The following is a 57,671-nucleotide window of genomic DNA, read 5'->3' as shown; positions in this document are numbered from 1 at the left end:
GGAAGCAGCCAACTTATAATATTCCTGCCCTTTGTTGAGCGGCCATCCCGCCATGCACATATAGACATACGCCATAGTCGCCTTCACGGCTCCCTTGCTTACGGCTATATTAATCCCGTTCCTCGCATAAGGCTCCTTGTCATACATCACAGGACAATCACTCTCGGCAATCTTCAAGTCGGACAGAATCAACTCATAAACCTCCTCTTCCGATTTCAGCGGAGCATTGTAATTGATTTCCTCTTCCAGCATGACAGGTACAGGTCCCCACGTCGTCACCAGATAGAAATAAGAATACGCCCGCCAGTAATGCGCCTGCCCGACGGCAACCTTAATCTCGTCTTCCGAGACATCGGGAGTACGTCCCGCATTGTTGATAATAAAGTTGGCCGCCTTGATAACCTTGAAACGTTGTTCCCACATACTGGACAGCCAGGAATTATTATCTTTTACGTCAAACTGGTCATGTTCCCTGAGCGGCTGCTTGTTACTGGAAGGATGCGTAGAAATATCATCGCCTGCCAGAAAATTCGTACCGCAAAGGTTATTGCTCGCTTGCGAAGTCGCTATTACGGAATATAATGCAGTCAACGAAGCGTCCAAATCTTCTTTATTGCTGAAAAAACCCTCCGACGTCAACTGTCCTTTCGGGTCCTCCTCAAGAAAATCGCTGCAAGAAACCGAACACAAGGCAACACAAAGGAATACCCCAATCTTTATCATATATCTATTATAAATCGTTTTCATAATTAGTCTATATAATCAATGGTTAGAATCTTATTTTAGCTCCGAATGTAATGGTACGCGGTATCGGATAAGCTCCATAATCCAACCCGTCATAACTCGTGTAGACTTCCGGGTCCATTCCCTTATAGCGGGTGATTGTAAAGAGGTCCTGCGCACTCACGGACAACTGTACGCTCGCAAACTTCAATACCCGCCTAGGGATATGATACGAGATACTAACATTCTTCAATTTGACAAAAGAAGCATCCTCCAGCCAGAAATCCGAATTCGCGTAGTTCTTGCTATCCGTATTGGTAAGGCTCGGATAGGCAGCATCCGCCTTATTGCCCACATAATCCCAACCTTTAAAATATGCATCCCTCAAAGTGATAAACCGAGAATTACCTGTCATTGAAGCAGCCATGAAACGGCTTATGTTCAATCGGTTGTATCCGGTGGCAGCGTTGAAGAAAATATTCAGTGTCCAGTTTCGCCAAGTGATGGTATTATTCCATCCCAATGTCCATTTCGGGCTGGCCTGCCCCTTCACTACCAAATCCTCGGAAGTCGGGTCGGTTGTCAGACTGCCGTCTGCCTTCTGATAAAGGTTGGCTCCCTTGTCATCAAAGCCCTTCCACTGATACACATAGAAAGAACCCATCGGATAGCCGGGTTTCATAATCTGCATCGCACCTCCTAAATCACTGTAATTGGCAGTAAGTACAAAATCATTACCGGCAAGATCTGTCACCTCATTCTTCACGTAAGCCGCATTGAAGTTCGTCTCCCAAGTCACCGCCCCTTTCACGGGGAACGTATTGACTGAGAATTCGACTCCCGTATTGCTCAACTCGCCCTGATTGACCCAATAAGTGCCGCCTCCGTTATACTTAGGCACTTGCTTCTGGAAAAGCAAATCCTTAGTCATCTTCTTAAACCAGTCAACGGTGATATTGAACCCTCCCAAGCTCAAATCCATCCCCACGTCATACTGGTAAGTCTTTTCCCAAGTGATGTCGGGCGTAGGAAACTGGTTTCCCCAATATCCGGTATAGGCATTGGAAGTTCCCCAACCATAAGACACGCCCGACAGCATACCTAGCGTACTATAGGAAGAAATATCCTGATTTCCGGTCACACCGAAACTACCTCTGAGTTTTAATTGTTCAAGTACATGTTGATCACTCATAAAACCTTCCTTCGCAATATCCCAAGCCACCGCAGCCGACGGGAAATATCCCCATTTATTGTTTCCCTGGAATTTAGAAGAACCGTCGGCTCTCAATGCTGCCGTGATGAAATAGCGTTTCTTGTAATCATAGTTGGCACGTACGATTCCGGAAGCCAGAGATGCTTCCGTATATGAATTACTGGCGTTCCGTATGGAAGCGTTAGCAATATTCCAATACCCCACGCTCTCATTATTCAAATTGGAGCCGTTTCCCTGCAGGCTCGTATCCCATGAACGGCTTATCTCCCATACCGCCATCGCTGTTACACTATGGTCGCCGAACTGCCTCTGCCATGTCAGATTGTTTGTATTCTGCCAGTAGTTGTGCAAGCTACTGGTATTGCTCATACTGTTGATTGCTCCCGGAGACTCCAACTTCGACTTGAACGAATAAGAAGGACTGTGGTCGTAATCATAACCTCCCTGCACCGAAAGCGTCAGCCCCTTCATGATTTTAAACAGGAACGTCAGATTCGCATTCAAGTTGTAACTGTAACTATCGCTGTAGTTTACCATCAGCTCGCCATAGGGGTTCGAACCATTGGCTATGTTGTACGGGTCTTTGTTGTACACGCCGGTTTCCGGGTCCTTCATCTCCATAGTGGGTGAGAAATTAGTGACATGCAACCAGTTCGCACCGTCATTATGTTTGTGTATGCTGGTAGCGTTCATCTTGGCCGATATAGTCAGCCACGGCTTCACATCTGCATCAATGTTCGTCCTGACTCCATAACGTTTATAGTCCGTCATGATAGTAACCGCTTCTTGGTCCAACACATTTCCCGAAACGAGGTATTTCACCTTGGCGTTTCCTCCCGAAATACTCAACCTGTAATCCTGCGTTACTCCCGTATGGGTGATAAGGTCTGTCCAATTTATCCCTTTTGTCCCGTTTTGATAAGCCGCCAAATCTTCGCTCGATATGGTAGACGAGCCCCGGATGTCGTTCAGTGCCGTCGCATATTCGTATGCGTTCAGCAAGTCATACTGTTTCCTGACAGTAGAAAGGCCGACAGATGCGTCGAACGTGACACTAGCTTTCCCTTCGCTACCACCTTTAGTGGTGATTAAGATAACCCCGTTCGAACCGCGCGAACCGTAAATGGCGGTGGAAGAAGCATCTTTCAAAACTTCCATAGACTGGATATCCGACGGATTGATACCGTCCAGACCGCTGGAAGAGATAATCCCGTCTATCACATATAAAGGATCGCTGCTCTTGTTGATAGAGGTCGTACCGCGCACGCGCACCTTCATGCTGGCTCCGGGCACACCGCTTATCGCAGTGACTTCCACGCCGGGTGTACGGCCTTGAAGGATATTTTCAACCCGCTTCACAGGTTGGTTCTTGAATTGCCGGGTCGATACGCCAGAAACGGAACCCGTCAAATCGCTTTTCTTGACTGTTCCGTATCCCACCACTACTACCTCGTCGAGCAACTGGTTATCTTCCTTCAGCACAATCTGAAGATTGGACCTCCTCCTCACTTTTATCTCCTGCGTATTATAGCCCATGTAGGAAATAACAAGTGTCGCCCCCACACGAGCCTTCAACGTGAATCTTCCGTTTATGTCACTGGTGGTTCCCGTCTCTTCGCCTTTCACTAAAATAGAAGCCCCGATAATGGTTTCTCCCTGTTCGTCATTAATGACTCCCTTTATGGTCTTTTCACCGCCTTCCAACACCTCTTCCGGTTCTGCCGGCCGCTCTTCAGCAGCAGAAGGCATTTGCGCGGATACAACGGACGGCAAAAGCGACATAAAAAGAATGCATAACAACCATTTGCTTTTCTTTATTACTTCCATGACTGATTTAAGTTTTGACTGATTATGAGAGTTCATTACTTTTTTCTTTTAACAATCTTTGTGCCAAAAATCAACAAGATATAATAAAAATTATCATTCAATAATTTGATTATCAACTTATTAATCATCCAATAAATAAAAAAGGAATGCCGGTGCCCTCCAGGAGGGAAAATTGTGGAACTGTGTAAAAATTCCACAGGTCAACAGACGGAATTCCACAATACCAGATGCGAGCACCTATCATCCCTACCGTCGCCTATTAAACTTTTATTAACTATTTTCTTTCTTATCCCCGAAAACAGAGTGACCGGAAAATATCTATCTTTGCTCCGATTTCAAACAAGAAAGCAAAAGTGCTGTTTTGGTATCGAATTTAAAACGTTTAAGAGAAAACAATGGAAGAAATCGTATTTCATCACACATTACCTATCCAATTGCGCTTTAATGATGTAGACAAATTCGGTCACGTCAACAATACCGTATATTTCTCTTTTTACGATTTGGGGAAAACCGAATATTTCGCTTCCGTATGTCCCGGAGTGGACTGGGAAAAGACAGGAATTGTCGTAGTGCATATTGAAGCCGATTTCGTAAAGCAAATCTTCGCATCGGACCATATCGCCGTACAAACTGCCGTTTCTAAAATCGGAACCAAAAGCTTCCATCTGATTCAACGGGTAATCGACACGCAAACGGACGAAATCAAATGTATCTGCAAATCGGTCATGGTAACCTTCGACCTTGAAAAGCACGAATCCATCCCATTGACAAAAGAATGGATAGAAGCAATCTGTAAGTTCGAAGGAAGGAACCTGCAAAAAAAGTAATCGAAAGGAGGATTTACATTTTACCCATCCCTTCTGGCAGATAAAGCCGCTTTTCTCTATCCCGACACGACATCACCCCAAAGAATATGAATGTATTTTCAACCGTACTCCGTTATTTTTCACCCTTCTTCGTTCATACTTTCGTTTTCTACCTATTGGCAATTTCCTTCTGTGTCAGGGAAGTTATCCATGAATAAAAAAATGTTCTACCTGTTCCTTCCCCGTTTTTCTGGGTAAGAAAGAAGTTTCTTCCTTACATCCGCCACAAACAAGCGGAAAGAAAAAGAAAATCAATAATTCCGCGCAGGAGATACTTACCGGGCACAAATTGCCACTGCGTACAGCCGTACCAAATCCATATCTCCTAAATATTTTCGCCATATCTGTCCTCCACTTCCGCTTTTTTTCGTACTTTTACCCCTTGTTGGGAAGAAGTGCCTTTCCAACCTTTGAGAAAAGAAAAAGAAAAAACAATATATAAAATGAATCACAGATGGAATTATCGACCCATTACACCCGAACAGGCAGAGACAAGCCGGACATTGACTCGAGAATTGGGAATTAGCCCAATACTCGGACGACTTCTGGTACAGCGGGGAATCACCGAGGCGGCAGACGCCAAGAAGTTTTTCCGCCCGCAATTGCCCGACCTGCATGATCCGTTCTTGATGAACGACATGGATATTGCAGTGGAACGTCTGAACAAGGCGATGGGAAAGAAAGAACGTATTCTGATTTACGGAGATTATGACGTAGACGGGACTACAGCCGTAGCACTAGTCTACAAGTTTATTCAACAGTTCTATTCGAACCTTGATTACTACATACCCGACCGCTACAACGAAGGGTATGGTATTTCCAGAAAAGGAGTGGACTACGCCGCACAAACAGGCGTGGGATTAATTATCGTACTCGATTGCGGAATCAAAGCCGTAGAAGAGATTACCTATGCCAAAGAAAAGGGTATTGACTTCATCATCTGCGACCACCATGTACCAGATGACATTCTCCCTCCCGCCGTAGCTATCCTGAACGCGAAACGCCTGGACAACACATATCCGTACACGCACCTTTCCGGTTGTGGTGTCGGATTCAAGTTCATGCAGGCATTTGCCATCAACAACGGCATTGAGTTCCACCACCTGATTCCCCTGCTTGATTTGGTAGCGGTCAGCATCGCTTCGGACATTGTTCCCATCATGGGCGAAAACCGTATTCTCGCTTTTCATGGGCTGAAACAACTGAACGGCAACCCCAGCGTCGGAATGAAGGCAATCATCGATGTATGCGGGCTTTCCGAACGAGAAATCACAGTGAGCGACATCGTGTTCAAAATCGGGCCGCGCATCAATGCGTCGGGACGTATCCAGAACGGAAAAGAGGCGGTAGATCTGCTTACAGAAAAGGATTTCTCCGCCGCGTTGGAGAAAGCGGGACAAATCAACCAATACAACGAAACCCGCAAAGACCTTGACAAAAGCATGACCGAAGAGGCGAACCATATCGTCGCCAACCTGGAAGGACTGGCGGAACGGCGTTCCATTGTACTCTACAACGAAGAGTGGCACAAAGGGGTTATCGGCATCGTAGCGTCCCGACTGACAGAAGTCTATTACCGTCCCGCCGTCGTCCTGACGCGGACAGACGACATGGCAACCGGCTCAGCGCGTTCCGTTTCCGGTTTTGACGTGTACAAGGCAATCGAATACTGCCGCGACCTGCTGGAAAACTTCGGCGGGCATACGTATGCCGCCGGCCTGTCCATGAAAGTGGAGAATGTGGAAGCTTTCACCCGCCGGTTCGAAGAATTCGTATCGCAACATATCCTGCCCGAACAGACCAGTGCTGTGATTGACATCGATGCTGAAATCGACTTCAGAGACATTACGTCCAAGTTCTTCAACGACCTGAAAAAGTTCAATCCTTTCGGTCCGGATAACACGAAGCCGGTGTTTTGTACACACCACGTATATGACTACGGTACGAGTAAAGTCGTAGGCCGCGACCAGGAGCATATCAAACTGGAGCTGGTCGATAACAAATCAAACAACGTGATGAACGGCATTGCGTTCGGACAAAGCTCACACGTGCGTTACATCAAGACCAAACGTTCGTTCGACATTTGTTACACCATTGAGGAGAACACGCACAAGCGTGGCGAAGTCCAACTTCAAATAGAGGATATAAAACCGATTGAATAAGTATCGGGAGATATTGAAGCAATACTGGGGATATGACTCCTTCCGCGACTTGCAGGAGGAGATTATCGCCAGCATAGGCGAGGGGAAGGATACATTGGGGCTGATGCCGACCGGCGGAGGCAAATCCATCACATTCCAAGTACCCGCTCTCGCCGGAGAAGGACTTTGTATTGTCATCACCCCCCTTATCGCCTTAATGAAAGACCAGGTGCAGAACTTACGGAAGCACGGCATCAAAGCCATCGCCGTATATTCCGGCATGACACGACAGGAAATCATCACCGCACTGGAGAACTGCATCTTCGGCGACTACAAATTCCTTTATATCTCTCCGGAACGGCTGGACACAGAAATATTCCGTACCAAACTTCGTTCCATGAAGGTCTCCATGATTACGGTAGACGAAAGCCACTGTATCTCACAATGGGGGTATGATTTCCGCCCGGCTTACCTGAAAATAGCAGAAATCAGAAGACTGTTACCCCAAGTCCCTGTGCTAGCACTGACGGCGACAGCAACCCCTGAGGTGGTAAAAGACATCCAAGCGCGACTGAACTTCCGTCAAGAAAATGTTTTCCGCATGAGTTTCGAACGGAAAAACCTTGCATACATCGTCCGGGAAACGGAGAACAAGACGGGGGAACTGCTGCACATCCTACGGAAGATAACGGGAAGCGCCATCATTTATGTCCGTAGCAGGAGGCGTACCAAAGAGATTACAGAACTGCTGACGAATGAGGGCATTACCGCCGATTTTTATCATGCCGGGCTGGATAATGCCGTAAAAGACTTACGGCAGAAACGCTGGCAAAACGGAGAGGTGCGCGTCATGGTGGCCACTAACGCTTTCGGTATGGGAATAGACAAGCCCGATGTACGCGCCGTATTACATTTCGACCTTCCTGACTCTCCCGAAGCTTATTTCCAAGAAGCAGGGCGTGCGGGAAGGGACGGCAAGAAAGCCTATGCCATTATCCTGTATACCAAAATCGACGGGATAGCCCTTCATCGGCGGATTGCGGATACTTTTCCCTCCAAAGAGTATATCCTCAATGTCTACGAACATCTGCAATATTATTACCAGATGGCGATGGGAGACGGCTTCCAATGCATCCGCGAGTTCAATCTGGAGGAATTTTGTAGAAAGTTCAAATACTTTCCTGTCCCGGTGGACAGCGCGTTAAAAATACTCACCCAGGCGGGATATCTAGAATATACGGAAGAGCAGGACAACGCTTCCCGCATTCTTTTCACTATCCGGCGGGACGAGTTGTATAAACTCCGGGAAATGGGGACGGATACGGAAGTGCTGATACAAACTATCCTCCGCTCCTACACTGGGGTATTCACCGACTACGCCTACATCAGCGAAGAAACCCTCTCCGTGCGTAGCGGATTGACACGGCAACAAATCTACAACATACTGGTGACTTTGACTAAGCGTCGCATCGTAGATTATATCCCGCGTAAAAAGACACCTTATATTATATATACACGCGAACGGATGGAACTGCGCTACCTGCATATCCCCGCTTCCGTGTATGAAGAGCGGAAAGCAAGATACGAGGCACGTATCAAGGCGATGGAAGAATACGTCACCACCGAATCGGTTTGCCGCAGCCGGATGCTGCTCCGTTATTTCGGAGAGAAGAATGATCACAACTGCGGACAATGTGATGTCTGCCTCAACCGTCACGGAAACGACGGGTTGTCCGACAGCTCTTTCGACAAGATAAAAGGACAAATCATGGAAGCGCTCTCCGGAAATCCTCTCCCTCCCACTGAGCTGGCCGACAAAATTACTGCCGGAAAGGAGGATGCCGGCCGTGCTGTCCAATATCTGCTAGAAGAAGGCAAACTGAAGATGCAAGACGGAATGCTGCATATTTCAAAATAAGTTATTACATTTGCAAGGTAACTCAAAAACAATATATCATGCCGAACTTTTTTAAATCTTTTTTTTCCGGGAAATCGGAAACGCCGGAAAGTGAAAAACAGAAAAACGACCGGAAAAGATTCGAAATCTTCAAATACGACGGCTTGCGCGCTCAACGCATGGGACGTCCGGACTATGCGGTAAAATGTTTCACGGAAGCTCTTGCCATCGAGGAAGACTTCGAAACTATGGGATACCTTAGCCAACTTTACATCCAGACGGGCGAAACGGAAAAGGCACGTGAACTGCTGAACCAAATGACGGTTATGGAACCCGGCATCACCCAGACTTTCCTGACGCTCGCCAATGTCTGCTTCATACAAGAAGACTACAAGGGAATGGAAAAGGCTGCAAGCGAGGCTATCGCCATTGAAGAAGGGAATGCCGTTGCACATTACCTGTTAGGGAAAGCACGCAAAGGGCAGGAGGACGGCTTGATGGCGATTGCCCATCTGACTAAGGCGATTGCCCTGAAAGATGACTTCACCGAAGCCCGCCTGATGCGTGCCGAAGCATTGCTGAAAATGAGGCAATACAAAGAAACAATGGAGGATATTGACGCCGTGCTCGCCCAGAATCCGGAAGAAGAAACCGCCATCCTCCTGCGCGGAAAGGTGAAAGAGGCCAATGGGCAGGAAGAAGAGGCGGAAAACGATTATAAACTGGTAACCGAGATAAATCCGTTCAATGAACAGGCTTACCTCTATTTGGGGCAGCTCTTCATCAACCGAAAAAAACTGGCGGAAGCCATCAACCTGTTTGACGAGGCTGTCGAGTTGAACCCCAGCTTTGCAGAAGCCTATAAGGAACGCGGCAGGGCCAAACTGCTGAACGGCGACAAGGAGGGTTCCGTAGAAGATATGAAGAAATCCCTGGAACTGAATCCGAAAGAGGAGACCGGACTAAACGGGGAATTCAAGAACTTAGGCCCCAAACCCGAAGCTTTGCCGGGAATCTTTTGAGAGAAGACATCCAACGGCAGGAAAATGCTATCCGGCAAGAAGCATTGTTGTAACGAGGAATAGCTTTTTTATCTATTTCAGGGGAAAAAACAAAAAAAATATCATTTTTTGTTTGCATCTGACAGAAAATTATTACTTTTGCCCCAGAATTAAAAAATCAGAGCAAAAACAGAGATTTGAAATGAAATCGTTTACTTATGCATATTACTTCTTTTTTTACTTTTACTTTAGCAAAAAAGTAGAGCGGGAGTTTGTATGTATCAAGTGACAGTGATGCTTAAGGACTAAATAGAGAAATTAATCATATAAATCCCGCTCCGACATGGACGCGGGATTTTTTTATATAACAACTTAAAAACAATGAAAAAGATAGCAATTCAAGGAACAATCGGCTCATATCACGATATCGCCGCACACAACTACTTCGAAGGAGAAGATATAGAATTAATCTGTTGCGCCAGCTTCGAAGATGTGTTTACTTCGATACGTAAAGACAGTCAGGTTATCGGAATGCTAGCCATCGAGAATACGATTGCGGGAAGCCTGCTGCACAACAACGAGCTGTTGAGGCAAAGCGGGACACAGATCATCGGTGAATACAAGCTACGCATCTCGCATAGTTTCGTCTGCCTGCCCGACGAGAGCTGGGAAGACCTGACCGAAGTCAACTCCCACCCTATCGCCCTGATGCAATGCCGGGAGTTCCTGAACCAGCACCCGCAACTGAAAGTGGTGGAAGGGGAAGACACAGCACGCAGCGCGGAGATTATCAAGAATGAGAACTTGAAAGGACATGCCGCCATCTGCTCCAAGACGGCAGCCGAACGTTACGGGATGAAAGTTCTTCAGGAAGGCATTGAAACAAACAAACACAATTTCACCCGTTTTCTAGTAGTAGCCGATCCCTGGCAGGCGGACGAATTCCGCCAGCACCGTACGAACGGTATCGACAAAGCGAGCGTCGTGTTCACTCTCCCTCACACGGAGGGCAGTTTGTCGCAGGTTTTGTCCATCCTCTCATTCTACAACATCAACCTGACTAAAATACAGTCATTGCCGATTATCGGACGGGAATGGGAATATCAATTTTATGTGGATGTAGCGTTCAATGACTATCTCAGGTATAAACAATCCATCGCGGCAATTACTCCATTAACCAAAGAACTTAAAATATTAGGCGAATATGCAGAAGGAAAGTCAAATGTATAAGATAGCCCCTGCCGACAGACTGGCGGGTGTAAGCGAATATTACTTCTCCAAGAAGCTGAAAGAAGTAGCGCGGATGAATGCGGAAGGAAAGGATGTTATCAGCCTGGGAATCGGCAGCCCCGATATGCCGCCTTCCAAGGAAGCGATAGAAACGTTGTGCAACAGCGCGCACGACCCGAACGTACACGGATACCAGCCGTACATAGGCATTCCCGAACTCCGTAAAGGTTTTGCCGGATGGTATCGGCGTTGGTACGGAGTCAGCCTGGACCCGGACACGGAAATACAACCGTTAATCGGTTCGAAAGAGGGAATCCTTCATGTGACACTGGCTTTCGTCAATCCGGGGGAACAGGTATTGGTTCCTAATCCGGGATACCCGACTTATACTTCTTTGAGTAAAATACTCGGCGCGGAAGTTATCAATTACGATTTGAAAGAAGAAGACGGCTGGATGCCTGACTTTGAAATGTTGGAGAAGGCAGATTTAAGCCGCGTGAAGTTGATGTGGACCAATTATCCGAATATGCCGACGGGAGCCAACGCGACTTTGGATCTGTATGAACGCCTCGTTGATTTCGCACGCCGCAAAAATATCGTGATTGTCAACGATAACCCGTACAGTTTTATCTTAAACAGCCAACCGCTCAGTATTCTCAGTGTGCCGGGAGCCAAGGAGTGTTGCATCGAATTCAACTCGATGAGTAAAAGCCACAACATGCCGGGATGGCGTATCGGCATGCTTACCTCAAACTCAGAATTCATACAATGGATATTGAAAGTAAAAAGCAATATCGACAGCGGCATGTTCCGTGCCATGCAGTTGGCGGCCGCCACTGCCCTGGAAGCAGAGGCTGACTGGTATGAAGGCAACAACCGGAATTACCGCAACCGTCGTCAACTGGCAGGAGAAATAATGGAGGCATTAGGTTGTACGTATGACAAAAACCAGGTCGGCATGTTTCTCTGGGGAAAAATCCCGGCTTCCTGTAAAGATGTAGAAGAATTGACGGAGAAGGTCTTACACGAGGCGAGGGTGTTTATCACGCCGGGATTTATTTTCGGCAGCAACGGGGCAAGGTATATCCGCATTTCCCTCTGCTGTAAGGATGCCAAACTAGCGGAAGCGTTGGAAAGGATAAAGAAGATACAGTACTGAACCTCTCTTGAGAAAAGGAAAGAAAAAGGGTATGCAAAAAAACACACCTTGGAGCTCTTTCAGGAGGCGGATGATTAATCAGAAACAAATAATTAACAAGAACATAAAAAACAGATAAGAATATGGAACTTGAATCTATTTTATTACCGGGTGTCGAGACAAAAAGACCGATTGTGATAGCCGGCCCATGCAGTGCAGAAACAGAAGAACAAGTAATGGATACTGCCAAGCAATTGGCTTCTAAAGGATTGAAAATATTCCGTGCCGGCATCTGGAAGCCGCGCACCAAACCGGGAGGTTTCGAAGGAGTCGGTGTAGACGGACTTGCCTGGTTGAAGGAAGTGAAACAGGAAACGGGAATGTATGTTTCTACCGAAGTGGCTACAGCCAAACATGTCTACGAATGTCTGAAAGCCGGGATTGATATTCTTTGGGTAGGCGCGCGCACCACAGCCAATCCGTTTGCCGTGCAGGAAATTGCCGATGCTTTGAAAGGGGTAGATATCCCTGTCCTTGTAAAGAATCCCGTCAACCCGGACCTTGAATTGTGGATTGGGGCTCTGGAACGTATCAACAACGCGGGACTGAAACGCCTAGCTGCCATCCACCGCGGTTTCAGCAGTTATGAAAAGAAAATATACCGGAATCTTCCCCAATGGCACATTCCTATCGAACTGCGCCGCCGCATTCCTGACTTGCCTATCTTCTGTGATCCAAGCCATATCGGTGGAAAACGGGAGTTAGTGGCACCACTTTGCCAACAGGCTATGGACTTGAATTTCGACGGACTGATTATAGAAAGCCACTGTAACCCGGATTGTGCATGGAGCGATGCCTCCCAACAGGTAACTCCAGACGTGCTGGATTATATTCTCAACCTGCTTGTCATCCGTACGGAAACCCAGTCTACCGAGAATCTGACGCAACTCCGCAAGCAAATCGACGAATGTGATGACAACATTATCCAGGAATTAGCGAAAAGAATGCGCGTAGCCCGTGAAATCGGTACTTACAAGAAGGAGCACGGAATCACTGTCTTGCAGACCGGACGTTACAATGAAATCCTTGAAAAACGCGGTGCGCAAGGAGAACAATGCGGCATGGACTCTGAATTTATGAAGAAAATTTTCGAAGCGATTCATGAAGAGTCAGTAAGGCAACAAATGGAGATAATCAACAAATAACAGAGAGATAACCGGTAAATGATGAGGACAATTGGTATTCATCACTAATTTTGAATCTACCCATCATCGACCATTAAACAGATAATAAACGTGAGAATTTTAATACTCGGAGCTGGGAAAATGGGCTCCTTCTTTACCGATATCCTTAGCTTCCAACATGAAACGGCAGTGTTTGACGTCAATCCGCACCAGTTGCGTTTCGTCTACAACACATACCGGTTTACGACATTGGAGGAGATAAAGGATTTTGAACCGGAACTGGTTATCAACGCCGCAACAGTGAAATACACGTTGGACGCTTTCCGTAAAGTATTGCCCGTATTGCCCAAAGACTGTATCATCAGCGACATCGCTTCCGTAAAAACCGGGTTGAAGAAATTTTATGAAGAAAGCGGTTTCCGGTATGTCTCCACTCACCCGATGTTCGGTCCCACTTTCGCCAGCCTCAGCAACCTGAGTAGCGAAAACGCCATTATCATCAGCGAGGGAGACCATCTGGGAAAAATTTTCTTCAAAGACCTTTACCAGACGCTACGGCTGAATATTTTTGAATATACTTTTGACGAGCATGACGAAACCGTAGCTTATTCGCTTTCTATCCCGTTCGTATCGACTTTCGTTTTCACAGCCGTTATGAAACACCAAGAAGCTCCGGGAACTACGTTCAAAAAACACATGGCTATCGCCAAAGGGTTGCTAAGCGAGGACGATTACCTGCTCCAGGAAATCCTATTCAATCCGCGTACTCCGGGACAAGTAGCCAATATCCGGACGGAGTTGAAGAACCTGCTTGAGATTATCGAAAACAAAGATGCCGAAGGCATGAAAAAGTATCTGACAAAAATTCGGGAGAAAATTAAATAAATCCAGTCTTCAGCATTGATAAAACGAATTCCCTGCAAAGTTACCTCCCTGTTCCCAAAGAAAAAAGGAAGCCTTGCAGGGAATCCGCTTGAAAAACTGAAATGCCGTTTGCTTCATTGCCACGGTATTTTTTATTATCACTATCTTAGAAAGTACAACATCTTTTTATAGGCCAGCTTAAATTTCCAGAAAACCGTTGCACCCAATTTTTCCTTTATACTTAAAGAAGAATGGAATTTTCCGGTGAAGCTTCCTTGCGTGGCAATAGTCGGTTGACACCAATAGTATGGAAAGCCTTCTTGCTTAATCAATAACGAATGCAACAAATCTATCGGACGGTCACACTTGTATTCCGACACATAATCCATAATTCGCCGGGCTGCCCCGTTGCTGATATAATAAGCACCGGCCATACGGTCCTTACTCCCTTTATACAGGTATTTTCCTTTCACTCTCTGACTTCTCGGCACAAATCGCAGCCTACTGTCTTCAAAAGAGATAAAGATATCGGAAACAGACATCGTTTCGTATTCATGCATACAGTTATTAAAAACCGTTGTGAAATCTTTTCTCAGAATAATATCGTCTTCCAAAATGAGGGCTCCCTTCCAGTTATTCTCCAGAATACGTTCATATCCCAGAAAATGCTTGTATGCACACGACACTTGCGGAAGGAAGTTGTACATCTTCACCATATCGTTGATTCTGAAATATTTATCCAGGATGACTGCCGTAAAGTCACTGACATCCCCATCCAGGATGTATTCGAAAGGGATGTGCAATTCAGCCATCATCTTCTCAATGTGTTCAGCCCTGTCTTCATATCCCTGCTTTACATGCAAGACTAGCACTTTTTCCTTAAAAACCGATTCTTCCATTATCCAGTGTGTATTTTCGTCTTACAGCTCCCATAAGACAAGTCAACAGAAAAGCGTGGAACTGCGTGCTATCCATTGTTTCTGAAGGTCCTAGGAAAACCCGAAAGTACAAATGTATAGACAGCAGACCCACGCCTATGTGACGTGAGAATCATCTATGCCATTCTTGTACTTTCTCGAAAATTTCCTAGGTTTTCAGAAACAAGAATGAAGCACAACGCTTCTTATTTATTTTCCACTAAAATGTGAAAGCGCATCGCTATGCCCCTTTCAATTGCAAAACTAAATAAATTCCACTAATTACGAAAACGATAAAACATTATCTTTATAAAAACAGAAAGAAGCTCTCACAAAATACTGTTTTTATATGTACCTTTGTACCCGTTTTATATATACCTTTATATCCGGAAAAACGGATTCACAGGAGAAAAAAGAATGATAGACCAAGCTACCATAGACCGGATACTGGATGCGGCACAAATCATGGATGTCGTTTCCGACTTTGTCACCTTGCGCAAACGAGGTGTCAACTATGTCGGTTTATGTCCGTTCCACAGTGACAAGACTCCCTCCTTTTACGTATCTCCCGCCAAGGGATTATGCAAGTGTTTCGCCTGCGGGAAAGGAGGAAATGCAGTACATTTCATTATGGAACACGAACAGATGTCTTATCCGGAGGCTCTGAAATATCTTGCGAAGAAATACAATATTGAAGTCAAGGAACGGGAACTTAGTGACGAAGAGAAGTTTGCACAAAGCGAACGCGAAAGTTTGTTCATCGTCAATAACTTTGCACGCGACTATTTCCGGAATATTCTAAGGAACCACGCGGACGGCCGCAGCATCGGTATGGCTTATTTCCGTAACCGCGGTTTCCGGGATGACATTATCGAGAAGTTCCAGTTGGGGTATTGTACCGAAAGCCATGACGCATTCGCAAAAGAGGCACTGCAAAAAGGATACAAGAAAGAATATCTGATTAAAACCGGGCTCTGTTACGAAACGGACGATCATCGCCTGCGAGACCGTTTTTGGGGAAGGGTTATCTTTCCGGTACATACTCTTTCGGGGAAGGTGGTCGCTTTCGGGGGCCGTGTACTTGCCAGTGCAACAAAGGGTGTCAAAGTGAAATATGTCAACTCTCCCGAATCGGAAATCTATCACAAAAGCAATGAACTATACGGTATTTATTTCGCCAAACAGGCCATCGTAAAGCAGGACCGATGTTTTTTGGTAGAAGGCTACACGGACGTCATTTCCATGCACCAATCAGGCATAGAAAATGTTGTGGCTTCTTCGGGAACAGCTTTAACTCCCGGACAAATCCGCATGATTCACCGTTTCACCAATAATATGACCGTGCTCTACGACGGTGATGCAGCGGGAATCAAAGCCTCCATCCGGGGAATCGACATGTTACTCGAAGAAGGCATGAACATCAAGGTATGCCTTCTTCCCGACGGGGACGACCCGGATTCTTTCGCCCGCAAACACAACTCAACCGAATTCCAAGCATTCATATCGGAACACGAGACAGACTTTATCCGTTTCAAGACAAATCTGTTACTGGAAGATGCCGGAAAAGACCCTATCAAACGGGCAGAACTCATCGGCAATCTGGTGCAAAGCATCTCTGTCATACCGGAAGCGATTGTGCGGGATGTCTATATCAAAGAATGTGCCCAATTGCTACATGTCGAAGACAAGCTCCTGGTATCGGAAGTTGCCAAAAGAAGAGAAAAACAGGCGGAAAAAAGGGCTGAACAAACCGAACGCGAACGTCGGTCTGCCGAAAGGACTGTTTCCACATCGTCCGGTACATCTTCTGAAAATACTTCCCCGTCGTCCGAAACTGTGATACCAGTTCCCGAAGCAGGGGCGGAAAGTTACATAGATACACCCGTGCCTTCGCAAGAAGACAATTATACTTCTTATATTCCTCAAGAGGGTAAGGAGGGACAAGAATTCTACAAATTCGAACGTCAGATTCTGCAAGCGGTAGTCCGTTACGGCGAAAAGGTAATGTGTAACCTGACTGATGAGGAAGGAAACGAGATTCCGGTCACCGTGATAGAATATGTCGTCAATGATTTGAAAGAGGACGACTTAGCTTTCCACAATCCTCTGCATCGACAAATCCTGACGGAAGCCGCCGAACACATACATACCCCCGGGTTTACAGCCGAACGTTATTTCCTGGCACACCCCGATCCTGTTATCAGCAAATTGTGTGTCGATTTAATCAACGTCCGTTACCAACTCAGCAAATACCATTCTAAATCACAGAAAATCGTAACGGATGAGGAACGCCTTTACGAACTGGTCCCGTCACTGATGATTAATTTCAAGTATGCCATCGTAACAGAAGAACTGAAACACATGCTTTATACCCTACAGGACCCTGCATTAGCACATGACGAGGAGAAATGCAACGTACTGATGCAACGTTACAATGAGTTGAGAAGTGTACAAAGTATCATGGCAAAGCGTTTAGGCGACCGCGTTGTCCTGCGGTAAAGACAGTATAATTTTTTTTGCGTAAATATGCAATACGGGCTTCATAATGAGCTCCGTATTTTAGTTTTATACAACAGAATACAAATATAAGAGGACTTAAAACGAAATCATGTTTCCATTTATACAAAATTGCGAACAGTACCGCATGAGACATTCTACAGATTCCCGTGCTGAATCAGGTTCATGAACTCTTCACGGGTCTTTGCCTGGTTAAAAGCTCCCGTAAAATCCGAAGTGGTAGTAATGGAATTCTGCTTTTCTACACCGCGCATCTGCATACACATGTGTTTTGCTTCTACTACAACCATTACCCCCAGCGGATTCAGGGTTTCCTGAATACATTCCTTGATTTGCAGCGTCATGCGCTCCTGCACTTGCAAACGATGAGAAAAAATATCGACCACACGGGCTATCTTACTTAACCCTGTAATATACCCGTTGGGAATATAAGCAACATGCGCTTTCCCGTAAAACGGCAACATGTGATGCTCACAGAGAGAGAAGAAATCAATGTCTTTGACAATCACCATCTGGCTATATTCTTCCTTAAACTTAGCAGAACGAAGTACTTCATGAGGGTCCATATGATACCCTTTCGTCAGACTCAGCATCGCTTTGGCTACCCGCTCCGGGGTCTTTAACAGGCCTTCCCGTCCGGCATCCTCACCCAACAAAGTAATAATACTGTGATAATGGCTTTTCAGCTCTTCCAGATTCGGAGAGATAATTTCTTCTTTTTCCAACATGGCAGATTTATAAAGGGATATTGATTTGGTCTTTTACAATGGAAACCTCTTTAAACACACCGGTAGCCTTCATCTTACGCATTGTCGCGTCAGCTTCCTCTATGCTCCGGAAATCACCCACACGGCAGAGCCAGCGAGGAGGATTGAATGAAGTATATACCGTTAATTCGGGAAAATACTCTTTTATCTGCGATGCCACATGATAAGCATCGTTTTTCGCCTGACGGGTATTATTGCCGGCATACGCCTGGATCCTGAACCCGAAAGTCTTTATTACTTTCTGCTCGCCCGTTACAGGACGTTCCATACCGATTAAGGCTTCGATACGCGGGTCTTGGTGGATAGTCACCTTTCCTTGCCCCGGTACTGTACGCTCCAGGCTTTTCACAATATTCTGCGCCTGTACCGAAGTACCTGCCCAAACAAACAACAGGATAAGTAAAACTTTCATTATAATTGATAATTGATAGATGACAAATGATAGTTAACAATGAAATGACAGTTGATAGCTATGCTGGAAGCAACCTATCAACTATCATTCACCGGCTATCAATTATTTAAAAGCGTCGATAATTCCCTTGAAATCGGCAACTTTCAAAGCAGCGCCGCCAATCAGACCGCCGTCAACATCCGGGTTGGCAAACAACTCCTTCGCATTGGAAGGCTTGCAACTGCCGCCATAAAGAATGGAAGTGTTGTCAGCAATTTCCTTGCCGTATTTGCCGGCTACGATTGAACGGATGAAAGCATGGATTTCCTGTGCCTGCTCCGGAGTAGCGGTCTTACCTGTACCAATTGCCCAAACCGGCTCGTAAGCAAGGATTATCTTGGAGAAATCTTCGGCAGACAGAGAGAAAACAGACTCCATTTGGGCTGCTACCACTTCGTTCTGCTTGTTAGCTTCACGTTCTTCCAGAACTTCACCGATACAGAAAATCGGAGTCAGTCCGTTAGCCAGAGCCAGTTTTACCTTTTCTTCCAGAATAGCCACTGTCTCACCGTAATAAGCACGACGTTCGGAATGCCCCAGAATCACGTATTTAGCACCAGTAGAAGCTACCATAGCGGCAGAAACTTCACCGGTATAAGCACCTGATTCCTTATCTGCACAGTTTTCAGCACCTACCCCGATTTTAGCAGCGTCTACCAAAGGAGTCACGGAAGCTAAATGGATGAACGGAGTACAGATGATTACATCACAGTTGGGCTTTTCACCAGCTAATGCTTCATTCAGTTCTTTTGCCAAAGCGATACCCTCTTGAAGGGTTTTGTTCATTTTCCAGTTTCCTGCAACAATGTTCTTTCTCATTTTGTTTTTTATTTTAAAGGGTTAATAAATTTCATATTTTACTCATTTTACCGATATCGGTCCGAACGCTTCATCCGTTTCCGCCTGACTGTTGTCCGTCTTCTCCGGTATCCGACACGGCATTTTGCATTTCAGCTCTTCTTTTCCGGGCTTCCGCAACTTTCCGGGCATACTTGCGCTCTCTGCGACGAATCACCAACACATCTATCCCCAGCACCAGCAGCAATGGGACTACGAACCACAAAACCACATATCCGACCGTATGGGTATCACTCTCCACCTTTTGCCCTCCCAACGGCAAATTCTCCAATTTATCAGTCAGCACATATTCGTCCGGAATATCTTCATCACTCCACTTATTCAAGATAGTCCCGTCCTTAATCAGCATCAAGCCCGGATTGGAACGAATCATCGTCTTGAGTGTAATGTCATCCATCTGGCAGAACGGATATTCCGCTCCCGTCTTATCTTTCCACTGCTCGATTTGGTCTTCCGGCGAGGAGGTGAGGCAATAGAACTTATAGCCGTGCTCTACCGAATAATCATATATCTCGTTAATCAAGTCGATATTGCTGTCGTCCGCCTCTTCAATCCGGTGTGCGACCAACAAGAAGGTGTACCCCTTATCCGTCAACACGGTTTCCGTAATGTCGTCCCCCGTATTTAAATCCACCATGGAAAAATCATGGATAGGCGGTTCATATCCTTTCTCTTTAAGGACAATGCGGGTGTCTACGAATGTCCATGTACTGTCCGGATAATTCTCCAGCGTAAATTCTTTCTTTTCTCCGTTTTTCTCTAAAACAAAAATGCTTTCATAAACGCTCGGCTTCGCTCCTTCGGGTATCGTCATTCCTTCCAGGATATTCTTTCCTATCTTATAGGGCCGAAAATCCAAAACCGGCAAACGGTCCAAACAGTAAAAAGACAACGTAAAGACAAAAAGCAGCGTATAGAGCGAAACCAGCCATTGCATTTTCAAGCTGACGAAACGAATTAACATCTTCCTGCCCCTGAACGCTCCGATTGCGGCAATGAACAAAAAGACGTTCTTTACGAATGTCTCCCAGTTTGTCAGCACCCATGCGTCACCGAAACACCCGCAATCGGAAACCGGATTGAAAATTGCCAGATACAACGTCAGCGGCGTCATAAAAGTCATCAGCATCAACGCCAACGTAGAAGCCAACGTCCTCCTGATACCGAAGAATAGAAAAATACCGACTGAAAATTCCATCGCGGACAAAGCGATGCCTCCCAATAAGGGGAAAAACGAGGGAAACCAAGCAGCTATCCCGAATGCGGTCAGATAGTCCTGTATCTTATACTGGAATCCCAACGGGTCTACTGCCTTTACAAATCCGGAAAAGATAAATGCCGCCGCTAAAAGGAAACGACAGGTATTAGCGATTATCTCCTGAATGATATGTAAGTTCTTATCCTTCAAATTCTATTTTAATCAATCCGAAAACAGAGTAATTAATCATGTCCATATAATTGGCGTCTATTCCCTCAGACACCAGCGTATTGCCGGAAAGAGTCTCGATCTGCTTGGTACGATATATTTTCATCAGTATCAAATCAGTATAGGAACTGACGCGCATGCTGCGCCAGGCTTCGTCATAATCGTGATTCTTGGCAAGCATCAGTTTCAAAGCCTCTTTCGCATGCTTATCATACAATGCCAGAGCTTCTTCATTGCTTATGTCGGCAGATTCGCCATATCCCAGTTCCAATTGTATAAGTCCTATAATGCCGTAATTGACAATCGCGATAAACTCGGAACGGATACCTTCGTCTATCAGAGTCACCCCCTTTGTCTCGATGCTACGAATCCGGTTGGCTTTGATAAAGATTTGGTCGGTTACCGAAGCCGGACGCATAATACGCCATGCAGGCCCGTAATCATGCAGCTTCTTGGAAAATAAGTCACGGCACAAAGCGATGACATGTTCAAATTGTTGCTTGGTATCTTTCATTTTCTTCCAAATAGTGTGCAAAGGTAACAATAATTAAGTAAAAACGGAAAGAGGGCACTCTAAATTATATTAAAGTGCCCTCTTACAAAGATATTGTTGTATTACTGTTTCTTACTTACGAACAACGCAAGACTTGTCCGATACGCAAAATCGTAGTCGGTTTGATACGGTTCAGCTTGCAAAGCGTACTGACTGATACCCCGCGCAATTTGGCAATGCGGGACAGAGTATCCCCGCTCTTTACTTTATGGTAGCGAATGGTACCGTCGGCCACCTGGCTGTCATGGGAACCCGCACGTCTCGCTCCTTTGGTCTTCCGGAAAGTATAGGTATCGGCTACGATATCCTGTTTCGGGAAGTCGAACATATAGACCGGATTGATTGCGATTCCGAGGAAACGGGTTTCAAAATGAAGATGCGAACCGGTAGAACGTCCGGTATTACCACCCAATCCGATTACTTCACCGGCTTTCACCAACTGGTTTTCCTCAACCAGTTGCTTGGACAAGTGACCGTACACTGTTTCCAATCCGTTGTCATGGCGAATCACAACGTATTTACCGTATCCTCTGCGCTCATATTTCACGATACGTACCTTACCGTCAAAGGCTGCTACAATGGTATCTCCGATATTTACTTTCAAATCCAACCCGTTATGCATCCTTCTCCAGCGGGGACCGAAAGGCGACGTAATTTTCGTACTCGGAGTAGGCATGTGGAAACCTCTCAAATCAATAGTATATGTCTCCGGCACAATCGCGTTCCCATAAGCATGCACATATTGGTTGTTCCAGTTCGGATAAAGGTCTAAAGCGGGATATTCCGACTGTTCGGCACGGATTTGCCTCTGCAACGCCAAAGAGTCTACTGTCTTTAATTTCTTGTCTATCGGAGCCTGGCGGGCAATCAGGTCTTGTGAAAAAGAGCTCAAACTAACCATAGCCGCCATAGCTGCCAACCCTGTCTTAATAATGCAATTGAAATTCATTCCTTATTTCGTCAATTCAATTAATATTCGTCATTTGCATACAGGTAATCAAATGTCGCCTGCTTGTAATCGAATATTTCTTCCGGTTTAAAAAATCTTGTTAACTCGGCAACTGCGGTCTCAGGGGAATCGGAAGCATGGACTATATTTTCCTGAAAGCTCATGCTGTAATCTCCCCGAATAGTTCCCGGAGCAGCCAGACGCCCGTTAGTCGGACCCGCCAACGTACGGACTGTTTGAATAGCATCCACCCCTTCGAAACAACACACAATGACAGGAGATGTCATCATGGAATCCTTCACTCTTTGGAAAAAAGGCTTACCGCTCAGGTGGGCATAATGTTCGCTTAACAATTCGTCAGTAAGTTGCATCATCTTCATGCCTGCCAACCGCAATCCTTTACGCTCAAAGCGATGAGTAATCTCACCTACCAATCCCCGTTGAAGGGTACACGGCTTCAAAATAACCAATGTTTTTTCAAGCATGATATATATACACTTTTTATGGTTAAACGATACATTTACTAAAAAATTCCTCCAAAGGTAGTATTTTCCAATGAAATTACAAGGAAGTTATTAACTATTTTTCAGACGGTTAGCTAAAAGAACAACAAAAGAGCAAACACTAAAGTCCTATAAATAGGGGCAATAGAGGCAAAACATGTTTTGCAACACATTTCTGCAAAATTACTGTATGTTTAACCGTTTTTCAACTAATGGCAGCCCAGTTAACATTCGTTTTCCGCAACGATTTCAATTGCCGCCACAATATTTCATTCTCCGGTTTCCGGGCGGCCGGGTCGTTTTCTACAATGTCTTCGGCAATAGAGCGGACATACTGCAACAATTGACCGTCACGGGCGATATCTGCAATTTTCAGGTCAAAAGCAATGCCGCTCTGCTGGGTTCCTTCCAAGTCGCCGGGCCCTCTCAACTTCAAGTCGGCTTCCGCTATTTCGAAACCGTCATTCGTACGTACCATTATCTCAAGGCGTTTACGGGTGTCTTCGGTCAGTTTATAGTTTGTTACCAGAATGCAGTAAGACTGTTCAGCACCGCGTCCCACCCTACCGCGCAACTGATGTAACTGCGAAAGTCCGAAACGTTCGGCGTTCTCTATAATCATTACGGAAGCATTCGGTACATTTACCCCGACTTCAATCACCGTGGTAGCCACCATTATCTGTGCTTTCCCCGAAACAAAAAGTTGCATTTGCTCTTCTTTCTCGGCAGGCTTCATCTTGCCATGTACCTTACAGACCGTACATTCGGGAAATGCCTCAAGTATGTGCTGATATCCTTCTTCGAGATTTTTCAAATCAATCTTTTCACTTTCTTTAATCAAAGGATAGACGATATAAACCTGGCGCCCTTCTTCTATTTGCCTGCGCACGGAAAGATACATGCTCTCACGTCGATTATCGAACCGGTGGACAGTAGTAACGGGTTTTCTGCCCGGAGGCAACTCATCAATGACGGAAACATCCAAATCGCCATACAAGGTCATCGCCAATGTTCTGGGAATAGGGGTGGCAGTCATCACAAGCACATGCGGAGGTTGGGCATTCTTACTCCAAAGGCGGGCGCGCTGAGCTACGCCAAAACGGTGTTGTTCGTCAATAACGACAAATCCCAAGGATGAAAAATGAACCGTGTCTTCGATAATGGCGTGCGTGCCTATCAGAAGCTTCACGTCTCCCGTCAATAACCCGGAAAGAATAGCTTCCCGTTTCTTGCCTTTAACTGAACCTGTAAGCAATTCCACCCGGATATCCATGCCGGACAATAATTCTTTAATTGTCTCATAATGCTGGTTAGCCAATATCTCGGTAGGAGCCATCAGGCAAGCCTGATAACCGTTATCCAACGCCAGCAGCATACTCATCAGGGCGACCAAGGTCTTCCCGCTACCGACATCTCCCTGCAAAAGGCGGTTCATCTGCCGGCCGCTGCCAACATCATTCCGTATTTCCTTTAAGACCCGTTTCTGAGCACCTGTCAATTGAAAAGGCAGTTTTTTCGTATAAAATGTATTGAATATGTCACCGACTTTCTCAAAAACATATCCGCGGTATTTCCGTTGCCGGTCTTTCGCATACCGGAGAATGTTCAACTGCACATAAAACAGCTCTTCAAATTTCAGACGATATTGGGCCCTCCGCAACAAATCCGGATTAGCGGGAAAATGAATGTTTTGCAATGCCTCCGTCAAAGGCATCAGATGATGCTCCGCCAGCAACCGGGGGGAAAGAGTTTCGGGCAAGGGCTCCTGTATCTGCTGAATCACCGTTGCCATCATCTTTTCAATCGCATGGGAATTGAGGAAGCTACGCTTCATTTTTTCCGTCGTATTATAATAAGGTTGCAAACCTACGGAAGACAATTTCAGTTCATCCGCTTTGTCGATATCCGGATGTGCGACATTAATCCGCCCGTTAAATACAGTCGGCTTGCCGAAAATCACATATTCTTCGTGAAGTTTATATTTGCCCAGAATGTATTTGATACCCTGGAACCACACTAAATCCACCACCCCCGTACCATCTGAGAAATGGGCAATCAGACGCCGCTGACGCCCTTCACCGATAGCTTCGAAACCAAGAATCTCTCCTTTCAACTGAATATAGGGCATATTGCCATCTATTTCATGAATAAAATAGATACGGCTCCGGTCAACATATTTATAAGGGAAATAATAAATTAAATCATGCAAAGAGTAGATTTCCAACTCTTTGTTCAATACAGCCGCCTTTTGAGGCCCTACACCGGAAATGAATTTTATGTCGCGCGTAGCTAAATCAAACATTTACAAAAGAGCATTCCCTATTTTCAAATCAAAAGGAGTCGTTATTTTGATATTCTCACGATTACCCACAACCAAGAATACAGGTATGCCCATCGCCTCCACTACCGAAGCATCATCTGTAAAAGTGGGGATAAACTCCTGTTTATAAGCCTGTTTTAACAAATCCACATCAAAAACCTGCGGTGTCTGCACTAATTTATAGTCATTACGGCTGACCGTTTCACTTCCGGCGTTTGTCAGGTGACGCAGCGTTTCTACAACGTCAACCACCGGAATTACGGCTTTCCGTATTTCAGCCTGTTCATAGCAGCGGCGAATCACTTCTACCGAGACAAACGGGCGGACACCGTCATGCACTCCCACCAGACCGGATTCCCGGACTAATGCCAACCCGTTCTTTACCGAATGAAAACGGGTTTCTCCCCCGTCTGCAAGCAGATGTTCTACGGTAAAGCCGTGTTTCTTGCAGAGTTGTCTCCAAAAGTCCTGTTGCCCGCGTGGAAGCACTAAAATAATCCGTATTCCTGCATCGTATTTCCGAAAGACTTCCAACGTATGCATCAACACCGGTTTATCGCCGACGGGAAGAAATTGCTTCGGAAGTTCGCTCCCCATACGCAATCCTTTCCCGCCGGCAACAATAATTACATATTTCTTCATGGACAGCTTAGCGTTTAACACACATGGCTTCTGCCAGTTCATCCGCTTTTTCCTTACCTGCCATCAACTCTACGACAGCCAAAGCAAACTCCAAAGCAGCCCCCGGTCCCATACCGGTTATGATATTCCCGTCACGGACCGCCGGCGCATCAACGCATTCGGCACCTTCCAGATATTGTTCAAAACCCGGATAACAAGTTGCTTTCTTACCTTTCAACAATCCCAGTTTTCCCAATACCATCGGGGCGGCACAAATAGCGGCAACCGGCTTGCCTTTAGCCACAAAATCAAGAATCAGCCTGCGCAACCCTTCATGCTTGTCAAGCGTAGCCGCTCCGGGCATACCGCCGGGCAACAACAAAAGGCCGGCATCAAAAAAGTCGCAGTTATTGAAATTCACATCACAAAGAACAGATACATCATGTGCGCCTACAACAATTTCGTCCGGTGTGACGGATACGATTTTTACATTTAATCCGGCACGTCTCAATGTGTCGACAGCAGTCAGTGCTTCTATCTCTTCAAAACCATCTGCAAAAAAAGCGTACACAGTTCCCATAATCCTACTATTTTTAGTTAATGATACTATCTCAAATTAAAATAATAAGTGATTGTCCCCGTTTGGTTAGTCACTCCTTCCACTGTATTAAAACGTGCCTTCCTGGCAGCATCCTCGGCGGCTTTCCGTAAAACGGAATTCACCGTATTCGTCTGAGGATTAATACTTGTCGCAACTACCTGCCCTGCCGGATTTACAGTGATATTCACTACTACACGCCCTTCCTCCTGCACGTTATAGGCAGGTTTCGGCAAGCTGCCCGTACCTAGCGAACGCCCGCCGAGCTCGAATGTACCGTAACCGCCAGTTCCTTTTTTAATCCCGGAAGAGGAATTGCCCTCTTTACTGCCTTCCGTACCTGTACCGCCGGCAGACGTTCCTTTACTGCCGCTCATCTGCGCTCCTTTCCCAAAAGCACCGGCGACTTTCTTCCTCGCGGCTTCTTCGGCAGCCTTACGCTCTCGTTCCGCCTTTTCTTCTGCCAGGCGTTTCGCTTCAGCCGCTTTTTCCGCGGCTGTCTTTTCCGGTTTCTTTTCCGTTTTTTCAGGCTTCACCGTCTCTTTCTTATGCTCTTCCGTTTCCGGCTTTAAAGCAACAGTTTCTTCTTCTGTCTGTGTCAACAGGTCTTGTTCCGAAGGCAGTTCCGGCACAGGCTCGGCAGAAGAGGAAATTTCTTCATCCAACACATCCACATCCACCAATGAAGAAGTGTCAAAGCCGTGCGCCATATCCGTATTTCCAAGCATTACAGGCACTCCGCCGGCATCTTCGTCCGGCTGCGGGACAGTGAAACTCACCAGAATCAAAAGAGCAATCACCGCCACATGTACCAGCAATGCACCGAGCGCTCCTATGTATTCACCCTTTTTCCTCCTGTCCATGCTGTTACTTATTTTCAGGCGGACGGGTAGCCAGCACCATCTTAAAATGGTTCTCGTTCGCGATATTCAATACTCGTACGATTTCCCGATAGGGCACGGACTCGTCCGCATATAACGCCACATACATTTCAGGTTCCTTTTCCGCGCAGCGTTGCAGGAAAGGCGTCAGCTCACCCAACGTCACCGGCTGTTCCTTCTCATTGCCGAAAGCGGCGTAGAAGTTCAGGTCTTTATCTATGATCACTCTTGTCAACGGTTTAGCCGAGGTCTGTTGTTTGCCTTGCGGCAATAATACTTTAATGGCATTGGGCGACACCACCGTAGAGGTTATCATAAAGAATATCAGCAACAGGAAAATGACATCTGTCATGGAAGCCATGCTGAAATTGGGTGATACTTTATTTCTTCTTTTTAATCCCATAATTAATGATATGTCTATTTGTCAATCCGTTCGTGCGCCAACCGGCAGCAGGCTATCTCCAAAATAATCCGGCACATGACCCGCCATCCTCACCGCTATCCCGGCATACCGGCGCATCCGGCAGATTTTCAGGTGGGTTCGTTCAGCAGATCCATGAATTCCATCGTACGGGATTCCATTTTATTTACCACACGGTCTACCAGCATCACCAGATAGTTGTAGGCAAACATGGCGATGATTCCCACAATCAAACCTCCTACCGTAGTAATCATGGCTTCATAAATACCGCCGGAAAGCAAAGTTATGTCAATATTTCCACTGCCTGCATTCGCCATTTCGTAAAAAGCGCGCACCATACCGGTCACTGTTCCCAAAAATCCCAACATCGGAGCACCACCGGAAATGGTCGCCATGACGGTCAATCCTTTCTCCAGTTTTGCAACTTCAATATTACCCACATTCTCAATGGCCGCCTGCACATCATTAATCGGACGTCCCAAACGGCTGATTCCCTTTTCTATCATACGCGCCGAAGGAGTATTCATCGTCCGGCAATAATTAATAGCCGCCTTGATTTCACCGCTATGGATATAGTCCTTGATGCGTTCCATAAACATCGGGTCTTCTTTTCCGGCCTTACGAATCATATAATTACGCTCGAACAGGATATAAAAACAAATGACGGACAATACGCCCAGCACAATCATAATCCAACCACCCTTGACAGCCATATCAAGCATATTCATTTCAGGAGCATTCACTTCCGTCAGTACCGGATTGGCGGTAGCCAGCGAATCGGCCATACTCACAGCCCCTTGGGCCAACAAGCTCATTGCATTCATCAGCGTAAACAGTTTTTATATTCCTGAATGGTCCGTTCCAATCCCAGGTATAATGCGTCGCTAATCAACGCATGCCCGATAGAAACTTCGTCCAGCCACGGAATGTTTTTATAGAAATAATTTAAATTCACGAGACTCAGGTCATGCCCGGCATTTAATCCGATTCCCAGTTTACGTGCCGCCTTGGCCGCTTCTATAAAAGGAGCGATTGCAGCTTCGGGATTCTTCGGATATTCCGTCGCATAAGGTTCCGTATAAAGTTCAACCCGGTCAGCTCCAGCCTTGGCCGCATATTCCACCATTTCGGCAACAGCGGCCACAAAAACAGAAGTCCGGATACCCGCACTGTTGAACTGGTCAAGTACTTCCGTCAGGAATTTCTGATTGACTTTCGTATCCCAACCGGAATTGGAAGTAATCTGTGAGGGAGAGTCAGGAACCAAAGTTACCTGATGGGGTTTCACTTTCAACACCAGGTCTATAAATTCCGCAGACGGATAGCCTTCGATATTGAATTCCGTCCGCAGCAAAGGGCGCAAATCATATACATCCGAACGGCGAATGTGACGTTCGTCAGGACGAGGATGAACGGTTATTCCGTCCGCACCAAAAGATTCGCAATCAAGAGCTACCTTCACTACATCGGGAACATTTCCCCCGCGTGCATTCCTCAGAGTAGCAATCTTGTTTATGTTTACACTCAATTTAGTCATAGTTCTACGTATATATCCGCCGCAAAAATACAAATATTATTATTAGTTGCCTAATAATACGAAACGCATTCTAGGTTCTTTTTTGGTTATTTAAAGTAGAAATCCAAGAAAAAATGCCAAATTTGCAACCTCAATCAATGCTATCATTTATGAAATTCGCCATTTTTGGAAATACTTACCAGGCTAAAAAGTCCTTTCATGCCGTCACTTTGTTCCGATTGTTAAAAAAACAGGGGGCGGAAATTTACATGTGCAGAGAGTTTTACAAATTCCTGACAGCGAATCCGAATATGGAAATTCAAGCCGATTATCTGTTTGACGGTGACGATTTCACCGCCGATATGGTAATCAGCATCGGAGGTGACGGAACATTCCTGAAAGCAGCGCGCCGCGTAGGTAGAAAAGGAATCCCTATTTTAGGAATCAATACCGGACGCCTGGGGTTTCTGGCCGATATTTCTCCGGAAGAAATGGAAAATACATTCAATGAGATTCAATCCGGAAGATATAGCGTGGAAGAACGGAGCGTGCTTCAACTCGTATGTGACGACAAACATCTTCAGGATGCTCCTTATGCTCTTAACGAAATTGCGGTACTTAAACGGGACAGTTCTTCCATGATTAGCATCCGGACGGCAATCAACGGCGCTTATCTGAATACTTACCAGGCCGACGGGCTGGTTATCGCCACTCCTACCGGTTCTACGGCATATTCCCTAAGTGTGGGCGGACCTATCATCGTCCCTCATTCCAATACGATTGCCATTACTCCCGTAGCTCCGCATAGCCTCAACGTACGCCCCATCGTTATTCGTGACGATTGGGAAATAACCCTGGATGTGGAAAGCCGGAGCCACAACTTCCTGGTTGCCATCGACGGCCGGAGCGAAACCTGCAAAGAAACGACCCAACTGACTATCCGCCGGGCAGACTACAGCGTAAAAGTGGTAAAACGGTTCAATCACCTTTTTTTCGAAACGCTCCGCAGCAAAATGATGTGGGGGGCGGACGGCAGAAGCCAATAATCTCCTATGGCCTACCGGAAGAATTCGAAAACACCGGAATCTGCAAAGAGCCGCTAGTTTACAAACTTCAATCCAATGTAAATGCTTGCGAACCTATCAGATTGCCGCCTTCAAAGATATCCACACGGTAATTTCCCGCATACAGGAACTCTTCGACATCCCAGAACACGTTCACATTCTGTTCCTCCCCGTTGTATTCGATATACTTTTTAATGGAATAACCCAAAGTACGGTTCTCGTAAGGGAAAGTATTGGACGCACTCTTAGTCAGCACATCATTATCCGGTTTAGTGATACGTATATAGATGGTACGCTCCCCGTTTTCAGCCGTAATATTCTTCACAATAGTAAAGCTGACAGCCAGTTTCACTATATCTTTCACTCTCCTCGCTTTTTTACCGCGTTTGTTACGGGGTTCCACACGAATATTAGTGGCGTCGAGCTGGGCAGCCAACGTCACTTTCTTATCCAAATTCTTTTTTTCTTCGGACAGATTGCTGATTTGCAAAGAAGCCTGATTATATTTCTTCGTCACATCGGCAATAACCTGCTTCTGCTGTGCGGTCAGCTTATTCAAGGAATCAATCTGATTGATATATCCTACCATAACTTTACGCAACGTAGCCAGTTCTTTTTTCAGACGACGGATTTCAGTGGCATTCGAACTTTTGACAGTACGGAGTTCTTCCAACAAACGCTGGGTCTTAAGCTGTTCCTGTTCCAGCAACTGGGCCAAAGAGTCATTAGAAACAGTCATTTTTAACTCGTCATATTGTTGTGCGAAACGTGTATATTCGTTTTCCAGATCTTCCTTATCCAACTGGAATTCCTGCACCAATTCCCGATTGGCCTGTTTTTCTGTAAACAATAAATAGGTGATACCAATAATAGCTATCACTAAAATAGCTACGGCCGCAATAAGTAGGCTTTTTTTATTCATAGTTTCAGTTGTGAATTGATAACATGCGCAAAAGTAATCATTTCGTAACAGACTAACACAGAACCGGCTATTTTCTTTAACTAAAATTATTACGGAAAAATTTCCTTAATCAGGATTATCGTTGTAATTTTGCCGCGTAAAAAGACGAAACTAATTATCAACTTTTTAAATATAAATAGTATTATGTCAAAAGTAACCGTAGTAGGCGCAGGTAACGTAGGAGCTACATGTGCAAATGTACTTGCTTTTAATGAAGTAGCAGACGAAGTAGTAATGCTGGATGTAAAAGAAGGCGTATCGGAAGGTAAAGCGATGGATATGATGCAGACAGCTCAATTGCTGGGCTTCGACACAACTGTGGTAGGCTGCACGAACGACTATGCCAAGACTGCTGATTCTGACGTTGTTGTAATTACTTCAGGTATTCCACGCAAACCGGGTATGACTCGTGAAGAACTAATCGGTGTTAATGCCGGTATCGTTAAATCGGTAGCACAAAACATCTTGAAATATTCTCCCAACGCTATACTTATTGTCATTTCCAACCCGATGGACACAATGACTTACCTGTCATTGAAATCCCTGGGGTTACCGAAAAACCGCATTATCGGCATGGGTGGCGCATTGGACAGCTCCCGTTTCAAATATTTCCTGTCTCAAGCTTTAGGCTGCAATGCCAACGAAGTGGAAGGTATGGTTATCGGCGGCCACGGCGATACTACAATGATTCCGTTGACCCGTTTCGCCACTTACAAAGGCATGCCTGTGACAAACTTCCTTTCAGAAGAAAAGCTGAATGAAGTTGCTGCCGCTACAATGGTGGGTGGAGCTACATTAACCAAGTTGCTGGGTACTTCCGCATGGTATGCACCGGGTGCGGCAGGGGCATTTGTCGTTGAATCCATCATCCGTAACCAAAAGAAGATGGTTCCCTGTTCCGTATATTTGGAAGGAGAATACGGCGAATCGGATATCTGTATCGGTGTTCCTGTTATCCTAGGTAAAAACGGTATCGAGAAGATTGTCGAATTGGAACTGAACGAAGACGAAAAGGCTAAGTTCGCTGCAAGTGCTGCTGCCGTTCATAAGACAAACGCCGCTTTAAAAGAAGTAGGCGCTCTATAATTATCCATAATAAATAGAATCCCCTTACATTTATATATCAAAAGGCTGCCCCTCCGATTCGAGGGACAGCCTTTTTCTTTCCCTCCCCCATTTCATTTTTCTATATTTCTAAAAAAAGCTAATTCTTTTTGTGTTCTCATAGAAAGCATATACTTTTGCATCGTTGTTTATGCAATTATTGTTTAGGCTAGTAAATATAAAAAACAGACAGCCCCAATAAACAAATTACATAAGAACCGGGTTATTTAAAATAGAAGTATCACCTTATTAATATGCAAGATGTGATGAAAAAACTATTTCTTCTGACAATTCTGTTAAGCACGACTTTTATAGCCAAAGCGCAAACTTTATTAAGTCTGGATAGTTGCCGTGCATTAGCCCTTGCCAACAACAAAGACTTATTGATAAGTAATGAAAAAATAAATGCAGCCCATTATCAAAGAAAAGCCGCATTTACCAATTACTTACCCAATTTCTCGGCAACCGGAGCTTATATGAGAAACCAAAAAGAGTTCTCTTTATTAAACAATGAGCAGAAAGCCGCACTTTCAGGTCTGGGAACAGGACTATCCGGCCCGTTGGAACAGGCAGCCGGAATAATTGCCCAGTTACATCCTGAAATCGCTTCCAAAATCCCCGAATTAAGCGCAAGTCTAACTTCCGCACTTAACAATGCCGGAAGTTCATTGGCAGACGCCCTGCGTACAGATACAAGAAATGTTTATGCAGGCGCCATCACGTTAACCCAGCCTCTTTATATGGGCGGGAAAATCCGCGCTTACAACAAAATAACAAAATACGCCGAAGAACTGGCCCAACAGCAACACCAGGGAGGCATGCAGGAAGTTATCATGAGTACCGACCAAGCATACTGGCAGGTTATTTCACTAGTCAACAAGAAAAAACTGGCGGAAAGTTATTTGAAACTATTACGGCAGTTGGACAGCGATGTGGAGAAAATGATTGCCGAAGGAGTGGCAACCAAAGCAGACGGCCTGTCTGTACGGGTAAAAGTAAACGAAGCGGAAATGACACTGACAAAAGTAGAAGACGGACTAAGCCTTGCCCGAATGTTGTTATGTCAACTATGCGGCATAGATTTAAGTTCTCCCATCACATTGGCAGACGAAGATATGGAAGACATTCCGCTACTCACGCCGGATACTCATTTCGACCTGTCTACCGCTTACGCCAATCGCCCGGAAATACGCAGCCTGGAGCTAGCGACGCAAATTTATAAGCAGAAAGTGAACGTAACCCGCTCCGAACACCTGCCTTCTATCGCATTAATGGGAAACTACATGGTTACCAATCCTTCCGTCTTCAATAGTTTTGAAAACAAATTCAAAGGAATGTGGAACATCGGAATTATGGTACAGATACCGATATGGCATTGGGGAGAAGGCATTTATAAGACCAAAGCCGCTAAAGCAGAAGCACGCATCGCACAATACCGGCTTCAAGACGCCAGGGAAAAAATAGAACTGCAAGTCAACCAGGCCGCTTTCAAAGTCAATGAAGCCGGTAAAAAACTGATAATGTCTACCAAAAACATGGAAAAGGCAGAAGAGAACCTCCGCTATGCCACGCTCGGGTTCAAAGAAGGAGTAATAGCCACCAGTAATGTGCTTGAAGCACAAACAGCCTGGTTATCCGCCCAGTCAGAGAAAATTGACGCCCAGATAGACGTAAAACTGACGGAAATTTATCTGAAGAAGTCTTTGGGAACCCTTAAATAGTAAAAGTCGATAACTGATAATTAAACAGACAATCCATAAATTTAAATTTATAATTCATTATTATATGACACCTATAAAATCACAAAACAGCAATATGCTGCTTGCATTCCTTACTTTACTGGGAGTAATTGCCATTGTTGCAGTCGTTGGTTTTTTCATGCTTCGCAAAGGACCTGAAATTATTCAAGGACAGGCTGAAGTTACCGAATACCGTGTTTCAAGCAAGGTCCCTGGACGAATATTGGAGTTTCGCGTCAAAGAGGGGCAACAGGTCAATGCCGGTGATACGCTTGCCATCCTTGAGGCTCCGGACATCTTAGCTAAAATGGAGCAGGCGCGCGCTGCGGAAGCCGCCGCACAGGCACAGAATGAAAAAGCGATTAAGGGGGCACGAGAAGAGCAGATACAGGCAGCCTACGAAATGTGGCAAAAATCACTGGCAGGAGTTACCATTGCCGAAAAGTCATACAAAAGAGTGAAAAATTTATATGAACAGGGAGTGATGCCTGCACAGAAACTCGATGAAGTGACCGCCCAACGAGATGCCGCCATCGCCACGGAAAAGGCTGCAAAATCCCAATACATGATGGCGAAGAATGGAGCTGAACGAGAAGACAAGATGGCTGCAGAAGCAATGGTAAACAAGGCGAAAGGAGCTGTTGCCGAGGTCGAATCATATATCAAAGAAACTTACCTTATCGCTTCGGCAGCCGGAGAAGTTTCGGAAATATTTCCCAAAGTAGGCGAACTCGTAGGCACGGGAGCACCCATTATGAACATTGCAAAATTGGACGATATATGGGTTACATTCAATGTACGGGAAGATTTGCTCAAAAATCTGACAATGGGTTCCGAATTTGAGGCTATCATCCCTGCACTTGACAATAAAACAATCAAGCTGAAAGTATATTACCTAAAAGATTTAGGCACTTACGCCGCATGGAAAGCCACTAAAACAACCGGCCAGTTCGATTTGAAAACGTTCGAAGTGAAAGCTTCTCCAATGGAAAAAGTGGAGAATCTCCGTCCGGGCATGTCTGTCATCATCGATAAGTAAAGCCATGAAAGAGAGAGAAAAGAAATATATAGCATTATGGCAAGTCATGCGAAGAGAATGCAGGCGGTTGGTATCCCGCCCGCTTTACCTCTTCTGCATGGTTATATCCCCTCTTTTCTGCTATATTTTCTTCACTACCCTGATGGATTCGGGACTTCCGACAAATCTTCCGGCAGGTGTCGTAGATATGGACAATTCATCTACATCCCGTAACATCGTACGCAATCTGGACGCTTTCTCACAAACCGGTGTGATTGCCCGTTACAGCAATGTAACAGATGCGCGTATCGCCGTACAGGAAGGAAAAATATACGGATTCTTCTATATTCCGAAAGGACTATCCGCCGAAGCACAAAGCCAGCGCCAGCCTAAAATTTCTTTTTATACCAATTATTCTTACCTGATTGCAGGTTCCCTGCTTTTCAGGGACATGAAAATGATGGGAGAACTTACGGCCGGTTCTGCCACACGGACAACCTTGTATGCGAAAGGCGCGAGTGAAGACCAGGCGATGGGCTTTCTACAACCAATCGTAATTGATACGCATCCGCTAAATAACCCGTGGCTAAATTATTCCGTGTACCTATGTAACACATTAATACCCGGTGTCCTCATGCTATTGATATTTATGGTAACCGTTTATTCAATCGGCGTAGAAATCAAAGACCGCACAGCCCGCGAATGGTTACGCATGAGCAACAACTCGATTTATATCGCGCTAGCCGGAAAATTACTTCCCCACACGGCCGTATTTTTCATCATGGGCATATTTTATAATGTATACCTATACGGGTTCCTGCATTTCCCATGCAATAGCGGCATCTTCCCGATGATATTAGCCACACTTTGTCTCGTATTGGCATCACAGTGTTGCGGCATCGTAATGATAGGCACATTACCTACTCTTCGGCTCGGATTGAGTTTTGCCTCTCTGTGGGGAGTCATTTCTTTCTCTATTTCCGGTTTCTCATTTCCGGTGATGGCTATGCATCCCGTACTCCAAGCTTTGAGCAATCTGTTCCCATTGCGTCATTACTTCCTGATTTATGTCGACCAGGCGCTTAACGGTTACAGCATGGCTTATTCATGGAGTAATTATACGGCACTATTAATTTTTATGATGCTCCCTTTCTTTGTGGTTCACCGCCTGAAAGAAGCATTAATTTATTATAAATACATACCCTAATGAAAGATATAAAATTAAAAGATAAGATAGTCCAGGGTATCAATGACCTGTTTTATATCTGGAAGCGGGAGTTTCAAACGACCTTTCGCGACCAGGGGGTATTGATATTCTTTATACTTGTCCCGTTGGGCTATCCTTTGTTGTACAGTTTCATTTATGACAATGAGGTGGTACGGGAAGTGCCGGCTGTTGTTGTCGATGATTCACATTCCTCCCTGAGTCGTGAATATCTCAGAAAAGTAGACGCAACACCGGATGTCCGGATTGTTTCTTATTGCGCCGACATGGAGGAAGCCAAACAAATGTTGAAGAACCGGCATGCTTACGGCATCATTTATATTCCTTCCGATTTCAGCGATAACATTGCTCAAGGAAAGCAGACACAAGTCAGTATCTACTGTGACATGAGCGGATTGCTATATTACAAATCCATACTGTTAGCCAATACTGCCGTTTCATTGGATATGAACAAGGATATCAAGATTGCCCGCAGCGGTAACACCACCGAACGGCAGGATGAAATTACAGCCTACCCCATAGAATATGAAGAAATCTCCATATTCAACCCTACTGCCGGTTTTGCCGCTTTCCTCATTCCTGCCGTATTAGTGCTGATTATCCAACAGACGTTGTTGCTTGGAGTGGGTCTGGCAGTCGGAACAGCCCGTGAAAATAATCGTTTTAAAGACCTTGTCCCTATCAATAAACATTATAACGGGACATTACGAATCGTACTTGGTAAAGGGCTCAGTTATTTCTTAGTCTATATATTAGTTAGTTTTTACGTATTATACATTGTCCCCAGATTATTCAGTCTTAATCAGATAGGGCAACCCAGTTCTTTAATCTTATTCGTGCTCCCCTATCTGGCCGCCTGCATTTTCTTCGCCATGACTGCTTCCATCGCCATCCGTAACCGCGAAACATGCATGTTAATCTTTGTCTTCACGTCTGTACCTTTATTGTTTATTTCCGGTATCTCCTGGCCTGGAGCCGCAATTCCGGCATTTTGGAAATATGTATCTTATATTTTTCCATCCACTTTCGGAATCAACGGTTTCGTAAAGATAAACAATATGGGAGCTACGCTTAATGAAGTATCCTTTGAATACAAAGCCTTATGGATACAAACCGGCATCTATTTCCTTACGACTTGCTGGGTGTACCGCTGGCAAATACTTATGAGCCGCAAACATGCAATAGAAAGGTATAAAGAATTAAAAGAGAAAGAAAAAAATTACAGTAAAATACTTTCATAATCCGCATTGAATAATCATAAGCAGAATTAGCTGTCATTTATTTAAAATACATTCTACCAAAACAAAAAAACTCCCCCGTTCCAAGAGAGAGAATGCGGAACGAGGGAGTTTTAGAGATATTATAAAGAGAGTATAATTTTTCTATTAGAATTTGTAACCTACGCCGATAGAGAAGTTCATATTTTTCGGAGCACTGCCTTCTTCCACGTCATACAACTTAGTCAATCCGAATTCACCTGTCAAATCAACAAAGAACTTATTAATTTCATAAGCAACACCTACACCAAGACCACAATCAAATCTTTTTGCACCAAATTGGTCATCACCGTCACCAAAGAAATCACCCTTCTCTGTTTCACCATCAAATTCATATTTAGCTTTACCAGCAATTCCAACTGCAAAATAAGGACCAGCTTTCACTACAATATTCTGATTATCAGCAACAGCAAATCTTGCAGCAGCCAATACTGGAATTTCGAGATACATAGGATTGTACTTTACTGATTCTCCATCTTTATCATATTTACCACCCTTCTGAGAAAGCATTAAAGAAGGTTGGATAGACCACATATCAGAGAACTGATATTCCATACCAACACCTACATTAAATCCAATTCTCATGTCAGTATCCATATCCCCAGTAAAGTTACTCATGTTCATACCTACCTTGGCATTCCATGAAATTTGAGAATAAGAAACAATTGAAACAAGTGCGAATAGCACAAAAATCAAACCTTTTTTCATATCATTTATTTTTTTATTTTGCTTCCCTCTTCCCTTCGGGCAGCGTTATTAATAATAGTTTCGTTACTAAGTGTGGGGAATCCTTCGTGCTTTATTATCCGCATCGAAACACACTACCATCTCTACATGTCAGTTTTGTACCCGCAAATATATTTCATTTATTTTATATAAAAAACGGCTTATAAGCCGCTTTTTACCTAAAAGTCATTAAACATAGATTATTCAGACAAAAATAATGCTTAAACATCCGTTTTTCATGCCTAAGTAAAATCCATATTGCCCCGTCATTCAAATTCTATTTACAAAATCAGACATTTACAATAATTAACTGGCTATCTATTGACTATTTACGAAATATTCGTAGATTTGCGAAGTAATCGTAATTAAACAATATATCCATGGAAAAGTTAACTATACAAGAAGAAGAAGCAATGCTCTATATATGGGAGTTGCAAAACTGCTTCGTCAAAGACATTGTCGCAAAGTACCCACAACCGGCTCCTCCATACACAACGGTAGCATCCATCGTAAAGAACCTCGAACGAAAAGGATATGTCATATCGAAACGTATGGGGAATACTTATCAATATACCCCCGCTATCCGGGAAAATGAATACAAACGCCATTTTATGAGCAGCGTCGTCCGTAACTATTTCGAGAACTCTTACAAAGAAATGGTTTCTTTCTTCGCCAAAGACCAAAAATTGTCTGCTGACGACCTCAAAGAAATTATTGAACTTATAGAAAAAGGAAAAGAAAAATAACAGAAAAACATATATGCCATGACTCCGGAACTTGCCTACTTTCTAAAGATAAATGTAGCAATCGCCATATTCTATGTCTTCTACCGATTGTTCTTCCATAAAGACACCTTCTTCCATTGGCGTCGGACAGCCTTGCTATGTTTTTTTGCAGTTTCCTTACTTTATCCCCTGCTGAACATTCAAGGATGGATAAAAGCCCATGAACCCATGGTGGCAATGGCAGATTTTTATGCGACAATCATACTTCCGGAACAAACCGTCACCCCGCTGCAAGAATCGACAACGGAATGGCAAGAACGAATCATGCTCTTCATGAAAATCACCTATTGGAGCGGCGTATTATTCCTAGTTACACGTTTTTTCATACAATTAGGCAGTATCATACACCTGCATATCCGGTGCTCAAAAAGTAGCATACAAGGAGTACACATACATCTTTTAGAGAAAGAAAACGGTCCGTTTTCCTTTTTCCATTGGATATTCATCTATCCGCAATCACACACAGAGTCCGAAATCAGTGAAATCATTACCCATGAAGAAACACACGCCCGCCAGTACCACTCGGTAGACGTATTAATCAGCGAACTAATGTGTATATTCTGCTGGTTCAATCCATTCATCTGGCTGATGAAACGGGAAGTCAGAGGAAACCTCGAATACATGGCAGACCGCCGGGTACTGGAAACGGGACATGACAGTAAATCATACCAGTACCATTTGTTAGGACTGGCACATCATAAGGCTGCAGCAAATTTATCAAATAGTTTCAATGTTTTACCACTCAAAAAACGTATTAAAATGATGAACAAACGAAGAACAAAAGAAATAGGGAGAACAAAGTATCTCATGTTTCTCCCCTTGGCCGCCTTACTGATGATTGTCAGCAACATCGAAATGGTAGCACGTACCACAGAAAAATTCGCCAAAGAAATGATGGGACAGGCAACAGCGCAAGTTACGCCGGAACCTGAAACAACGCCCCTTCCCGAACTTCCTGCAGAAGAAATTCAAAAGACAACTCTCCCGCAGGATAAAAAGATAAAAGAGACATTTGAAACCCACGGCAACAACATGCCGGACTCTGTCGTATTCGAAGTTGTGGAAGAAATGCCGGAATTCCCCGGAGGAATGAAAGCACTTACGGAGTACATTCACAAAAACGTCAAATATCCGGCTGAAGCCCATGCCAAAGGTGTACAAGGACGTGTGATTGTATGTTTCGTCGTTAAAAAAGACGGAAGCATAGCAGATATAAAAACAGTCCGTAGCGTAGACCCGTATCTTGACAAAGAAGCCATACGAATAATTGCCGCCATGCCCAAATGGAAACCGGGAAAACAAAGAGGAAAAGCGGTAAATGTCAGATTTACAGTTCCCGTTATGTTCAGGCTAGCCAATCCCGAACCTCCGAAAGCAGAAGAAATAAAACAATCCGATTTGGAAGAAGTTGTCGTAGTGGGTTATGGTCCTAAAGGAGATTCAACTCCTGACGCAGTAGGTATAAAAACAGACAATGCAGAAACAACTTTCAAAGTAGTGGAAACAATGCCCAAATTCCCCGGTGGAACAAAAGGCCTGATGCAATATCTTGCCAGAAGCATCAAGTATCCTGTCACTGCACAAGAAAAAAAACAGCAAGGCAGAGTCATCATTCAAATGGTTATCGGAAAAGACGGCAGCATCTCTAATGTAAAAGTATTACGCAGCGTATCCCCGGCACTCGATACGGAAGCCATGCGCGTAGTAAGCAATATGCCGAAATGGGAACCGGGACTACAACGCGGACAAGCTGTCGCTGTAGAATATACCCTTCCTATCGTATTCCGACTGCAATAAATCATATCCACCGATGAACCTCCACTCTCCCTACCGGGGAGAGACAGGACGCTCATCGGTGGAAAAACCTGTTTCATCGGCGGATGAGCACCAACCTCATTAATATTCAAAAAATTTCTTTTTCTATTTCAATAAGGTCAGTTACAAAAATATTCCTATATTTGTTAGAAATAAAATACTATTCTTATGAAAATATTCACATGGATTGTCGGTTTGATACTCTGCACAGTCTGCACCGTACAAGCCAAAGACAGAGTTATCGAGCGTCCTCCTTTTCTAGCCTGGAGTTCCAACAGTATCGAAATAGATAAAATTGTCATGAGCGACACAGCCACTACTCTATACGTGAAAGCCTTCTACCGGCCCAAATACTGGATAAAAATAGCAACCGGAAGCTTCCTGAAAGACAATAACGGAACACTCTATCCCATTCGAAAAGGAATAGGCATAACACTGGAGAAAGAATTCTGGATGCCGGAATCCGGAGAAGCAGAGTTTCAGTTACTCTTTCCCCCTATACCGAAAGATGCTACCAGCCTGGATTTCTCCGAAGGAGACTTTGACGGAGCATATAAGATATGGGGAATACAGCTCAACGAAAAAGGTTTCCGTAAATCCCCGCTACCTGAAGATGCGATAAACAACAAGATTAACAAGAAAGCCCAGTTACCTGCGCCGGAGCTCATCTATGGCAAAACCATACTGACAGGAAAAGTATTGGACTTCAAAAAAGACATGCCGGCGTCGGGCAGACTCCAACTGAACGACCCGGTCAGATGGCTGGATTTCAGCGAAGAAGTAACTATAAATGAAGACGGAACCTTTCAAGTTCAAACAGACGTCATTACGGTAACACCGGCGATACTCGTCTTCCCGTTTGCCCAGATACCTTGCTTATTAGCTCCGGGTAAAGAAAGCTCGGTCATTATTAATACTGCCGAATGTACGCGGCAACAATCACATTTACGAAAAGACGATAAGCCTTATGGTAAAAAGGCTTATTACAGCGGTTATCTGGCGGAGCTACAACAAGAACTGGCGGATAATGCCATCCCAACCAATCTGGTTAACAGCCCGAAAAAAATTGTAGACGAAGTCATCGGAAAAGACTTGAATGGAATAAAAGGTTACTTCATGGAAAAACGGAACGACATCCGCAAACAAATAGAAAAAACGTCTCTCAGCCCTGCTGCAAAAGAAATTCTGAAAGCCAATACGGACATAACTACAGCTATCGGACTTCTTATGGGCAAAGACATTTTAAAGCGTGCGCATGTCGTTGAACAGAAAATGAACCAGGAACAAGCAAAGGAATATTACATGAATACCCGAATTGAGTTTCCCGACAATTATTTCAATGTACTCAAGGAATTGGCCCTCAACACACCGGCAGACTTATATGCACCGGAATATGCATACGGGACAGGAATATTCAGTTCTCAGAAAGAACTTATGGAACAATATCTGGGAACAAATCAGGGAATCCTGTTCCAAATGATGGAAGCACACAGATGTTACCGTTCCATTGAAGGTTTCACTCCGCTGACCGCCCAAGAAATAGCAAAGCTCGAATCACTACCTTCACCAGCCTACAAAGACATGCTGACAGAACTCAACAAGAAACTGCTCAAGAAAATAGAACTGAACAAACAAAAAACCGGATACAAAATCAACGAGATAGGCGAAGCCGGAAACGAAGAACTCTTCTCCGCCATCATTTCCAGATTTAAAGGTCATGTACTGTTAGTAGACTTCTGGGCAACCTGGTGCGGCCCTTGCAGGACGGCTAACAAAGCCATGATTCCGTTGAAGGAAGAATTAAAAGATAAAGATATCCTCTACCTATACGTTGCAGGAGAAAATTCTCCTAAAGACACCTGGAAAAACATGATACCTGATATCCACGGAGAACATTTCCGCCTGACTAGCCACCAATGGAAATACCTGACGGATAAATTCAATATTCAGGGAGTACCTACTTATTTTATAATCGACCGCAAAGGCAATACAGTTTATCAGCAGACCGGTTTCCCCGGAGCCGATACCATAAAAAAGAAACTGACAGAAGCATTGGATAAATAATACGGCTATAATAAAAGAAAAGGTCGTCCCCATATAAAAATTGAAAGTTGAAAGTCCTGCGTATTGAAACTTCAAAAGGAAAAATCCCCCTATTCTTGCCCTGTATGGAATGAATAAAGGCAAAAATAAGGGGAGATTTTTATGTCATAGCCTACAAATTATAAATAAAGAGTCAAAACTCAAATTCGAAAAAGGTTGGGCTTTTAATCTGAAGAAACTCAATGCCTCGTCAACCCTAAAAAGAGCCGTATCATTACTCAAAAAAATGAAGTTTGATACAGCCCTTCTATGTTTACCTATCACAAATCCGCCACTTTCGAGTGTTCAGTTTTGACCTCCTCCCTGTTTGGTATCTTAAAAAACACTCAAAATAACAGCCGTCTTGTCCGGATTCCTCTTATTTATGCGTTTCCACAATCTGCGTCGGAGCCAATTCGACATTCCTTCGGTCCACCTGACGGACAACGCTTGCAGCCAATGACAAGAAAGCACGTCCGGTCACGGTATTTTCATCCAATGCGACAGGAGTGCCATTATCCCCACCCTCGCAAATACTCTGCACGATAGGAATCTGTCCCAATAAAGGAACATTCATTTCTTCCGCCAACTTCTTAGCGCCTTCCTTGCCGAAAAGATAATACTTATTTTCCGGAAGTTCGGCAGGAGTAAACCAGGCCATATTCTCAACCAAACCGAGAATAGGAACATTCACCTTATCATTGGTAAACATATTAATCCCTTTACGGGCATCTGCCAACGCCACAGCCTGAGGAGTGCTGACAACAATCGCCCCCGTCATAGCCAATGTCTGCACAACAGTCAGATGAATATCACTTGTCCCCGGAGGAAGGTCAATCAGAAAATAATCGAGCTCTCCCCAAGAAGCGTCACCTATCAATTGTTTCAAAGCATTGCTCGCCATCCCCCCACGCCATAATGTAGCCTGAGCCGGATCAACGAAAAAACCGATAGACAATAATTTCACCCCATATTTCTCCACAGGAATTATCAAATCGCGGCCGTCGATACGCTCCGCATAAGGACGTGCATCTTCCACCTGAAACATTTTCGGCATGGAAGGGCCGAAAATATCGGCATCAAGCAACCCCACCTTATACCCCAGCTTAGCCAAAGCAACCGCCAGATTAGCGGCAACAGTAGATTTGCCGACTCCCCCCTTTCCAGAAGATATACCTACGATATTCTTTACCTGCGGAAGCAATTTCCCCACTTCAGGACGGGCAGCCTGTTTGCTCTCCGTTGTAATCGTAACCTGCACATCAGGAGATACATAAGTATGAATAGCAGTTTCGGCAGCCCTCAACATCGACTTCATAAAAGGATCGGTCGGCTTCTCAAATATCAATGAAAAACTAACTGCCATACCGTCAATACGGAGATTGTCAGCCACCATCTCCGCCTCTACCAAATTCTTTCCCGTACCGGGATAACGCACCGTAGCCAGTGCATCCAATATTAATTTAGGATAAAGCGTCATAATTAATTATACTTGAAGTGAAGGTCAAAAACTCCACGTTGTTATTATCATCATTTACCAGTCTGCAACCCGCTTCGTTTACTGCGGTTATAGCTGCGATACGAATCAAGCTCTATTTCCACATCCGGCTCCCTCAACTCCCCTTCCTGCGGAAGACGAAATTTCATATACTTGATATTTAAACCACGGTCGAGCCATTGTTGCTCATAATAAGTCTTGATTCCGAGAATGTCGTCCACCAATCCCGAATGATACAAATCTTCCGTCATAAATTCAACCGGAAGCCGGTTTACCTCCACCATGCATTTCGTGTAAGTAAACATAAAATTACTGTCTGTTTTCAAATGAATGAGCCCGTCCGGTTGCAAAAATTTACGATACCGTTCCATAAAATAAGTCGAAGTCAACCGTTTAGTCACCTTCTTCATTTGCGGGTCAGAAAAAGTCAGCCAGATTTCACTCACCTCACCTTCGGAAAAAAAGCGGTCGATGATTTCTATATTCGTACGCAAAAACGCCACATTTTTCATTCCCGCCCGTAATGATTCCGTCGCTCCCGTCCACATACGGGCTCCTTTGATATCAACCGCAATGAAATTCTTTTCGGGAAACATCCTGCCCAGGCCGACGGTATATTCACCGCGCCCGCAACCCAATTCAAGCACAATCGGGTGATTATTCTTAAAAAACTCCTCATGCCATTTCCCTTTCATCTCAAAAGGCACGTTGTCCACCGCCGAGTAAGGATATTCGAAAACATGCGGGTAACCCGCCATATCGGCAAACTTTTCCAATTTATTTTTTCCCATTCAATCTCTATAAATTCGTATCTGAAAAGAGGAATAACTCCCCGTAATACATTCCGGACGCGGATGATACGGACAACACGGACTTTCATTCCCATCCTTGCCACCCGCGTCATCCGCGTCCGAAAAACACCTTTATTATTCAACAATCGTCACCCAACCATATACATCCGGCTCGTCACCATACTGAATACCGCGTAACTTATTATACAACTTCGTACAAACCGGTCCCGGTTTGCCGTCCTTAGAGATAACGTACGACTTCCCGTTTTCCAAATCGTCAATACGCTCAATCGGACTGATAACGGCAGCAGTACCGCAAGCGCCCGCTTCCTCAAAAGTAGACAGTTCTTCTTCCGGTATCGGACGGCGTTCCACCTTGAGCCCCATGTCTTCCGCCAACTGCATCAAACTCTTATTGGTAATAGAAGGCAGAATAGAAGTCGATTTGGGAGTAATATACGTATTATCCTTGATTCCGAAGAAATTGGCGGCGCCGCATTCATCTATATACTTCTTCTCTTTTGCATCCAGATAGAATTCACAGGAATATCCCAAGTCATGCGCTTTCTTATTGGCACGCAAACTGGCTGCATAATTGCCGCCGACTTTATAAATACCCGTCCCATGAGGAGCGGCACGGTCAAACTCGCGGATAATCACGTACGGATTGGTAGAAAAACCACCTTTGAAATACGGGCCTACCGGAGTCACAAATACCACAAACATATATTCCTCAGCCGGGTGTACGCCGACCTGGGCGCTTGTTCCTATCAATAGCGGACGGATATAAAGAGACGCCCCGGTCTCATAAGGAGGAATAAAACGTTCATTCAACTTCACAACTTTCAGAATAGCCTCCCTGAAACGTTCAGTCGGAAGTTCAGCCATCAAGATTCCCTGACAGGTAGATTGCAGGCGCGCCGCATTCTCTTCCAAACGGAAAATACGGACCTTGCCGTCTTTCCCGCGAAACGCCTTCAGACCTTCAAACGCCTCCTGTCCATAGTGCAGACATGTAGCCGCCATGTGAATGTTAAGATATTCTTCACTGCTCACTTCCAGTTCTCCCCACTTGCCATCGCGGAAATTGATTCTCACATTGTAATCTGTCCTCATATATCCAAACGACAGATTCGCCCAGTCTATTTCTTTCATATCGTTATGTATTAGTTTATTTCCTCATGCATTGAATTGCAAAAATAACTTTTATTCTTCAGACTGTAGCTTTTCTTGCAATAATTTTTCAACCTCCTGCTCCGCTTTTGTCAGTTCATCCTCGCAAAAAGCGATAATTTCATTCGCTTCTTTTATTTTCTCTCTCAAAATGTCGATATCCAATTCATTATTGTCTATCTGGCGGACAATCTTTTCAAGACGTTCCATCGCCTGAGAATACGTAATCTTTTTCGCTGCCACAATAATATATGTTTAATAGTTAATAATCCATATTCCTCGTTCAATCCGACCCATGCCGCTTATCCTGCACGACAGACAGCACCTCTCCTTTCAACAACCGGGTAGTCAGCAACTCTCCCGGCCGCAAGGCAGCAGCATCGGTCACCACCTTCCCGTCTCTTAAAGTGATACTATATCCACGGCTAAGCAATTTTTCAGGAGAAGCATCGGTAATGCGCTGTCGCAATAACTCCAGCCGATGCCTATGGCGGGACAGCAGAACCAACGTCACTTGCGACAAGTCCTTCCGTGCTGTTAACAAAGCAAGGTTGGCATCTGACAACTTCCGGTGGACGAGCGCCGGAATCCGGGCCTGCGTTGCAAGCAACCTCTTCCGTTCCCGTTCAAGCAACATATAGACTCCCTGGCGGAAACGGCCGGACAATTCTTCCAAATGCTCCGCTGCCGCCTCCATCCGATGAATCAACAATTCGGCGGCAGCCGTAGGAGTCTTGACGCGCGTATGAGCCACGGAATCAAGTACGGTATCATCCCGCTCATGACCGATACCGGTGATGACAGGCAACGGAAACTGTGCGCAGACGGCAGCCAACAAATAAGTGTCGAAACCGGATAAATCGGAAGTCGCCCCTCCCCCCCGGATAATAACGACCACATCGAATTCATCGGCCCGGACATTAATCCGGTCCAAAGCGGCCAGTACGGATTCCTCCACCTGGCTACCCTGCATTAATGCCGGAAAAAGCTCCGTATAGAAAAAGAAACCTCCGGAATTATGCTGCAACTGATGGCAAAAATCACCGTATCCCGCTGCCGTGGCAGAAGAAATGACCGCTATGCGCTGAGGAAGCAGAGGCATCTCCAGTTCCTTATTAAGAGTCAGAACCCCCTCCTCCTCCAACTGCAAAAGTATCTCACGACGGCGACGCGCCATATCCCCCAAAGTGTATGTAGGGTCAATATCAAGCACCGTCAGGCTATATCCGTAAAGTTCGTGAAACTGCACCGTCACTTTTACCAGCACCTTTATTCCGGCGGCAAACAACTGTCCGGTCGTTTCCTCAAAGTAAGACTTCAGCAAACGGTAAATATGGCTCCAAATCATTCCGCGCGCTTTAGCGACAAGATGATTGCTGCGCGAATCCTTCTGCACAAATTCCAGATAACAATGTCCGGTCGAGTTGGAACGAACATCGCTCAACTCCGCCTGTATCCAATACTCATCAGGCAAACACTGTTCCAGACTGCGGCGCACAAGCGCATTCAACTCCAAAAGAGAAAGAGAGTCCATTATCGGCAATGAATAATTAAACGGTAAATAACAAACACCAAACGTCAAACGTCAACGGGTAGTAGTATAAGCTTTCCATAAATCCGGAATCCCATACCCGTATATATTATCGGGAAAATCAGCCCTATCCCCCGACCGGCGCACCAATTCGATAATCTCTTTAGCCGTCAGTTCCGGACAAGCCTGCCATAAGCAAGCTACCATGCCACACATGACAGGAGAAGAAAAAGACGTCCCGTTAGCCCGGCGGAGATTACCGTCCGTCCCCATGACATCCGCTTCCAAGCCTACCGCGACAACATCCGGCTTAACACGTCCGTCAGCAGTATTCCCGACAGAAGAGAATGGAGCAAGAATACCGGTTTTATCCACAGCGCCTACCGTAATCACATGCTCCGCATCAGCCGGAGGAGTAATCTTTTTCCACGAACCGTTTCCGGAGTTTCCGGCACTGCAAACGACTACCATCCCTTTATCCGCCGCTTTTGACGCCTCGCGTGACATCAAGGCATAATGCCCGTCCAAATCGCGATACCTATAATTCTTCGACGAATCGTCAAAAGAATAATACCCCAAAGACGTGTTCACCAAATCAACGCCCACGCTATCGGCAAACTCGATAGCCGCCGCCCAATAATCCTGTTCCACCAAACTCTCCGAATATTCATCTTCACTACGCAACAACCAATAAGAAGCCTCAGGAGCCGTACCCACCATCACATTCGGCTGGTTCATCGCCATACAAGAAAGAACAGACATGCCATGACTGCTTTCCGCATAAATATCCGCCTCAGGATTTACAAAGTCACGTGTTCCCAGGATTTTGATATTTTTCATAGCCTCAATCCTGTCCGCATTATGAAAACCGGCGTCAATGACTGCAATCGTCATCCCCTGCCCCTTAAACCCCGCATCGTGGAGAAGATTTGCCCGGCTCATCTCTATCTGGGCAATTGCAGGCCCATAAAGGCTATCCGTACGCAACGGCTTATTAACCAACGAATCTCTCCTGGCAGACTTTTCCACTATCCCTTTCCAGACTCTCTCCGTCGAACGTACAAAAGGCAAACGTGCTATTTCATCTATGATGGTGCTGTCATTACAAGAAACCGTAACAAAATTATCCCACTTCCCGGTAACCAGCACATGAGCCCCCTTCTTCCTTATCGCATCCACATACTTTCTACACACCGGCAAGTCAGTCGAATCTATCGCCAACCCCTGCTTCTTTCTCCTTTCAATAGATTTTCTCGATAAAAACTTTTCCGGCTTACGTAAGGAATATTCCGTAGCAGCCTTATCTTTCAGGCTGATACGATACTTCAACGTATCCGTTGAAGTGAACTGCGCCATCACCCCCAACGAAACATTCAATGCAAACGCCAGTAATACAAATTTCTTCATAAACTATCTTTACTTTAATCCATTAAAATCCCTCATTTTCCAATACCACCAGCCCGATACCTCTTTGAGAAGCGATAAAAGCTCCTCCCAACACACGTTTTCCATCATAAAACACAGCCGACTGCCCAGGTGCGACAGCAGCGGCCGTTTCGAGAAAACGTACAAACAGACGACCGTCCACCAGCCTTTTTACCCGACAAGGCAAAGGCCGGCTGCGATAACGTATTCTTACCGTCAGATTCTCACATCCGAGCAATTCCCGTTCATCGACAATCTGTTCCTGCTCCACCAGCATATAATCAGTCTTCAACTGTTCGGCATCACCGAGCATCACCGTATTTTTCTGCGGATTGATTTTCAGCACATAAGCAGGTTTCCCCAACGCAATTTCCAATCCCTTCCGCTGCCCGATAGTGTAATAAGGAGCACCCTTATGCTGTCCCAGCTTCACTCCGTCAGAACTGACAAACCAGCCCGGTCCTATTTCCTTGTCCAATCCGGGACATTGCTCACGGAGAAAATCACGGTAATCCCCTTTAATGAAACAAACTTCCATACTTTCCCCGTCCTTTGACTTGGCCTCATACCCCACCTTTGCAAGATAGTCCCGGACCTCCGTTTTCGTGTAATTCCCCAACGGGAAAATACACCGTTCCAACACATCCTGCCCCAGTCTCCAAAGGAAATAAGACTGGTCTTTTTTATCATCATTCCCGGCAACGATATAAATGCGCCCGTCTTTCTTTTCCAAACGCGAATAATGCCCGGTAGCTATCCAAGCACAATCCAGCTTATCCGCCCATTCCGCCAGCACCCGGAATTTGAACAACGGATTACACATCACGCACGGGTTCGGCGTACGTCCCTGCTTATATTCGTCTATGAAGTTTTTTACAATGGTCTCTTTAAAAGGAATACGTTCATCTGCCACATAATGTTCAATCCCCATCCGTGCAGCCAACTCTCTGGCATCCTGCGGTTCATCTCCCCACACACGCATAGTAACTCCCACGATCTCGTATCCTTGTTCTTGCAGCATCAAGCAAGTAGCGGTGCTGTCTATGCCACCACTCATACCTACCAATACTCTCTTATTTCGTTCTTCCATCTGAGTTCTGAAAAGTTATATGGTTACAAATGTACGAGATTTCAAGCAGATGACATAGAGAGAAGATGAAAAAACTAGTTGTCCAATAATATATCCATTAGTTCGCAATGATTGATGAAATCATATAGCGTGATTTTACGCAACATAAAAAACTGGTTCTATACAGTCTGCATAGAAGAATAATACTTCTTTAATGCTTCATACAGTTCTTTTTGGACAGATGTGATTTCATATATTGAAACCTTTCCATGACGAAACTTTGCAGATAAAATTTCATATTGCTCTTGTGCCAATTGATAGGAACGTTTAGATAGAAAATACAATTTTACTCCATGATTATAAGAACTTACGTTATTAAATAAATCATTAACATAGCTAGTTTCTGCTTCTTCCAACTCCAGCATTGTATTACGATAGCTATTCTTAGCCATCTGCAATTTATTTCGGTTTATTCCCCATTGAAAAACCGGGATTTGAAAACTAATCATAACACCCTGGCTATAATCCGACTTTCGATAAGCATCCGAAAAATGTTCCGCATATTGATTCAATCCATAACTTACATTGATATTCGCATTGAAACGGTTACTCAGCTTCACACTGAACAATGTCTGTTCCGCTTCCAAACGTTTAGCTTCCTGCGACAAAGCAAACGGATTGTTTTTTCGGGCATATCCTATCACAACTTCAGAATCAATGGTCAAGGGTAACGAAAAATCCGGTATAACTACCTCTACACTATCAACAATTTCTTTTTTCCCCAGCAAAGTCCAAAGCTGTCGAAGCAACTGTTGATAATCTTTCTGTGCAGTTTCGTACACATACAGATTATTATTAGCCTGCAGTTCAACCTGTTTATATTCATATTCCGTAAAATGTCCATTCTCCAACAAAGCTTTGCCCGCTATTAATAAGGTGTCACTGATAACTATATTTCTCAAAGCCAACTTCCTTGTTATATCAGCTAAAAAGAGATTTAAAAAAGCATCCAAACCTTTTATTTGTATATCGGCCATATCTGAACAATACTGCCTGGCAGCATTAAGAGCTTTTGCATGTTCGATTTTTTTTAGTTTCTTATAGGTATAATATCCTCCTAGAAGTTGCTGTGAGTAGTTGAGAGCCAAAGGAGTAGTATTGAAATTATTTCGATGAGTCGAAAATTCAGTCAATACATTTAAGTTGGAGCTAACAGAAAACACACCACCGGTGACACCTATTTTTTGCTGAATAGTAAGTCCCACATTACTTGTATTCGAATAATCGTTCACATAAGAATAACTACCATCAGTCGTATTTTGCATCAAACGAAGAGAATGATTGAAAGAAACCGGATTCATATTGAAAGCTATCGAAGGTAGAAATTCTTTCAAATAATTATTATAAGACAATATTATATTCTCATAAGTCAGTTTTATTTTTTCTGCTGAAGGCGAATAAAAACTCCACTCATTCACAACTTTCTCCAGAGTAATCTGCGTTTGCGCCTGTAATCCTGTCATCTCCCCAAACAACATAAATATGAGACACATTCTTGTTATAATAACTTTTTTCATACTATTCTTGAGACGACACTAGTGAATAATAATACCCTTTCTTCTCCATTAAATCATCATGCATTCCTATTTCTACAATATATCCCTGACTCATTACTACTATCTGATCCGCATTCCGCACTGTACTAAGCCTATGTGCTATAACTACCACCGTCCGGTTATGAAACGCTCCGTTCAATGCCTCCACAATCTTTCGTTCATTGATTACATCCAAAGAATTCGTTGCCTCATCCAAGAAGAGAAAATCCGGATTCCGGTACAAAGCTCTTGCTATCAGCAAGCGTTGCTTCTGTCCCCCACTCAATCCACGTCCTGTTTCGCCAATCATCGTTTCGTATCCTTTGGACATAGAATTGATTTCATCCTCAATCTGTGCAATACGACAAACTTCATGCAAACGTTCATAATTAATATGTTCATCATCAAGTACTATATTATTGACAATCGTATCGCTGAACAACTTTCCATCCTGCATCACTACACCGCACATTTCCCGCCAATATCTCAAATTAATGGTCGATACACTCATCCCTCCCATTTTTATCTCACCAAAACTGGGTTTATATAGCCTTACCAGCAGCTTTAGCAAAGTGGATTTACCACTTCCACTTCCTCCAACGATAGCAGTAATCTTATTTTGAGGTATTCGCAGATAGATATTTTTAAGCACCATAGGCGCATTCGCCGAATACTGAAAATGCACATTCTCCAATGTCATATCCCGACATTCAGGCACAATCGAAGTACTGCCAATAGACAACAACTCTTCTTCGTCTTCCAACTGGCGAATCTCATTCATTCGGAGAAAGCTAATCTTGGCATATTGTGCCGATATAACGAAATTAATAAATTGAATCAATGGTCCGTTCAACATACCGATAATAAATTGTGTTGAAATCATAATACCAAACGTTATATCTCCTGTTATCACGGCACTGGCACAGTAGAACACAATGCCCATATTCTTTATATTTTCAATGAACTGTGCGCCTAAGTTTTGAGAATTTGTCACATTTAATACCCGCTTATTTACTTTATAGAGCCGTGCCTGAATCTCTTCCCACTTCCATCTCCGATGCTTCTCGTAATTATAAATTTTAATATCCTGAATAGCTGATACTGTTTCCACCCAATAACTTTGATCCTTCGACACCAACTCGAAGTATTCCCAGTCCAGCTTTTTACGAATACTTAAAAATAACAATACCCACAATACATATAATATGGAACCTGCCAGAAAAATATAAAAGATAATCGCATTATATACCAGTAATATGATGCCGAATACAACGAATGTAAACATGGAAAATATCAATGAAAGCGAATTATTCATGATAAAGCTGCGTATGCGTTCATGGTCACGGGCTCTCTGGAGTATATCTCCCAATAGTTTATTCTCAAAAAAAGTGACCGGAAGCCTCATCAATTTAATCAAATAATCGGATATAAGAGCAATATTTACACGAGAAGTAATATGAAGAAGAATCCAGTCTCGCACTACATTAAATATCGTTATACTTAATAAAATACTAATATTCCCAACCAAAACCATATTTATAAAGTTGAGATCAGAAGTTTTAATACCAACATCAATCACCGCTTTTGAAATAAAAGGAAGTACTCCTTGAAGCAGGGTGACAAGTAGCATTATAGCAAATATTGTTACAAAACTCTTTTTATAGGGGACAAAGTAACGAAGAATGCTGATGAAACTATTCTTCTCCATCTCTTTTTGCTCTCTACTTCTTTGAAAGTCTATTGTCGGCTCTACTGCCAACAATACTCCTTTATTCTCTCCTTTCGGATACCATCCACGACGAAATTCTGCATGTGTGTATTTTATACGCCCCTTTGCAGGGTCAGATACCCACACATGTTTCTTATCTGCATGATAAATCACTATAAAATGATTCTCATTCCAAAAAAGAACAGCAGGGAAAGGAACACTGGTAACCACTTCTTCTATTGTACATTTAATGGCTAGTGTACGCAAACCTATACTTTCTGCACCGGTACTCAAATCAAGTAAAGAAATACCTTGATTGGTTATGCCGCATCGATCGCGCAAATATTGTAAAGAATAGTAGCGGCCAAAGTATTTGGCAATTATTTTCAAACTAGCAGGTCCACAGTCTTGTGAATCCATTTGGTATTCGACAGGAAAACGTTTTAATATCATCAGAAATAAAAGGTTTTATTTTTCTGTTTTTGCCTTTAGATTGTCAAACAACCGTTCTATCAATCTTTTAGGTTTTGTTATAATCTCCACATTACCGATACTCTCAAAATCAAGCATCAGATTCTTTCCAAAATTCGTATATGAACCATTAGGGAATGATATCACCACTCTGTAAGCATTCGCATTCTTCCCATCCGCCGTTTGCATTTTGTGTGATAAGCGTGAAATTGACTGCACCTCTCCCTTTATCAATCCATACTCATCATAAGGGTAATTCTCAATCTTCACATTTGCAGTTTGCCCGATTTTAATTTTGCCTGCTCCATATGAAGGTATCAAGACTTCCCCCATCATTTGGTTCTTCGAAGGAATTATAGAAAATAGCTCCTGCCCATTTTGTACAAATCCATTCTCCCGCCAAAACCCCAGGAACTCTAACTCTCCACTAACAGGAGCATACTGTACGTATTTCTCTTTCCAAACCCGAATCACATTCACCAGTTCATTCTTACGTGCCAATAGTTCAGCATATAACTTATCTTTATTTTCTTGTTCTTCAATATGTAGTTGCTGCAATTCCTGTTTATTTTTGCCAATTTGGGCTTGCCGGGAAAGTAATTCGTTTTGAAACGCCTCATAATTATCCCTCTGTGAAAGGTACTCTGAAGTTTGCCGCAAATATTCTTCCTCACTAATTGCTTTCCTTACAGCCAAGATGCTATCCTTCTTCGTTCTTACCTGCCCTATATGTAACATCTTCTTTTTCAAGACATCTTCTTTCTCCATATTTTGGATGATTCTTCCATCAATCTCTATCTGCCGTTGCAAACCTGAACTACGGATCTTATAAATATCCGATTCCAAGAAACGACGATATTGCAAATGGGCAATCATAAATGCACTAAAAGATGAAGCTATCTCACCTAAAGTCAATGAATGAGGGATCGATAACAAGCGAAGAGAATGTAAATCATATGTAGACAACAGTGAATCTATTCTTAATATGTCTTCGTAATTCACACCACTTTCAATATATCCAATTACATCTCCTTCTATCACGTGACTTTTATCCGTTATCAAAAGATGTACCTTCCCAGTACTATTGGCAACCAAACGTACCGGAGCGTAACGGGCAGTTATGGAAATCTGCCCGTCCACCGTATCGGGATACTTGATGATAAATCCCAGCAAAAAAACTACTCCTATCAATATACTGGTTATGACAGCTATCCACGTAGCTCCATTCGTAGGCATACGGTCAATAATAGCTTGAACTTCTTCACTCCTTTCTATTGACGAAGCCATTTTCTGTTCTTCAGGAATATCATCTTTCACCATTTTTCTTCATAGATAATTAGTTGTCAGAATGTTTGAGGAAGCAATTCCGGTTGCTTCAAGTCGGGCTGGATAATGCGAACCCAAACTTCCGTACTACGCATCGGACGCCCCGGCATTTGATAGCTAACCTGTAACAGATTCTCTGAAATAAATCCAAATTCAAGTTCATTATATATCCCTGTAAGCTCAGGATCTGTTACTGATTTAAAGATTTTTTCAACATAAGTATCTGTCGATGTTTGAGTATAGGTTCCCAATGCCGTTATGACAGACCTTCCATTCATTATTGATAAATGCATATTAAAAAAGTTCTTATCTGATGATAATATCTTTAAGTAAGGTCCGGTTTGTATATCAAACTTCCCATAACCTAAAGATTTTACACGCGTACAAATTTGCCATATTCCCTCTAGGGAAGCCTTTATATTTCTATTTACTTTCAGTCCATCATATATAGATGAAGAGTTCGTTTTTCCAGTCAATCGAAAATTAACAGGAATAGTGAATGATACCGGTACTTTCTTTCCTTTCTCTCTGCCTGGTATCCATTTACCGGGAATTCCTTTCACCACCCGAAGTGCTTCTGCATCCAGTGACGGCTCAATTCCCCGCACAATCTTACACTGCGAGGTTTTGCCATTTTTCTTTATCACAAATTGTACAAGCACAACTCCTGATATTCCTTTTGCCTTAGCATAAGCCGGATATTTCACAGCTTCTGATAAATAATTCATTAAACCTTCCTGACCCGTTGAATATACAGGCATTTGGTCAACATATGTATAAACTCCATCTTCACGAACTTGAGGCATTTTCTCTTGTCCTACAATTTGGATATTAGTACATATCCAAATCAATACTAAAAAACTGAATGTAAACTTTTTCATAATACTTAATTTTATATTAAATCAAATCACTATTTTTATTATTTCACCATAAAAGCTACTCTATCACAATTGTTGGCAAGAAATCCAGTGGACCGACTAAAGGTTTTCCATCGGCAACTCCTTCTCTTATCACAGTGTCTATTTCCGCAGGATGAAAACCTACTTGGTTAGATAAATGAATATTATATGAAATATCCAGAAAATGTATATTTCCATGTTTGAACTGAATATCAGTTAAATCATTATATGAAGCAATAATCCGAAATAAAGATTCCAGTATATCTAAAGATTCTAGTTCATTATAAGATACATTCAGTTCTTTCAAGTTTGGTATTGTATTTTCACCTATTTTTAAATCTCCATGAATCTGATTATGAGACAAATTAAGCTTTTCCATTTTTTGAGGTAAAAAACCTATAATGACAGTATCTAAAAAATTGCAGGATAAATCAAGTGACTTTATTTTATAGTTTGATAAATCTGAAAAAAAAGCGATACTATCATTGGACAAATCATACATGTTTATGACCGAATCAATTGGCAATAAGTAAAGCCGTTCAAATTTAGTCAACACCTTTGCTTTTATGCATTCTTGAGTTTCTCTTATAGTTCTTGACTGACAAGATGATAAGAAAAAGAAAGACAACAATATATAATTTATATTTTGCATTTTAGTTTCAAATAAAATCAACTTATACTTTATATTACTCTATTGGGTTATAATATCGTACACTTATAGGACCTAACAAACGCTCTCCCTCAACAACTCCATCACGTATTACGGTATCAATTTCGGTAGGTTCAAAGCAAACTTCAGATGGCATATTACAATTATATGAAACATCCAAATAACACAGATTCTTATGATTAAAGCAAGCTACAATTAAATCATTATAGGATAAAAGAATTCTGTATAATGGTTCAGATATATAAATCTCTTTCAAATCATTGTGAGACATATCTATCTCTTTTAAATAAGGAATTGTCTTTTCCTCTATTTGCAAATCTCCTTTATATTGATTATA

49 protein-coding genes and 1 pseudogene (1 of these 50 running past the window's edge) are annotated in these 57,671 nt (G+C 43.9%); 18 read left to right on the top strand and 32 right to left on the bottom strand.

What is annotated here, in order from left to right:
• Both Q5076_RS07570 and Q5076_RS07565 read right to left on the bottom strand, forming a co-directional pair.
• Positions 1–747 carry the start of a RagB/SusD family nutrient uptake outer membrane protein gene (locus Q5076_RS07570; protein WP_303012151.1) on the bottom strand. 870 nt of this gene lie to the left of the window's left edge, so the window shows 747 of its 1,617 coding nt (coding positions 1–747); its start codon is at positions 745–747; its stop codon lies off the left edge, out of view.
• 22 nt (positions 748–769) lie between these two features.
• Complete coding sequence (locus Q5076_RS07565; protein ID WP_303012150.1) at positions 770–3,763, bottom strand: TonB-dependent receptor; 2,994 nt, start codon at positions 3,761–3,763, stop codon at positions 770–772.
• A gap of 395 nt (positions 3,764–4,158) precedes the next feature.
• Here Q5076_RS07565 and Q5076_RS07560 point away from each other — a divergent pair, with 395 nt between their 5' ends.
• From Q5076_RS07560 to Q5076_RS07525, 8 genes are all read left to right on the top strand, one after another.
• Positions 4,159–4,590 (top strand): thioesterase family protein, encoded by a 432-nt coding sequence (locus Q5076_RS07560; RefSeq protein WP_303012149.1) that lies wholly within the window; start codon positions 4,159–4,161, stop codon positions 4,588–4,590.
• 482 nt (positions 4,591–5,072) lie between these two features.
• Positions 5,073–6,791 carry a single-stranded-DNA-specific exonuclease RecJ gene (recJ, locus tag Q5076_RS07555; protein WP_303012148.1) on the top strand — a complete coding sequence of 573 codons (1,719 nt, stop codon included), beginning with the start codon at positions 5,073–5,075 and terminating at the stop codon, positions 6,789–6,791.
• Positions 6,784–8,688 carry an ATP-dependent DNA helicase RecQ gene (locus Q5076_RS07550; protein WP_303012145.1) on the top strand — a complete coding sequence of 635 codons (1,905 nt, stop codon included), beginning with the start codon at positions 6,784–6,786 and terminating at the stop codon, positions 8,686–8,688. Before recJ ends, Q5076_RS07550 begins: the two co-directional genes overlap by 8 nt.
• Before the next feature lie 38 nt (positions 8,689–8,726).
• Positions 8,727–9,689, top strand: coding sequence for a lipopolysaccharide assembly protein LapB (locus Q5076_RS07545; protein WP_303012144.1), 963 nt, complete (start codon positions 8,727–8,729; stop codon positions 9,687–9,689).
• 360 nt (positions 9,690–10,049) lie between these two features.
• Positions 10,050–10,898, top strand: coding sequence for a prephenate dehydratase (locus tag Q5076_RS07540; RefSeq protein WP_303012143.1), 849 nt, complete (start codon positions 10,050–10,052; stop codon positions 10,896–10,898).
• Entirely contained in the window at positions 10,873–12,057 is a 1,185-nt protein-coding gene (locus Q5076_RS07535) for a pyridoxal phosphate-dependent aminotransferase (RefSeq protein WP_303012142.1), read from the top strand. The genes Q5076_RS07540 and Q5076_RS07535 overlap by 26 nt, the downstream gene beginning before the upstream one ends.
• A gap of 122 nt (positions 12,058–12,179) precedes the next feature.
• Positions 12,180–13,241, top strand: coding sequence for a bifunctional 3-deoxy-7-phosphoheptulonate synthase/chorismate mutase type II (locus Q5076_RS07530; RefSeq protein ID WP_303012141.1), 1,062 nt, complete (start codon positions 12,180–12,182; stop codon positions 13,239–13,241).
• A 90-nt stretch (positions 13,242–13,331) separates the two neighbouring features.
• A complete protein-coding gene (locus Q5076_RS07525) occupies positions 13,332–14,105 on the top strand; it encodes a prephenate dehydrogenase/arogenate dehydrogenase family protein (RefSeq protein ID WP_303012140.1) in 774 nt (257 codons plus the stop codon).
• A 140-nt stretch (positions 14,106–14,245) separates the two neighbouring features.
• Here the strand turns inward: Q5076_RS07525 and Q5076_RS07520 are convergent, their stop codons facing one another.
• Positions 14,246–14,983 (bottom strand): glycosyltransferase family 25 protein, encoded by a 738-nt coding sequence (locus Q5076_RS07520; protein WP_303012138.1) that lies wholly within the window; start codon positions 14,981–14,983, stop codon positions 14,246–14,248.
• A gap of 435 nt (positions 14,984–15,418) precedes the next feature.
• On the opposite strand from Q5076_RS07520, the gene dnaG reads away from it, so the two are divergent.
• A complete protein-coding gene (gene dnaG, locus Q5076_RS07515) occupies positions 15,419–17,500 on the top strand; it encodes a DNA primase (RefSeq protein WP_303012136.1) in 2,082 nt (693 codons plus the stop codon).
• A 155-nt stretch (positions 17,501–17,655) separates the two neighbouring features.
• Here dnaG and folE read toward each other — a convergent pair whose 3' ends face one another.
• The 14 genes from folE to Q5076_RS07445 all read right to left on the bottom strand — a co-directional run bounded on the left by folE (position 17,656) and on the right by Q5076_RS07445 (position 29,403).
• The gene (folE, locus tag Q5076_RS07510; protein ID WP_303012135.1) at positions 17,656–18,246 is read right to left on the bottom strand and encodes a GTP cyclohydrolase I FolE; all 591 of its coding nucleotides are present in this window, start codon (positions 18,244–18,246) and stop codon (positions 17,656–17,658) included.
• Between the two features lie 7 nt (positions 18,247–18,253).
• Positions 18,254–18,697 carry an SPOR domain-containing protein gene (locus Q5076_RS07505; protein WP_303012133.1) on the bottom strand — a complete coding sequence of 148 codons (444 nt, stop codon included), beginning with the start codon at positions 18,695–18,697 and terminating at the stop codon, positions 18,254–18,256.
• 102 nt (positions 18,698–18,799) lie between these two features.
• Positions 18,800–19,555 carry a triose-phosphate isomerase gene (tpiA, locus tag Q5076_RS07500; RefSeq protein ID WP_303012131.1) on the bottom strand — a complete coding sequence of 252 codons (756 nt, stop codon included), beginning with the start codon at positions 19,553–19,555 and terminating at the stop codon, positions 18,800–18,802.
• A gap of 70 nt (positions 19,556–19,625) precedes the next feature.
• A complete protein-coding gene (locus Q5076_RS07495) occupies positions 19,626–21,002 on the bottom strand; it encodes a BT_3928 family protein (RefSeq protein ID WP_303012130.1) in 1,377 nt (458 codons plus the stop codon).
• Positions 20,992–21,534 carry a DUF1599 domain-containing protein gene (locus Q5076_RS07490; protein ID WP_303012128.1) on the bottom strand — a complete coding sequence of 181 codons (543 nt, stop codon included), beginning with the start codon at positions 21,532–21,534 and terminating at the stop codon, positions 20,992–20,994. The genes Q5076_RS07495 and Q5076_RS07490 overlap by 11 nt, the downstream gene beginning before the upstream one ends.
• A 115-nt stretch (positions 21,535–21,649) precedes the next feature.
• Positions 21,650–22,522 carry a M23 family metallopeptidase gene (locus Q5076_RS07485; RefSeq protein WP_303012127.1) on the bottom strand — a complete coding sequence of 291 codons (873 nt, stop codon included), beginning with the start codon at positions 22,520–22,522 and terminating at the stop codon, positions 21,650–21,652.
• Between the two features lie 20 nt (positions 22,523–22,542).
• Positions 22,543–23,007 carry a nucleoside-diphosphate kinase gene (ndk, locus tag Q5076_RS07480; protein WP_303012126.1) on the bottom strand — a complete coding sequence of 155 codons (465 nt, stop codon included), beginning with the start codon at positions 23,005–23,007 and terminating at the stop codon, positions 22,543–22,545.
• Positions 23,008–23,230: 223 nt separating this feature from the next.
• Entirely contained in the window at positions 23,231–25,327 is a 2,097-nt protein-coding gene (gene recG, locus Q5076_RS07475) for an ATP-dependent DNA helicase RecG (protein WP_303012125.1), read from the bottom strand.
• Positions 25,328–25,987 (bottom strand): 2-C-methyl-D-erythritol 4-phosphate cytidylyltransferase, encoded by a 660-nt coding sequence (locus tag Q5076_RS07470; protein WP_303012123.1) that lies wholly within the window; start codon positions 25,985–25,987, stop codon positions 25,328–25,330.
• A gap of 7 nt (positions 25,988–25,994) precedes the next feature.
• Positions 25,995–26,546 (bottom strand): DJ-1 family glyoxalase III, encoded by a 552-nt coding sequence (locus Q5076_RS07465; protein ID WP_303012122.1) that lies wholly within the window; start codon positions 26,544–26,546, stop codon positions 25,995–25,997.
• Between the two features lie 26 nt (positions 26,547–26,572).
• The gene (locus Q5076_RS07460) at positions 26,573–27,427 is read right to left on the bottom strand and encodes a TonB family protein (RefSeq protein ID WP_303012121.1); all 855 of its coding nucleotides are present in this window, start codon (positions 27,425–27,427) and stop codon (positions 26,573–26,575) included.
• A gap of 4 nt (positions 27,428–27,431) precedes the next feature.
• Positions 27,432–27,848 carry a biopolymer transporter ExbD gene (locus Q5076_RS07455; RefSeq protein WP_303012119.1) on the bottom strand — a complete coding sequence of 139 codons (417 nt, stop codon included), beginning with the start codon at positions 27,846–27,848 and terminating at the stop codon, positions 27,432–27,434.
• Positions 27,849–27,976: 128 nt separating this feature from the next.
• A complete protein-coding gene (locus Q5076_RS07450; protein WP_303012117.1) occupies positions 27,977–28,690 on the bottom strand; it encodes a MotA/TolQ/ExbB proton channel family protein in 714 nt (237 codons plus the stop codon).
• Entirely contained in the window at positions 28,690–29,403 is a 714-nt protein-coding gene (locus Q5076_RS07445; RefSeq protein WP_303012115.1) for a pyridoxine 5'-phosphate synthase, read from the bottom strand. Before Q5076_RS07445 ends, Q5076_RS07450 begins: the two co-directional genes overlap by 1 nt.
• A 149-nt stretch (positions 29,404–29,552) precedes the next feature.
• On the opposite strand from Q5076_RS07445, the gene Q5076_RS07440 reads away from it, so the two are divergent.
• Complete coding sequence (locus Q5076_RS07440; protein ID WP_303012114.1) at positions 29,553–30,428, top strand: NAD kinase; 876 nt, start codon at positions 29,553–29,555, stop codon at positions 30,426–30,428.
• Between the two features lie 67 nt (positions 30,429–30,495).
• On the opposite strand, the gene Q5076_RS07435 is transcribed toward Q5076_RS07440, so the two are convergent.
• Positions 30,496–31,368, bottom strand: a complete 873-nt coding sequence (locus tag Q5076_RS07435) for a hypothetical protein (RefSeq protein WP_303012113.1) — start codon at positions 31,366–31,368, stop codon at positions 30,496–30,498.
• Between the two features lie 183 nt (positions 31,369–31,551).
• Between Q5076_RS07435 and mdh the strand changes: the two genes are divergently transcribed.
• The 5 genes from mdh to Q5076_RS07410 all read left to right on the top strand — a co-directional run bounded on the left by mdh (position 31,552) and on the right by Q5076_RS07410 (position 37,734).
• Entirely contained in the window at positions 31,552–32,493 is a 942-nt protein-coding gene (gene mdh / locus Q5076_RS07430) for a malate dehydrogenase (RefSeq protein WP_303012112.1), read from the top strand.
• 284 nt (positions 32,494–32,777) lie between these two features.
• On the top strand, positions 32,778–34,232 hold the full coding sequence (locus tag Q5076_RS07425) for a TolC family protein (RefSeq protein ID WP_303012110.1): 1,455 nt from the start codon (positions 32,778–32,780) through the stop codon (positions 34,230–34,232).
• A gap of 64 nt (positions 34,233–34,296) precedes the next feature.
• Entirely contained in the window at positions 34,297–35,289 is a 993-nt protein-coding gene (locus Q5076_RS07420) for an HlyD family secretion protein (RefSeq protein ID WP_303012109.1), read from the top strand.
• Between the two features lie 4 nt (positions 35,290–35,293).
• On the top strand, positions 35,294–36,475 hold the full coding sequence (locus Q5076_RS07415) for an ABC transporter permease (protein ID WP_303012107.1): 1,182 nt from the start codon (positions 35,294–35,296) through the stop codon (positions 36,473–36,475).
• Positions 36,475–37,734 (top strand): ABC transporter permease, encoded by a 1,260-nt coding sequence (locus tag Q5076_RS07410; protein WP_303012105.1) that lies wholly within the window; start codon positions 36,475–36,477, stop codon positions 37,732–37,734. The genes Q5076_RS07415 and Q5076_RS07410 overlap by 1 nt, the downstream gene beginning before the upstream one ends.
• A 144-nt stretch (positions 37,735–37,878) precedes the next feature.
• Here Q5076_RS07410 and Q5076_RS07405 read toward each other — a convergent pair whose 3' ends face one another.
• Complete coding sequence (locus Q5076_RS07405; protein WP_303012103.1) at positions 37,879–38,478, bottom strand: porin family protein; 600 nt, start codon at positions 38,476–38,478, stop codon at positions 37,879–37,881.
• 398 nt (positions 38,479–38,876) lie between these two features.
• Here Q5076_RS07405 and Q5076_RS07400 point away from each other — a divergent pair, with 398 nt between their 5' ends.
• The 3 genes from Q5076_RS07400 to Q5076_RS07390 all read left to right on the top strand — a co-directional run bounded on the left by Q5076_RS07400 (position 38,877) and on the right by Q5076_RS07390 (position 43,160).
• Positions 38,877–39,242 carry a BlaI/MecI/CopY family transcriptional regulator gene (locus tag Q5076_RS07400; protein ID WP_303012101.1) on the top strand — a complete coding sequence of 122 codons (366 nt, stop codon included), beginning with the start codon at positions 38,877–38,879 and terminating at the stop codon, positions 39,240–39,242.
• Positions 39,243–39,260: 18 nt separating this feature from the next.
• Positions 39,261–41,078 carry a M56 family metallopeptidase gene (locus Q5076_RS07395; RefSeq protein WP_303012099.1) on the top strand — a complete coding sequence of 606 codons (1,818 nt, stop codon included), beginning with the start codon at positions 39,261–39,263 and terminating at the stop codon, positions 41,076–41,078.
• A gap of 186 nt (positions 41,079–41,264) precedes the next feature.
• Positions 41,265–43,160: a TlpA disulfide reductase family protein gene (locus tag Q5076_RS07390; protein WP_303012097.1), complete on the top strand. Its 1,896-nt coding sequence runs from the start codon at positions 41,265–41,267 to the stop codon at positions 43,158–43,160.
• A 397-nt stretch (positions 43,161–43,557) separates the two neighbouring features.
• Here the strand turns inward: Q5076_RS07390 and Q5076_RS07385 are convergent, their stop codons facing one another.
• The 13 genes and pseudogenes from Q5076_RS07385 to Q5076_RS07325 form a co-directional block, all read right to left on the bottom strand.
• A complete protein-coding gene (locus Q5076_RS07385) occupies positions 43,558–44,658 on the bottom strand; it encodes an Mrp/NBP35 family ATP-binding protein (RefSeq protein WP_303012096.1) in 1,101 nt (366 codons plus the stop codon).
• A 50-nt stretch (positions 44,659–44,708) separates the two neighbouring features.
• Entirely contained in the window at positions 44,709–45,467 is a 759-nt protein-coding gene (trmB, locus tag Q5076_RS07380) for a tRNA (guanosine(46)-N7)-methyltransferase TrmB (protein WP_303012095.1), read from the bottom strand.
• Positions 45,468–45,602: 135 nt separating this feature from the next.
• Positions 45,603–46,622, bottom strand: a complete 1,020-nt coding sequence (locus Q5076_RS07375) for a branched-chain amino acid aminotransferase (RefSeq protein ID WP_303012094.1) — start codon at positions 46,620–46,622, stop codon at positions 45,603–45,605.
• A gap of 51 nt (positions 46,623–46,673) precedes the next feature.
• Positions 46,674–46,883: an exodeoxyribonuclease VII small subunit gene (gene xseB / locus Q5076_RS07370; RefSeq protein WP_303012093.1), complete on the bottom strand. Its 210-nt coding sequence runs from the start codon at positions 46,881–46,883 to the stop codon at positions 46,674–46,676.
• 40 nt (positions 46,884–46,923) lie between these two features.
• Positions 46,924–48,174, bottom strand: coding sequence for an exodeoxyribonuclease VII large subunit (gene xseA / locus Q5076_RS07365; RefSeq protein ID WP_303012091.1), 1,251 nt, complete (start codon positions 48,172–48,174; stop codon positions 46,924–46,926).
• Between the two features lie 51 nt (positions 48,175–48,225).
• Positions 48,226–49,578 carry a S8 family serine peptidase gene (locus tag Q5076_RS07360; protein WP_303012090.1) on the bottom strand — a complete coding sequence of 451 codons (1,353 nt, stop codon included), beginning with the start codon at positions 49,576–49,578 and terminating at the stop codon, positions 48,226–48,228.
• Between the two features lie 22 nt (positions 49,579–49,600).
• On the bottom strand, positions 49,601–50,686 hold the full coding sequence (gene mnmA / locus Q5076_RS07355; protein WP_303012089.1) for a tRNA 2-thiouridine(34) synthase MnmA: 1,086 nt from the start codon (positions 50,684–50,686) through the stop codon (positions 49,601–49,603).
• A gap of 158 nt (positions 50,687–50,844) precedes the next feature.
• Positions 50,845–52,242, bottom strand: a complete 1,398-nt coding sequence (locus Q5076_RS07350) for a TolC family protein (RefSeq protein WP_303012087.1) — start codon at positions 52,240–52,242, stop codon at positions 50,845–50,847.
• Between the two features lies 1 nt (position 52,243).
• A complete protein-coding gene (locus Q5076_RS07345; RefSeq protein ID WP_303012085.1) occupies positions 52,244–54,421 on the bottom strand; it encodes a peptidase domain-containing ABC transporter in 2,178 nt (725 codons plus the stop codon).
• 15 nt (positions 54,422–54,436) lie between these two features.
• Entirely contained in the window at positions 54,437–55,759 is a 1,323-nt protein-coding gene (locus Q5076_RS07340) for an HlyD family secretion protein (protein WP_303012083.1), read from the bottom strand.
• 23 nt (positions 55,760–55,782) lie between these two features.
• Positions 55,783–56,646, bottom strand: a complete 864-nt coding sequence (locus tag Q5076_RS07335; RefSeq protein WP_303012082.1) for a TonB family protein — start codon at positions 56,644–56,646, stop codon at positions 55,783–55,785.
• Between the two features lie 55 nt (positions 56,647–56,701).
• Complete coding sequence (locus Q5076_RS07330) at positions 56,702–57,316, bottom strand: leucine-rich repeat domain-containing protein (RefSeq protein ID WP_303012081.1); 615 nt, start codon at positions 57,314–57,316, stop codon at positions 56,702–56,704.
• 34 nt (positions 57,317–57,350) lie between these two features.
• Positions 57,351–57,671: pseudogene (locus Q5076_RS07325) on the bottom strand (hypothetical protein); the annotation flags it as partial.

Origin of the sequence: uncultured Bacteroides sp., from assembly GCF_958445495.1 — a bacterium.
GTDB lineage: Bacteria > Bacteroidota > Bacteroidia > Bacteroidales > Bacteroidaceae > Bacteroides.
Note: the sequence above shows the minus strand (reverse complement) of the source record. Positions and strands in the feature narration are given on the sequence as shown.

Coding starts and splice junctions, on each gene's coding strand:
- Q5076_RS07565 (WP_303012150.1), bottom strand. CDS start 3,763: ATGGAAGTAATAAAGAAAAGCAAATGGTTGTTATGCATTCTTTTTATG.
- Q5076_RS07560 (WP_303012149.1), top strand. CDS start 4,159: ATGGAAGAAATCGTATTTCATCACACATTACCTATCCAATTGCGCTTT.
- recJ (WP_303012148.1), top strand. CDS start 5,073: ATGAATCACAGATGGAATTATCGACCCATTACACCCGAACAGGCAGAG.
- Q5076_RS07545 (WP_303012144.1), top strand. CDS start 8,727: ATGCCGAACTTTTTTAAATCTTTTTTTTCCGGGAAATCGGAAACGCCG.
- Q5076_RS07540 (WP_303012143.1), top strand. CDS start 10,050: ATGAAAAAGATAGCAATTCAAGGAACAATCGGCTCATATCACGATATC.
- Q5076_RS07535 (WP_303012142.1), top strand. CDS start 10,873: ATGCAGAAGGAAAGTCAAATGTATAAGATAGCCCCTGCCGACAGACTG.
- Q5076_RS07530 (WP_303012141.1), top strand. CDS start 12,180: ATGGAACTTGAATCTATTTTATTACCGGGTGTCGAGACAAAAAGACCG.
- Q5076_RS07520 (WP_303012138.1), bottom strand. CDS start 14,983: ATGGAAGAATCGGTTTTTAAGGAAAAAGTGCTAGTCTTGCATGTAAAG.
- dnaG (WP_303012136.1), top strand. CDS start 15,419: ATGATAGACCAAGCTACCATAGACCGGATACTGGATGCGGCACAAATC.
- folE (WP_303012135.1), bottom strand. CDS start 18,246: ATGTTGGAAAAAGAAGAAATTATCTCTCCGAATCTGGAAGAGCTGAAA.
- Q5076_RS07505 (WP_303012133.1), bottom strand. CDS start 18,697: ATGAAAGTTTTACTTATCCTGTTGTTTGTTTGGGCAGGTACTTCGGTA.
- tpiA (WP_303012131.1), bottom strand. CDS start 19,555: ATGAGAAAGAACATTGTTGCAGGAAACTGGAAAATGAACAAAACCCTT.
- Q5076_RS07490 (WP_303012128.1), bottom strand. CDS start 21,534: ATGAAAGATACCAAGCAACAATTTGAACATGTCATCGCTTTGTGCCGT.
- Q5076_RS07485 (WP_303012127.1), bottom strand. CDS start 22,522: ATGAATTTCAATTGCATTATTAAGACAGGGTTGGCAGCTATGGCGGCT.
- ndk (WP_303012126.1), bottom strand. CDS start 23,007: ATGCTTGAAAAAACATTGGTTATTTTGAAGCCGTGTACCCTTCAACGG.
- recG (WP_303012125.1), bottom strand. CDS start 25,327: ATGTTTGATTTAGCTACGCGCGACATAAAATTCATTTCCGGTGTAGGG.
- Q5076_RS07470 (WP_303012123.1), bottom strand. CDS start 25,987: ATGAAGAAATATGTAATTATTGTTGCCGGCGGGAAAGGATTGCGTATG.
- Q5076_RS07465 (WP_303012122.1), bottom strand. CDS start 26,546: ATGGGAACTGTGTACGCTTTTTTTGCAGATGGTTTTGAAGAGATAGAA.
- Q5076_RS07460 (WP_303012121.1), bottom strand. CDS start 27,427: ATGGACAGGAGGAAAAAGGGTGAATACATAGGAGCGCTCGGTGCATTG.
- Q5076_RS07455 (WP_303012119.1), bottom strand. CDS start 27,848: ATGGGATTAAAAAGAAGAAATAAAGTATCACCCAATTTCAGCATGGCT.
- Q5076_RS07450 (WP_303012117.1), bottom strand. CDS start 28,690: ATGAATGCAATGAGCTTGTTGGCCCAAGGGGCTGTGAGTATGGCCGAT.
- Q5076_RS07445 (WP_303012115.1), bottom strand. CDS start 29,403: ATGACTAAATTGAGTGTAAACATAAACAAGATTGCTACTCTGAGGAAT.
- Q5076_RS07440 (WP_303012114.1), top strand. CDS start 29,553: ATGAAATTCGCCATTTTTGGAAATACTTACCAGGCTAAAAAGTCCTTT.
- Q5076_RS07435 (WP_303012113.1), bottom strand. CDS start 31,368: ATGAATAAAAAAAGCCTACTTATTGCGGCCGTAGCTATTTTAGTGATA.
- mdh (WP_303012112.1), top strand. CDS start 31,552: ATGTCAAAAGTAACCGTAGTAGGCGCAGGTAACGTAGGAGCTACATGT.
- Q5076_RS07425 (WP_303012110.1), top strand. CDS start 32,778: ATGAAAAAACTATTTCTTCTGACAATTCTGTTAAGCACGACTTTTATA.
- Q5076_RS07420 (WP_303012109.1), top strand. CDS start 34,297: ATGACACCTATAAAATCACAAAACAGCAATATGCTGCTTGCATTCCTT.
- Q5076_RS07415 (WP_303012107.1), top strand. CDS start 35,294: ATGAAAGAGAGAGAAAAGAAATATATAGCATTATGGCAAGTCATGCGA.
- Q5076_RS07410 (WP_303012105.1), top strand. CDS start 36,475: ATGAAAGATATAAAATTAAAAGATAAGATAGTCCAGGGTATCAATGAC.
- Q5076_RS07405 (WP_303012103.1), bottom strand. CDS start 38,478: ATGAAAAAAGGTTTGATTTTTGTGCTATTCGCACTTGTTTCAATTGTT.
- Q5076_RS07400 (WP_303012101.1), top strand. CDS start 38,877: ATGGAAAAGTTAACTATACAAGAAGAAGAAGCAATGCTCTATATATGG.
- Q5076_RS07395 (WP_303012099.1), top strand. CDS start 39,261: ATGACTCCGGAACTTGCCTACTTTCTAAAGATAAATGTAGCAATCGCC.
- Q5076_RS07390 (WP_303012097.1), top strand. CDS start 41,265: ATGAAAATATTCACATGGATTGTCGGTTTGATACTCTGCACAGTCTGC.
- Q5076_RS07385 (WP_303012096.1), bottom strand. CDS start 44,658: ATGACGCTTTATCCTAAATTAATATTGGATGCACTGGCTACGGTGCGT.
- trmB (WP_303012095.1), bottom strand. CDS start 45,467: ATGGGAAAAAATAAATTGGAAAAGTTTGCCGATATGGCGGGTTACCCG.
- Q5076_RS07375 (WP_303012094.1), bottom strand. CDS start 46,622: ATGAAAGAAATAGACTGGGCGAATCTGTCGTTTGGATATATGAGGACA.
- xseA (WP_303012091.1), bottom strand. CDS start 48,174: ATGGACTCTCTTTCTCTTTTGGAGTTGAATGCGCTTGTGCGCCGCAGT.
- Q5076_RS07360 (WP_303012090.1), bottom strand. CDS start 49,578: ATGAAGAAATTTGTATTACTGGCGTTTGCATTGAATGTTTCGTTGGGG.
- mnmA (WP_303012089.1), bottom strand. CDS start 50,686: ATGGAAGAACGAAATAAGAGAGTATTGGTAGGTATGAGTGGTGGCATA.
- Q5076_RS07350 (WP_303012087.1), bottom strand. CDS start 52,242: ATGAAAAAAGTTATTATAACAAGAATGTGTCTCATATTTATGTTGTTT.
- Q5076_RS07345 (WP_303012085.1), bottom strand. CDS start 54,421: ATGATATTAAAACGTTTTCCTGTCGAATACCAAATGGATTCACAAGAC.
- Q5076_RS07340 (WP_303012083.1), bottom strand. CDS start 55,759: ATGGTGAAAGATGATATTCCTGAAGAACAGAAAATGGCTTCGTCAATA.
- Q5076_RS07335 (WP_303012082.1), bottom strand. CDS start 56,646: ATGAAAAAGTTTACATTCAGTTTTTTAGTATTGATTTGGATATGTACT.
- Q5076_RS07330 (WP_303012081.1), bottom strand. CDS start 57,316: ATGCAAAATATAAATTATATATTGTTGTCTTTCTTTTTCTTATCATCT.